The sequence below is a fragment of the Enterobacter cloacae complex sp. IR5450 genome (assembly GCF_049238665.1).
GTDB lineage: Bacteria > Pseudomonadota > Gammaproteobacteria > Enterobacterales > Enterobacteriaceae > Enterobacter > Enterobacter hormaechei_C.
Map to the genome: position 1 here is coordinate 1 of NZ_JBMKIC010000025.1, position 56,977 is coordinate 56,977.

General features: G+C 55.3%; 52 protein-coding genes and 4 pseudogenes (1 of these 56 cut by a window edge). 19 read left to right on the forward strand and 37 right to left on the reverse strand.

All coding sequences use genetic code 11. The features are described 5' to 3' along the window. Nucleotides 1-78 precede the first annotated feature (78 nt). Complete coding sequence (locus tag ACOTYB_RS17355) at nucleotides 79-1,188, reverse strand: recombinase family protein (RefSeq protein ID WP_421765851.1); 1,110 nt, start codon at nucleotides 1,186-1,188, stop codon at nucleotides 79-81. 51 nt (nucleotides 1,189-1,239) lie between these two features. Here ACOTYB_RS17355 and ACOTYB_RS17360 point away from each other — a divergent pair. The 4 genes and pseudogenes from ACOTYB_RS17360 to cmoB form a co-directional block, all read left to right on the forward strand. Then, a pseudogene (locus ACOTYB_RS17360) lies at nucleotides 1,240-1,587 on the forward strand (DUF72 domain-containing protein); the annotation flags it as partial. Between the two features lie 51 nt (nucleotides 1,588-1,638). Beyond that, on the forward strand, nucleotides 1,639-2,034 hold the full coding sequence (locus ACOTYB_RS17365; protein ID WP_003859737.1) for an MAPEG family protein: 396 nt from the start codon (nucleotides 1,639-1,641) through the stop codon (nucleotides 2,032-2,034). Between the two features lie 40 nt (nucleotides 2,035-2,074). Further along, on the forward strand, nucleotides 2,075-2,818 hold the full coding sequence (gene cmoA / locus ACOTYB_RS17370; protein WP_003859735.1) for a carboxy-S-adenosyl-L-methionine synthase CmoA: 744 nt from the start codon (nucleotides 2,075-2,077) through the stop codon (nucleotides 2,816-2,818). Then, nucleotides 2,815-3,786, forward strand: coding sequence for a tRNA 5-methoxyuridine(34)/uridine 5-oxyacetic acid(34) synthase CmoB (cmoB, locus tag ACOTYB_RS17375; protein ID WP_022651447.1), 972 nt, complete (start codon nucleotides 2,815-2,817; stop codon nucleotides 3,784-3,786). The genes cmoA and cmoB overlap by 4 nt, the downstream gene beginning before the upstream one ends. Before the next feature lie 260 nt (nucleotides 3,787-4,046). Here cmoB and cutC read toward each other — a convergent pair whose 3' ends face one another. Further along, the gene (gene cutC, locus ACOTYB_RS17380) at nucleotides 4,047-4,790 is read right to left on the reverse strand and encodes a copper homeostasis protein CutC (RefSeq protein ID WP_409248984.1); all 744 of its coding nucleotides are present in this window, start codon (nucleotides 4,788-4,790) and stop codon (nucleotides 4,047-4,049) included. A gap of 78 nt (nucleotides 4,791-4,868) precedes the next feature. Then, nucleotides 4,869-5,429, reverse strand: coding sequence for a VOC family protein (locus ACOTYB_RS17385; protein WP_220153171.1), 561 nt, complete (start codon nucleotides 5,427-5,429; stop codon nucleotides 4,869-4,871). A gap of 239 nt (nucleotides 5,430-5,668) precedes the next feature. Here ACOTYB_RS17385 and argS point away from each other — a divergent pair, with 239 nt between their 5' ends. After that, nucleotides 5,669-7,402: an arginine--tRNA ligase gene (gene argS, locus ACOTYB_RS17390; RefSeq protein ID WP_220153172.1), complete on the forward strand. Its 1,734-nt coding sequence runs from the start codon at nucleotides 5,669-5,671 to the stop codon at nucleotides 7,400-7,402. Between the two features lie 34 nt (nucleotides 7,403-7,436). On the opposite strand, the gene ACOTYB_RS17395 is transcribed toward argS, so the two are convergent. From ACOTYB_RS17395 to ACOTYB_RS17470, 16 genes and pseudogenes are all read right to left on the reverse strand, one after another. Beyond that, nucleotides 7,437-8,576, reverse strand: a complete 1,140-nt coding sequence (locus tag ACOTYB_RS17395; RefSeq protein ID WP_003859729.1) for a glycoside hydrolase family 88/105 protein — start codon at nucleotides 8,574-8,576, stop codon at nucleotides 7,437-7,439. 4 nt (nucleotides 8,577-8,580) lie between these two features. Then, nucleotides 8,581-10,164 (reverse strand): MFS transporter, encoded by a 1,584-nt coding sequence (locus tag ACOTYB_RS17400; protein WP_220153173.1) that lies wholly within the window; start codon nucleotides 10,162-10,164, stop codon nucleotides 8,581-8,583. 261 nt (nucleotides 10,165-10,425) lie between these two features. Beyond that, nucleotides 10,426-10,818: a flagellar protein FlhE gene (flhE, locus tag ACOTYB_RS17405; RefSeq protein WP_003859725.1), complete on the reverse strand. Its 393-nt coding sequence runs from the start codon at nucleotides 10,816-10,818 to the stop codon at nucleotides 10,426-10,428. Continuing rightward, the gene (gene flhA, locus ACOTYB_RS17410) at nucleotides 10,818-12,896 is read right to left on the reverse strand and encodes a flagellar biosynthesis protein FlhA (RefSeq protein WP_003859723.1); all 2,079 of its coding nucleotides are present in this window, start codon (nucleotides 12,894-12,896) and stop codon (nucleotides 10,818-10,820) included. Before flhA ends, flhE begins: the two co-directional genes overlap by 1 nt. Beyond that, nucleotides 12,889-14,037, reverse strand: a complete 1,149-nt coding sequence (flhB, locus tag ACOTYB_RS17415; RefSeq protein WP_003859720.1) for a flagellar biosynthesis protein FlhB — start codon at nucleotides 14,035-14,037, stop codon at nucleotides 12,889-12,891. Before flhB ends, flhA begins: the two co-directional genes overlap by 8 nt. Before the next feature lie 150 nt (nucleotides 14,038-14,187). Then, nucleotides 14,188-14,832 (reverse strand): protein phosphatase CheZ, encoded by a 645-nt coding sequence (cheZ, locus tag ACOTYB_RS17420; protein WP_271048756.1) that lies wholly within the window; start codon nucleotides 14,830-14,832, stop codon nucleotides 14,188-14,190. Between the two features lie 10 nt (nucleotides 14,833-14,842). Continuing rightward, nucleotides 14,843-15,232: a chemotaxis response regulator CheY gene (gene cheY / locus ACOTYB_RS17425; protein WP_000763862.1), complete on the reverse strand. Its 390-nt coding sequence runs from the start codon at nucleotides 15,230-15,232 to the stop codon at nucleotides 14,843-14,845. A 17-nt stretch (nucleotides 15,233-15,249) separates the two neighbouring features. Beyond that, nucleotides 15,250-16,299 carry a protein-glutamate methylesterase/protein-glutamine glutaminase gene (locus ACOTYB_RS17430; RefSeq protein ID WP_003859716.1) on the reverse strand — a complete coding sequence of 350 codons (1,050 nt, stop codon included), beginning with the start codon at nucleotides 16,297-16,299 and terminating at the stop codon, nucleotides 15,250-15,252. After that, complete coding sequence (gene cheR, locus ACOTYB_RS17435; protein ID WP_017384409.1) at nucleotides 16,296-17,162, reverse strand: protein-glutamate O-methyltransferase CheR; 867 nt, start codon at nucleotides 17,160-17,162, stop codon at nucleotides 16,296-16,298. Before cheR ends, ACOTYB_RS17430 begins: the two co-directional genes overlap by 4 nt. A 19-nt stretch (nucleotides 17,163-17,181) precedes the next feature. Further along, entirely contained in the window at nucleotides 17,182-18,783 is a 1,602-nt protein-coding gene (gene tap / locus ACOTYB_RS17440) for a methyl-accepting chemotaxis protein IV (RefSeq protein ID WP_045340739.1), read from the reverse strand. Nucleotides 18,784-18,827: 44 nt separating this feature from the next. Next, entirely contained in the window at nucleotides 18,828-20,495 is a 1,668-nt protein-coding gene (tar, locus tag ACOTYB_RS17445; protein ID WP_022651451.1) for a methyl-accepting chemotaxis protein II, read from the reverse strand. A gap of 85 nt (nucleotides 20,496-20,580) precedes the next feature. Beyond that, a pseudogene (locus ACOTYB_RS17450) lies at nucleotides 20,581-21,543 on the reverse strand (spore coat U domain-containing protein). After that, a pseudogene (locus ACOTYB_RS17455) lies at nucleotides 21,540-23,924 on the reverse strand (fimbria/pilus outer membrane usher protein). The pseudogenes ACOTYB_RS17450 and ACOTYB_RS17455 overlap by 4 nt, the downstream one beginning before the upstream one ends. Beyond that, a complete protein-coding gene (locus ACOTYB_RS17460) occupies nucleotides 23,900-24,661 on the reverse strand; it encodes a fimbrial biogenesis chaperone (RefSeq protein ID WP_409248985.1) in 762 nt (253 codons plus the stop codon). The pseudogene ACOTYB_RS17455 and the gene ACOTYB_RS17460 overlap by 25 nt, the downstream one beginning before the upstream one ends. A gap of 16 nt (nucleotides 24,662-24,677) precedes the next feature. After that, complete coding sequence (locus ACOTYB_RS17465; RefSeq protein ID WP_032609535.1) at nucleotides 24,678-25,226, reverse strand: Csu type fimbrial protein; 549 nt, start codon at nucleotides 25,224-25,226, stop codon at nucleotides 24,678-24,680. Nucleotides 25,227-25,233: 7 nt separating this feature from the next. After that, nucleotides 25,234-25,785 (reverse strand): spore coat protein U domain-containing protein, encoded by a 552-nt coding sequence (locus ACOTYB_RS17470; protein WP_074169525.1) that lies wholly within the window; start codon nucleotides 25,783-25,785, stop codon nucleotides 25,234-25,236. Between the two features lie 445 nt (nucleotides 25,786-26,230). On the opposite strand from ACOTYB_RS17470, the gene ACOTYB_RS17475 reads away from it, so the two are divergent. After that, nucleotides 26,231-27,490, forward strand: coding sequence for a dicarboxylate/amino acid:cation symporter (locus ACOTYB_RS17475; protein WP_409248986.1), 1,260 nt, complete (start codon nucleotides 26,231-26,233; stop codon nucleotides 27,488-27,490). 45 nt (nucleotides 27,491-27,535) lie between these two features. On the opposite strand, the gene cheW is transcribed toward ACOTYB_RS17475, so the two are convergent. The 6 genes from cheW to flhD all read right to left on the reverse strand — a co-directional run bounded on the left by cheW (nucleotide 27,536) and on the right by flhD (nucleotide 32,940). Beyond that, nucleotides 27,536-28,039, reverse strand: coding sequence for a chemotaxis protein CheW (gene cheW, locus ACOTYB_RS17480; RefSeq protein ID WP_003859699.1), 504 nt, complete (start codon nucleotides 28,037-28,039; stop codon nucleotides 27,536-27,538). 19 nt (nucleotides 28,040-28,058) lie between these two features. Beyond that, complete coding sequence (gene cheA / locus ACOTYB_RS17485) at nucleotides 28,059-30,068, reverse strand: chemotaxis protein CheA (RefSeq protein WP_409248987.1); 2,010 nt, start codon at nucleotides 30,066-30,068, stop codon at nucleotides 28,059-28,061. Between the two features lie 4 nt (nucleotides 30,069-30,072). Next, a complete protein-coding gene (gene motB / locus ACOTYB_RS17490) occupies nucleotides 30,073-31,002 on the reverse strand; it encodes a flagellar motor protein MotB (protein WP_409248988.1) in 930 nt (309 codons plus the stop codon). Beyond that, complete coding sequence (gene motA, locus ACOTYB_RS17495) at nucleotides 30,999-31,886, reverse strand: flagellar motor stator protein MotA (protein ID WP_003859696.1); 888 nt, start codon at nucleotides 31,884-31,886, stop codon at nucleotides 30,999-31,001. The genes motB and motA overlap by 4 nt, the downstream gene beginning before the upstream one ends. A gap of 122 nt (nucleotides 31,887-32,008) precedes the next feature. Further along, nucleotides 32,009-32,587, reverse strand: coding sequence for a flagellar transcriptional regulator FlhC (gene flhC / locus ACOTYB_RS17500; RefSeq protein WP_409248989.1), 579 nt, complete (start codon nucleotides 32,585-32,587; stop codon nucleotides 32,009-32,011). Nucleotides 32,588-32,589: 2 nt separating this feature from the next. Next, the gene (gene flhD / locus ACOTYB_RS17505) at nucleotides 32,590-32,940 is read right to left on the reverse strand and encodes a flagellar transcriptional regulator FlhD (protein ID WP_003859693.1); all 351 of its coding nucleotides are present in this window, start codon (nucleotides 32,938-32,940) and stop codon (nucleotides 32,590-32,592) included. A 795-nt stretch (nucleotides 32,941-33,735) separates the two neighbouring features. On the opposite strand from flhD, the gene uspC reads away from it, so the two are divergent. Then, nucleotides 33,736-34,164 carry a universal stress protein UspC gene (uspC, locus tag ACOTYB_RS17510; RefSeq protein WP_003859692.1) on the forward strand — a complete coding sequence of 143 codons (429 nt, stop codon included), beginning with the start codon at nucleotides 33,736-33,738 and terminating at the stop codon, nucleotides 34,162-34,164. 15 nt (nucleotides 34,165-34,179) lie between these two features. On the opposite strand, the gene otsA is transcribed toward uspC, so the two are convergent. The 6 genes from otsA to ACOTYB_RS17540 form a co-directional block, all read right to left on the reverse strand. Further along, on the reverse strand, nucleotides 34,180-35,604 hold the full coding sequence (otsA, locus tag ACOTYB_RS17515; RefSeq protein WP_003859691.1) for an alpha,alpha-trehalose-phosphate synthase: 1,425 nt from the start codon (nucleotides 35,602-35,604) through the stop codon (nucleotides 34,180-34,182). After that, the gene (otsB, locus tag ACOTYB_RS17520) at nucleotides 35,579-36,382 is read right to left on the reverse strand and encodes a trehalose-phosphatase (RefSeq protein ID WP_023314361.1); all 804 of its coding nucleotides are present in this window, start codon (nucleotides 36,380-36,382) and stop codon (nucleotides 35,579-35,581) included. Before otsB ends, otsA begins: the two co-directional genes overlap by 26 nt. Before the next feature lie 153 nt (nucleotides 36,383-36,535). Further along, nucleotides 36,536-37,516 carry an arabinose ABC transporter permease AraH gene (gene araH, locus ACOTYB_RS17525; protein ID WP_003859689.1) on the reverse strand — a complete coding sequence of 327 codons (981 nt, stop codon included), beginning with the start codon at nucleotides 37,514-37,516 and terminating at the stop codon, nucleotides 36,536-36,538. 14 nt (nucleotides 37,517-37,530) lie between these two features. Next, nucleotides 37,531-39,045, reverse strand: coding sequence for an L-arabinose ABC transporter ATP-binding protein AraG (araG, locus tag ACOTYB_RS17530; protein WP_032609545.1), 1,515 nt, complete (start codon nucleotides 39,043-39,045; stop codon nucleotides 37,531-37,533). A gap of 71 nt (nucleotides 39,046-39,116) precedes the next feature. After that, complete coding sequence (gene araF / locus ACOTYB_RS17535; protein WP_017384422.1) at nucleotides 39,117-40,106, reverse strand: arabinose ABC transporter substrate-binding protein AraF; 990 nt, start codon at nucleotides 40,104-40,106, stop codon at nucleotides 39,117-39,119. 316 nt (nucleotides 40,107-40,422) lie between these two features. Beyond that, nucleotides 40,423-40,980 (reverse strand): DJ-1/PfpI family protein, encoded by a 558-nt coding sequence (locus ACOTYB_RS17540; protein ID WP_045329949.1) that lies wholly within the window; start codon nucleotides 40,978-40,980, stop codon nucleotides 40,423-40,425. A gap of 502 nt (nucleotides 40,981-41,482) precedes the next feature. On the opposite strand from ACOTYB_RS17540, the gene ACOTYB_RS17545 reads away from it, so the two are divergent. Further along, on the forward strand, nucleotides 41,483-41,986 hold the full coding sequence (locus ACOTYB_RS17545) for a non-heme ferritin-like protein (protein ID WP_032609548.1): 504 nt from the start codon (nucleotides 41,483-41,485) through the stop codon (nucleotides 41,984-41,986). Between the two features lie 141 nt (nucleotides 41,987-42,127). Then, a complete protein-coding gene (locus ACOTYB_RS17550; protein ID WP_220316969.1) occupies nucleotides 42,128-43,471 on the forward strand; it encodes an anaerobic C4-dicarboxylate transporter in 1,344 nt (447 codons plus the stop codon). A gap of 80 nt (nucleotides 43,472-43,551) precedes the next feature. Here the strand turns inward: ACOTYB_RS17550 and ACOTYB_RS17555 are convergent, their stop codons facing one another. Together ACOTYB_RS17555 and azuC are read right to left on the reverse strand one after the other, a co-directional pair. After that, the gene (locus ACOTYB_RS17555) at nucleotides 43,552-43,803 is read right to left on the reverse strand and encodes a DUF2766 family protein (protein ID WP_003859683.1); all 252 of its coding nucleotides are present in this window, start codon (nucleotides 43,801-43,803) and stop codon (nucleotides 43,552-43,554) included. A gap of 105 nt (nucleotides 43,804-43,908) precedes the next feature. Continuing rightward, nucleotides 43,909-43,992, reverse strand: a complete 84-nt coding sequence (gene azuC / locus ACOTYB_RS17560) for a stress response protein AzuC (protein WP_003859682.1) — start codon at nucleotides 43,990-43,992, stop codon at nucleotides 43,909-43,911. 214 nt (nucleotides 43,993-44,206) lie between these two features. Between azuC and ACOTYB_RS17565 the strand changes: the two genes are divergently transcribed. Then, a complete protein-coding gene (locus tag ACOTYB_RS17565) occupies nucleotides 44,207-45,625 on the forward strand; it encodes an MFS transporter (RefSeq protein WP_409248990.1) in 1,419 nt (472 codons plus the stop codon). A gap of 43 nt (nucleotides 45,626-45,668) precedes the next feature. Here the strand turns inward: ACOTYB_RS17565 and ACOTYB_RS17570 are convergent, their stop codons facing one another. After that, complete coding sequence (locus ACOTYB_RS17570; protein WP_003859680.1) at nucleotides 45,669-46,307, reverse strand: RpiB/LacA/LacB family sugar-phosphate isomerase; 639 nt, start codon at nucleotides 46,305-46,307, stop codon at nucleotides 45,669-45,671. 245 nt (nucleotides 46,308-46,552) lie between these two features. On the opposite strand from ACOTYB_RS17570, the gene yecR reads away from it, so the two are divergent. Together yecR and ftnA are read left to right on the forward strand one after the other, a co-directional pair. Then, the gene (yecR, locus tag ACOTYB_RS17575) at nucleotides 46,553-46,891 is read left to right on the forward strand and encodes a YecR family lipoprotein (RefSeq protein WP_003859678.1); all 339 of its coding nucleotides are present in this window, start codon (nucleotides 46,553-46,555) and stop codon (nucleotides 46,889-46,891) included. A 200-nt stretch (nucleotides 46,892-47,091) separates the two neighbouring features. Then, complete coding sequence (gene ftnA / locus ACOTYB_RS17580; RefSeq protein ID WP_003859676.1) at nucleotides 47,092-47,589, forward strand: non-heme ferritin; 498 nt, start codon at nucleotides 47,092-47,094, stop codon at nucleotides 47,587-47,589. Between the two features lie 36 nt (nucleotides 47,590-47,625). Here ftnA and ACOTYB_RS17585 read toward each other — a convergent pair whose 3' ends face one another. After that, on the reverse strand, nucleotides 47,626-47,862 hold the full coding sequence (locus ACOTYB_RS17585) for a YecH family metal-binding protein (RefSeq protein ID WP_003859673.1): 237 nt from the start codon (nucleotides 47,860-47,862) through the stop codon (nucleotides 47,626-47,628). 191 nt (nucleotides 47,863-48,053) lie between these two features. Here ACOTYB_RS17585 and tyrP point away from each other — a divergent pair, with 191 nt between their 5' ends. Further along, nucleotides 48,054-49,265: a tyrosine transporter TyrP gene (tyrP, locus tag ACOTYB_RS17590; protein WP_045897220.1), complete on the forward strand. Its 1,212-nt coding sequence runs from the start codon at nucleotides 48,054-48,056 to the stop codon at nucleotides 49,263-49,265. A gap of 315 nt (nucleotides 49,266-49,580) precedes the next feature. On the opposite strand, the gene ACOTYB_RS17595 is transcribed toward tyrP, so the two are convergent. After that, the gene (locus tag ACOTYB_RS17595) at nucleotides 49,581-50,249 is read right to left on the reverse strand and encodes a YecA family protein (RefSeq protein WP_220153180.1); all 669 of its coding nucleotides are present in this window, start codon (nucleotides 50,247-50,249) and stop codon (nucleotides 49,581-49,583) included. A gap of 411 nt (nucleotides 50,250-50,660) precedes the next feature. Between ACOTYB_RS17595 and ACOTYB_RS17600 the strand changes: the two genes are divergently transcribed. The 6 genes from ACOTYB_RS17600 (at nucleotide 50,661) to ACOTYB_RS17625 (ending at nucleotide 56,270) form a co-directional block, all read left to right on the forward strand. Beyond that, nucleotides 50,661-51,782: a branched-chain amino acid ABC transporter substrate-binding protein gene (locus ACOTYB_RS17600; protein ID WP_421765852.1), complete on the forward strand. Its 1,122-nt coding sequence runs from the start codon at nucleotides 50,661-50,663 to the stop codon at nucleotides 51,780-51,782. A 68-nt stretch (nucleotides 51,783-51,850) separates the two neighbouring features. Next, nucleotides 51,851-52,765 (forward strand): ABC transporter permease subunit, encoded by a 915-nt coding sequence (locus ACOTYB_RS17605; RefSeq protein ID WP_003859667.1) that lies wholly within the window; start codon nucleotides 51,851-51,853, stop codon nucleotides 52,763-52,765. An 11-nt stretch (nucleotides 52,766-52,776) separates the two neighbouring features. Then, the gene (gene livM / locus ACOTYB_RS17610; RefSeq protein ID WP_003859664.1) at nucleotides 52,777-54,051 is read left to right on the forward strand and encodes a high-affinity branched-chain amino acid ABC transporter permease LivM; all 1,275 of its coding nucleotides are present in this window, start codon (nucleotides 52,777-52,779) and stop codon (nucleotides 54,049-54,051) included. Next, entirely contained in the window at nucleotides 54,048-54,923 is an 876-nt protein-coding gene (locus ACOTYB_RS17615) for an ATP-binding cassette domain-containing protein (RefSeq protein WP_003859662.1), read from the forward strand. The genes livM and ACOTYB_RS17615 overlap by 4 nt, the downstream gene beginning before the upstream one ends. Next, on the forward strand, nucleotides 54,920-55,636 hold the full coding sequence (locus ACOTYB_RS17620) for an ABC transporter ATP-binding protein (RefSeq protein ID WP_003859661.1): 717 nt from the start codon (nucleotides 54,920-54,922) through the stop codon (nucleotides 55,634-55,636). The genes ACOTYB_RS17615 and ACOTYB_RS17620 overlap by 4 nt, the downstream gene beginning before the upstream one ends. 163 nt (nucleotides 55,637-55,799) lie before the next feature. Then, nucleotides 55,800-56,270 carry a hypothetical protein gene (locus tag ACOTYB_RS17625; protein ID WP_032659207.1) on the forward strand — a complete coding sequence of 157 codons (471 nt, stop codon included), beginning with the start codon at nucleotides 55,800-55,802 and terminating at the stop codon, nucleotides 56,268-56,270. A 5-nt stretch (nucleotides 56,271-56,275) separates the two neighbouring features. On the opposite strand, the pseudogene ACOTYB_RS17630 reads toward ACOTYB_RS17625, so the two are convergent. Continuing rightward, nucleotides 56,276-56,977 (reverse strand): annotated as a pseudogene (locus ACOTYB_RS17630) (LysR substrate-binding domain-containing protein) (it continues 224 nt past the right edge of the window).

Genomic DNA, 56,977 nt, shown 5'->3' on the forward strand with positions numbered 1-56,977 from the left:
AGCGATCAGATGTCACCGACAGAATATGAAAACCAGTATTATCAACGGCTCGGAAGTGTCTAAATTATCCGTGGCGATTCAATTTAGGGAAAGACGGTTAGTATTGTAAAGCAGCCCCTGAACCAATGCGCGGTCAGTCTGCAATCTGCTGAACCCTACGCTATTACAGCGCCCTTCACTCTTCATCGAGCATTTGTATATACCAGACCTCTTAGCAGAGACACCCGCAACAACGACAATAAACCCGCACTCAGAGCACCTGAGAACGCCCTTGAAGAGATTTGTTAATAAGGGTAAGTCAGAGGAAGGTTTACGCCCTGAACCCTGTTTAAGCTGCTGTACAGCGTAGAATTGTTCATCGGTGATTATTGAGGGGTAATAGTTTGGTATCTCTGAAACACCCTTTACAGCCATTGATTTTGAAGGGACTTTGAAACCAATCACTGAGCGGTTGGAAAGTAATTCTGTGACCGATGATTGAGACCAGCCCCCCTTCACGGATTTATGCTGGTTAAGGGTATAGAAACCTTCATCATTCATCTGTTTAGCTATCTTGATATGAGACAAGCCCTCTAACCGTAGCTGAAAGACACGTTGAACAGCTTTCACATTCTCAGGGATGAATTCAAAGTGTGAACGGTCTTCAGAGACCTTTAACCATGCTGCACAACGCTTAGACATGATTTCACCTTTAGCAGCCCGTTCCCTCTTAGCAGCCCACATAGACCTTAAACGAGTGGATTTCATCGCTGACTCTTCATGTGCTCTTTCCATCACCAGCATTGCTTTAATCATGGATAGTGAATCTTTCAGGCTTTCTTTGGTGTACCACTCGTTATCGACAAGTGTCACCACTTCAACGCCAGACCTGAGAATCTTTCTAAGCTGCTCTCCTGCTGTATCGATGTCCTGTCGTGAAACCCTATCCAAGGACTCTACGAGTAGCACTGAACCGGCTTCAATGTAGCCAGATTCCACAGCGGCTAGAAATTCACCAAAAGCCCCTGACTTAGCATTAGCACCAGAGAAGCCGCTTATACCTAAATCCTGAAAGCGTAATGATTCGTCTAAATAGTAATCGGGATTTCGTTTTAACCAATCGTTAATGTACTTGCTTTGACGCTTAGTAGAATCACCAACTGATTGAATTTTTGTAGAAAATCGTATGTATGAGATTGCTTTTGGCATGGGGTTTATGATGAGTTATGAAGGATTGAAGAAGTGTATCATAAGAAAGGTGTAATCCTCGACAGCCGCCCCGTGCACAGCGCAATCCCGCACAGCGAAGCCGTTGTTGATGCCCAGCGCAAAAAACCGAAAGTGCCCGTCCATGCGATCGTAACGGCGCAGAACCCGATGGTCCGGTTTATCGGCAGCGATAACATGCAGCAAAATGAGGAGATGTTCGCCGTCTGGCTGCAAACGCTGGCGAAATGGGAGCACACCACCACGCCGTACCTTTTTTTACATACGCCGGATATCGCACAGGCGCCTGAACTGGTCGATGCTCTCTGGCAGGCCTTGCAGCAGGCGGTTCCGTCGGTTGGCCCCGCGCCGTCCATCCCACAACAATCTTCTCTTTTCTGAAATCACCCCCTATCATAGAGACGTGCCATCTGCCAAAAACAGGGAGTTAGTATGGTCAGCGCGCTGTATGCGGTGTTAGGTGCATTACTGCTGATTAAGTTTTCATTTGATGTTGTGCGCCTGAGAATGCAGTACCGCGTCTCGTACGGTGACGGGGGCTTTTCTGAGCTGCAAAGCGCAATCCGGATCCACGGCAACGCGGTCGAGTACATTCCCGTCGCGTTAATTTTACTGCTGTTAATGGAGATGGATGGCGCTGAAACCTGGATGGTGCACGTCTGCGGGCTGCTGCTGATAGCAGGGCGTTTGATGCATTATTATGGTTTTCACCATCGCCTGATCCGCTGGCGTCGTTCCGGCATGAGCGCGACCTGGTGCTCGCTTTTGCTGATGGTGCTGGCTAACCTTTGGTATATGCCGTGGGAGTTGGTTTTCTCCTTCCATTAGCGCACAATATGCCCCTTTATTTTTCCCGGATTTTTACGTTATGTCAGATCGCGACACGCTTTTTTCCGCGCCTATCGCCAGCCTGGGCGACTGGACCTTTGATGAACGGGTAGCCGAAGTCTTCCCGGATATGATCCAGCGCTCTGTTCCCGGTTATTCCAATATTATCTCCATGATCGGCATGCTGGCGGAGCGTTTTGTTCAACCCGGCACGCAGGTCTATGACCTGGGCTGTTCGCTGGGAGCGGCAACGCTGTCCATTCGTCGTAACGTTCATCACGAAGGCTGCAAGATTGTGGCTGTCGATAACTCACCGGCCATGGTCGAACGCTGCCGTCGCCACATTGACGCGTATAAAGCCCCTACGCCTGTGGAGGTGGTAGAAGGCGATATCCGCGATATCGACATCCAGAACGCCTCGATGGTGGTCCTGAACTTTACCCTTCAGTTCCTGGTGCCGGACGATCGTCAGCGGTTGCTGGATAAAATTTATCAAGGCCTGAACCCGGGCGGCGCGCTGGTGTTATCTGAGAAATTCAGCTTTGAAGATGCCAGCGTGGGCGAACTGCTGTTCAACATGCACCATGATTTCAAGCGTGCAAATGGCTACAGCGAGCTGGAGATCAGCCAGAAGCGCAGCATGCTTGAAAACGTCATGCTGACGGATTCCGTAGAAACCCACAAAGCGCGCCTGCGCAAAGCCGGATTTGAACACAGCGAACTGTGGTTCCAGTGCTTTAACTTTGGTTCTCTGGTGGCGCTGAAAGCCGGAGACGCAGCATGATCGAGTTCGGTAATTTCTATCAGCTGATTGCCAAAAACCATCTTTCCCACTGGCTGGAAACCCTGCCTGCGCAAATTGCCACCTGGCAGCGCGATCAGCAGCATGGTCTGTTGAAGCAGTGGTCCAACGCCGTGGAGTTTCTGCCTGAACTGACGCCTCATCGTCTGGATTTACTGCACAGCGTGACGGCGGAGAGCGAAGAGCCGCTCCCGGCCGGGCAGATCAACCGCATCGAAACGCTGATGCGCAACCTGATGCCGTGGCGCAAAGGGCCGTTTTCACTTTACGGCGTAAACATCAACACCGAGTGGCGCTCCGACTGGAAGTGGGATCGCGTTCTGCCGCATTTATCCGACCTGACCGGGCGCACCATTCTGGACGTGGGCTGCGGTAGCGGCTATCACATGTGGCGCATGATCGGCGCAGGCGCGCATCTGGTCATCGGTATCGATCCGATGCAGCTGTTCCTGTGCCAGTTTGAAGCGGTGCGTAAGCTGTTGGGTAACGACCAGCGTGCGCACCTGTTGCCGCTGGGTATCGAGCAACTCCCGGCCCTGAAAGCCTTTGATACCGTTTTCTCGATGGGCGTGCTGTACCACCGTCGTTCCCCGCTGGAGCATCTCTGGCAATTGAAAGATCAGCTGGTCAGCGGCGGCGAACTGGTGCTCGAAACGTTGGTTATCGAAGGCGATGAACATGCCGTTCTGGTGCCGGGCGATCGCTATGCGCAGATGCGCAACGTTTACTTCATCCCTTCCGCGCTGGCGCTGAAGAACTGGCTGGAGAAATGTGGGTTTGTCGATGTACGCATCGCCGATGTGTGCGTGACGTCGATTGAAGAACAGCGTCGCACCGACTGGATGATCACCGAATCGCTGGAGCAATTCCTCGACCCGGACGATCACAGTAAAACCATCGAAGGCTATCCGGCCCCGATGCGTGCGGTATTGATTGCGACGAAGCCGTAGTTTGTGCCGGGTGGCGGCTGCGCCTTACCCGGCCTACGCGTCGCACGTTTTCTCCAAAATAGTTCAAGTTGCAGCAAGGCGGCAACGCAGCGAATCCCCGGGAGCTTACATCAGTAAGTGACCGGGGTGAGCGAGGCGGCCAACGCGGCTGCGGCTTGAAATATGAAGGAGAAAAAAAGGCCCCTGTGTAATTTGCAGGGGCCTGGTACAAGCAAGCATCATATTGGGCGACATGATGCGCGGTAAAAATCGGTACGTTGCTACACGTGATGACGTTCAATCAACGATTTCATTACCGCAACCGACTCTCCATCCACACCGTAGCGCGAGTACTCATCCGCTTCAGCATCCGTCGACATTGACAACCCTGTATTGCGATAACGCATGGGTGAAGGTATCCATTTACCCGCTGAGCTGTGCAGCTCTTCCACCTCTGCGTTTAAAAACAGTTCCAGATTGCTGGCGCGTACTCCTGCGCCCGCCATGATTATTGGAACACCGGAATGTGCTTTTAGTTCCGTAATTAATTTCAGTCCTTTTTCAGCCGAGGACTGCTGGCCCGACGTCAGAACGCGCGCCACGCCCAGTTCTGCCAGCGTATCAAAGGCTTGTATCGGATCCTGACACATATCGAACGCACGATGAAAAGTGACCGCCATCCCCCGGGCGGCGCGCATGAACTGACTCATACGCGGAAGATCGATGTTGCCGTCTTCGTCCAGTACACCGATCACCAGCCCCGGAAAACCTAAATCACGGACGAGGGCGATATCCTCAAGCATGGCACTGAACTCACCCGCCGTATAACAAAAATCACCGCCGCGCGGGCGAATAATCGGGTGCACCGGAATAGTGATGGCCTGACGGGCTGATTTCAGCACGCCAAAGGACGGGGTTAATCCTCCTTCTTTCGGTGCCGCGCAAAGCTCGATGCGATCGGCCCCGTGCCGTTGCGCAGTGACGGCACACTCCACGCTGTAACAACAAATTTCCAGCAGCGCCATGTCATCCTCCTTAAATTTCACTCAACGTACCATCGTGGCACGTTGCCCGATTGGTGTCTGGATCGACGCTCACAATGCTTACGCTTCGCTGGCGATGATCTGCTCGATAGTCCAGGGATGGAATTTCACCGTCACGTTGCCGTCCGTTACGGCAAGCGTAGGGTTCGGTGAGCGTTCGCGCTCCCCTTTTGGCGAGCTGGTTTTGACGAAAATACCCGGCTGGCTTAACCCCTCGTCGGAAAGCAGCGCCAGCGCACGGGCGTTCAGCGTCTCGGGCTCCCCAGGCAGAACAATTTCGATATGCTCCCAGCCTTCGTGCGGATAACGCTTCTCTCCTGGCCAGGGCAGTTCCACAACGGTGAATTGCCAGTGCGCCACCGTTACCGGCGCATGAAGTTTGAACAGGCAGATCGGGCGACCGTTAATGATATTCTCCGACAGCAGTTCTCCGCACTGTTCAAAGCCACGCCGCCAGCGTTCGGCGGTGGCATTCTGGTGGCAGCGCAAAGAGATGTGATCGGCCTCAAGCGGCGCGATATCCAGCCCGAGACGGGTGGCAAGTTCTGTGAACGCCTGGGTGAAGCGCGGTAAATCTGCGGAATTATCATGCAGTTCGTCAATGGTGTGCCAGTTCGCCATAGGTCAGTCTCGTTTCGTGTCGCAAAGCCGCTAATTTACTCTGTTGCCCTCTGTCGACCAACCGCAGAATCACGGTTTTTTCGACTGCATGATTATGCATACCGTCTTCGCCTGGATTCTGAGCGATCTTCGCCCCCCGCAGGGCTGACGCCCGAAGGCATTTGCAGTATACTCCCGCCCTAAATTCTTAAACTGGCGTGGGTGTTTTTTTACCCGCATCAAAAACGTAAGGTATCCAGGTGAATATTCAGGCTCTTCTCTCAGAAAAAGTCAGTCAGGCACTGATTGCCGCAGGTGCGCCTGCGGATTGCGAACCACAGGTTCGTCAGTCAGCGAAAGTACAGTTTGGCGACTATCAGGCTAATGGCGTGATGGCAGTGGCTAAAAAACTGGGCATTCCGCCGCGACAGCTCGCTGAGCAGGTACTGACGCATCTGGATCTCACCGGCATCGCCAGCAAAACCGAAATCGCCGGTCCGGGCTTTATCAACATTTTCCTTGAGCCTGCATTCCTGGCAAGCCACGTTGACGCGGCGCTGAAATCTGACCGTCTGGGCGTGGCTCAGCCAGAAGCGCAGACCGTGGTGGTTGACTACTCCGCGCCAAACGTGGCGAAAGAGATGCACGTCGGTCACCTGCGCTCCACCATCATCGGTGACGCGGCAGTGCGTACCCTGGAGTTCCTTGGTCACAAGGTGATCCGCGCTAACCACGTAGGCGACTGGGGCACGCAGTTCGGCATGCTGATCGCGTATCTGGAAAAACAGCAGCAGGAAAACGCAGGCGAAATGGCGCTGGCAGACCTGGAAGGTTTCTACCGTGAAGCCAAAAAGCACTATGACGAAGACGAAGCCTTCGCCGAGCGCGCGCGCAGCTACGTGGTGAAACTTCAAGGTGGCGACCCGTACTTCCTCGATATGTGGCGCAAGCTGGTGGACATTACCATGTCCCAGAACCAGCTTACCTATAATCGTCTGAACGTGACCCTGACCCGTGACGACGTGATGGGTGAAAGCCTGTATAACCCGATGCTGCCAGGCATTGTGGCGGACCTGAAAGCTAAAAATCTGGCGGTGGAAAGCGAAGGCGCAACGGTGGTGTTCCTTGATGAGTATAAAAACAAGGAAGGCGAACCGATGGGCGTGATCGTCCAGAAAAAGGATGGCGGCTATCTTTACACCACCACCGACATCGCCTGTGCGAAATACCGTTACGAAACCCTGCATGCGGACCGCGTGCTGTATTACATCGACTCCCGTCAGCATCAGCATCTGATGCAGGCGTGGACTATCGTGCGTAAAGCGGGTTATGTGCCGGATTCCGTGCCGCTGGAACATCACATGTTCGGCATGATGCTGGGTAAAGACGGTAAGCCGTTCAAAACCCGTGCGGGCGGCACCGTGAAGCTTTCCGATCTGCTGGATGAAGCGCTGGAACGCGCGCGTCGCCTGGTGGCCGAGAAGAACCCGGACATGCCTGCTGACGAGCTGGAGAAACTTGCTAACGCGGTGGGAATTGGCGCGGTGAAATACGCGGATCTCTCCAAGAACCGTACCACCGACTATATCTTCGACTGGGACAACATGCTGGCGTTTGAAGGCAACACGGCGCCATACATGCAGTACGCTTATACCCGGGTACTCTCCGTCTTCCGTAAAGCCAATATCGACGAAAGCGTGCTGGCGAATGCTACGGTGTCTATTACCGAAGACCGTGAAGCACAGCTGGCTGCCCGCCTGCTTCAGTTCGAAGAGACGCTCTCCGTGGTCGCGCGTGACGGTACGCCGCACGTTATGTGTGCTTACCTGTACGATCTGGCCGGTCTGTTCTCTGGCTTCTACGAACACTGCCCTATCCTCTCTGCCGAGAACGAAGCGGTGCGCCACAGCCGCCTGAAGCTCGCGCAGCTGACGGCGAAGACCCTGAAGCTCGGTCTGGATACTCTGGGTATCGAAACCGTAGAGCGTATGTAAAAAATAAACCCGGCAAGCGCCGGGTTTTTTATTATCAGAAATACTTCCGCAAATACTCCGTCAGGCACAGTATCGCCATCGCCTGCCCGTACGGCATCGACGTGAGCGGTATCTGGCGATAAAACTCAAGATCGCTTCCCATCCCGGTCCCGAACGAGGTTTGCAGCAGCTCCCCTTCCGGCGAGATGTTTTTCACGATACCGCGAATCGCTTTCTCCGCCACCTCTGCGTACTCTGCGCCGACATAACGCTTGCGCACGGCTTTCAGAATGCCGTAGGCAAACCCTGCCGTGGCCGACGCCTCCAGATAAGATTCAGGATCGTCCAGCAGCGTATGCCACAAGCCACTCTCGTCCTGACATTTTGCCAGTGCGGCGATCTGCGCGTTCAGTACCTGCACCAGATAGCGACGAACGGCGTTGTTTTCCGGCAGATCCACCAGCTCGAGGAAATCCGGGATCACGATGGTCAGCCAGCTGTTGCCGCGCGCCCAGCGGGCCCGGGCAAAGTTGTGATTGCCGTCGTAATTCCAGCCGTGGAACCACAGCCCCGTCTCCCGATCCATCAGGTTCTGTACGTGGAGCAGGAACTGATAGATCGCCTCCTCGACGTACTCCGGCTTGTTCAGCAGCTTGCCGATTTTCGCCAGCGGCAGCACCGTCATCATCAGCGTGTCATCCCACATTTGCTGATGGTTCTCTTCCGCCAGGGTGATGTGCTGCATGCCACCATGTTCGGTGCGCGGCATCTCATTCATCGCCCATTCCGCCCAGCTTTCCAGCCACGGCAGCCAGGCCGGGTTTTTGGTCTCTTCGTAGCGATACGCCAGCGTCAGGAACGGCGACATGGTATTCACGTTTTTGGTGGTTGCGCCTTCAGCGAAACGGTCAGTAAACCAGCTGTCGATAATCTCGCGCATACCTTCGTCACCGGTCTGGCAGTAATACTGCCAGATACCGTATAAACCGACGCCGTGGGTCCATTCCCATCCGGCCCAGCCTTTGGTGTCGATCACGCGCCCGTCGTCCAGCCGCAGCAAAAACTCACCCGTTTTGTCGTGGATATTGACCAGGTTATGCGTCACCTTTTGAATCAGCGATTTCAGCTCATCCCTGGCGATAAAGCGCTCAGGCTGACGCAGTAACGGGCTATGTTTGACAGGCCAAACTTTCATCATCTTAACCTCTGTTGTATGTCGAATTCAGTACCGCGCGATCCTTCAGCGAAGGGGCCGCCGGCTTATTGCGATTCAGATAACCGATATTGTTGTTGCCCCACAGGGATTCATACGGCATACCGGCCAGCATCTCCACGGTGGCGCGGGCCTGCGGGGTCGCCGCCTCCGGCATCGCATGGCCGGACTCGCGCATTTTCGCGGTCTCTTCACGCAGGGTGCTGTGGGTCTGCAAATTGAGTTTGAAGCGCAGGGAGACCAGGAAGCCGCAGAACAGTACCAGAATGGTGCCAACGCTCAGGATCATCAGAATGGTGTGGCTCACTTCCGCAGGCTGCACTTTTTGACCGCTGACAAAGCCAGACATCTGCATCACGATCCCCACCAGCATTACCGCACCGGCCTGGGACGCTTTACGGGTCAGCGTCATGATGCCCGCGAAGATCCCTTCGCGACGCTGACCGGTGATCACTTCGTCCACGTCAGCAATGTAGGTGTAGGTATTCCACGGTACGTAGTTGATCCCCCCGCGACCAAGACCGGCAACCGCAGAGATCAGCAGCAGCAGAGCGTAAACGTCGCTCAGGCCCGCGTAATAAAGCACCGCGTAAGAGAGCGAGGCCAGGCCAAACAGCACGACCACCATGCGGTAAGACGGCGCAGGCCCGAAGCGAATGCACAGCGGGATCATGCCGATCACGGCGAGGAACTGGAAGATGGCCATCGTGCCCAGCAGGTTGGAAGCCATTGACGCCTCCTGCATCAGCACAAATACCACGTAATAGGTAAACACGGCATTAAAGACGTCCTGTGCGATGTAGCCGCCAAGGTACATCCCCAGATGCTGGCGGAAAATCTTGATACGCAGCGTCGAACTTAATTCAACAAAAAGGCGATTCAGGCTCTGCCCAAGGGTCAGCTTTTTCTTCTCTTCTTCGGCACGCAGGGCCGCTTCAGACCACTCTTTCCGCGGGCGCTCCCAGGTAAAGAACCAGACGAACGTAAGCATCAGTGCGCAGAGTACGGAGAAGACCAGGCTTGCATAGAAGAAGGAGATCGCGTTGTCTTTGCCGAAATGCGTGAGCAGGATCCCCGGGAGGAAGGAAGCCAGAATAGCGGACATCTGCGCCATAGAGATACGCGCCCCGGAGAATTTGGTTTTCTGTTTGAAATCGTCCGTCATCTCCGGCACCAGCGTTTCGTATGGCACCAGGATCATGGTGTAGACGATATCAAAGATCAGATAGGTCAGCAGGTAGTACCAGAAACTCATGTCCCCTACCCACATCAGCGAGTAGCTGAAAACGCAGGGAATACCGAGCAGGATGAAGAACTTACGACGGCCAAAACGCTTGCCCAGCCAGGTGGTGCCAAAGTTATCGGTTAAAAAGCCCATTAACGGGCTGACAACCGCATCCAGCACCCTTGCGGCGGCGAAGATAAAGGTTGCTTCAATCGGTGTGAGTCCACAGAAGGTGGTATAAAAATACAAAAGCCAGGCGGCCGTCAGGGCGGTGGTTCCCGCCCCGAGGAAGTCCCCTGACCCGTAAGCAAGATAATTTGCGAGTCCAATTTTACGTGTTTTCATTGCCGTCAACCCTAATCAGTTTTGGGAGACTCCCTGTAAGCAAACCTCGTCCGGGAGTTTTTACACGGCTACAGTAAAAGTATCGACCTGTTGATACCTTTCTGTTTCTGCCATCACAAAGGGGTGAATGGCAAAAATGCAAAGAGTGTCAATACGCGTGTCACTGATTTATAAAACAGCGTTTCTTTTGTATCAAAAGGGAAGGTCAATTTTGCGAGCCAGCCTTCAGAAATGCCTGAAGACTGGTGAAAAGGCAGGCAGTTAGCGGTAGTTGACGAGCACCTCGTTGCGCTGAACTTTCAGCGCCGGGATCAGACGTCCACCGCCTGGCACTTCCCAGATAAAGCGTAAAGGCTCCTGAGCAGACACCCCGTTGAAGGCCTGGGTGGTGCCACTTTGTCCCTCGATTTCCGCGCAGCGGGTCAGCGAGCACAGCCGCACCCGCAACCCGGCTGGTGTGGGTCCCGTCAGGGTGTAATTCCAGGCCACCAGCGTCATCTGCCCGGACACGGGCTCAGAGGCGGACAACGGACGGGAGGAGATCGACTCCCCGCGATGGTTGAGCGTTAAGCCTATACTGCTGGCCTGCCATGCCCCCTCGCCTGCGGCCTGCGCCGCCAGCGGGAAAAGTAAGATCCACAGCCACTTCCGCATTATTTCCCTCCTATGGTCGCCGTCATGCGAATATTGCGGTTATCGGACAGCTCCATATTCGACAGCACCACCAGCTGGTTCAGGCTCCGGCGCAGGAAGCGCGACAGCAGCGGACGCAGCGCATGATTCACCAGCAGCACCGGCGGCGCGCCCAGCATCTCCTGACGCGCCAGCGCCTCCTGGGTTTGCGCCAGTAATCTGTCCGCCAGACCCGGCTCCAGCCCGCCACCGCCCTGCAACGCCTGAAGCAGCAGCCGTTCCAGCGGCGTATCCAGGCCAATGACCTGCACTTCGCCGGTTCCCGGGAACCATTGCTGGGTAATGGCGCGTCCGAGCGCCACGCGTACCACCGCCGTCAGTTCGTGCGGATCGCTTTGCAGCGGCGCATGTTCGGCCAGCGTCTCAAGGATGGTACGCATATCGCGAATGGGCACCTTCTCGTCGAGCAGGTTTTGCAGCACTTTATGCAGGGTGGTTAAGGTCAGCACGCCCGGCACTAAATCTTCGGTCAGCTTCGGCATCTCCTGCGTTACGCGGTCGAGCAGCTGCTGCGCCTCCTGACGACCAAACAGTTCCGCAGAGAACTGGCCAATCAGATGGTTGAGGTGCGTCGCCACCACGGTACTGGCCTCAACAACCGTGTAACCCTGGATCTGCGCCTGCTCTTTCAGAGCGCTCTCAATCCAGATTGCCGCCAGACCAAAGGCCGGGTCGGTCGTCTGCTCACCCGGCAACGTGCCTGCGGCCGTGCCCGGGTTAATTGCCAGCCAGCGGCCGGGGTACGCATCACCGCTGCCGATTTCTACCCCTTTCATCAGGATGCGATAGCGCGCGGGCGGGAGATCCATGTTGTCCCGGATGTGGACCACCGGCGGCAGGAAGCCCATATCCTGGGCGAATTTTTTACGAATGCTGCGGATACGGCCAAGCAGTTCACCATCCTGCTGGAAATCCACCATCGGGATCAGGCGGTACCCCACTTCCATCCCCAGCGAATCTTCGAGCTGAACGTCGTTCCAGGTGGCCTCCACCGCCTGGGTGTTCTCAGGCATTTTGACCGGCGCTGGCTCTGCCTTAGGCTGCGTTTCACGGCCACGCATCCACCAGGCAAGGCCCAGCAGCGCGGCAGTAAACAGCAGGAATACCAGGTTTGGCATGCCAGGCACCATACCGAGCAGGCCCAGTACCGCCGCGGAGAGCAGCATAACGCGCGGGTTGCTGAACAACTGCCCCACCATCTGCTCGCCTACATCCTGATCGGTGCTGACGCGGGTCACAATCACACCCGCCGCGGTGGAGATCACCAGCGCCGGGATCTGCGCCACCAGACCATCACCAATGGTCAGCAGCGTATAGCTTTCCGCTGCGTGGCCCATGTCCATGCCGTGTTGCAGCACGCCGACGAGCAGGCCGCCGACGACGTTAATCACCATGATCAGAATGCCCGCGATGGCGTCACCGCGCACAAACTTACTCGCACCGTCCATGGAGCCGTAGAAATCTGCCTCCTGGGTCACTTCGGCACGGCGTTTTTTCGCTTCATCTTCCGCGATCAGCCCGGCATTCAGGTCGGCGTCGATGGCCATCTGCTTACCCGGCATCCCGTCGAGCACGAAGCGCGCGCCTACTTCTGCGATACGCCCCGCACCTTTAGTGATAACCATGAAGTTGATAATCACCAGAATGACGAACACCACGATACCGATGGCGAAGTTGCCGCCCACCAGGAAGTGACCGAAGGCTTCGACCACCTTGCCCGCCGCCGCCGCACCGGTGTGCCCTTCCATCAGGATGATACGCGTGGAGGCAACGTTCAGCGCCAGACGCAGCAGCGTGGTGAACAGCAGGATCGTTGGAAACGCGGCGAACTCCAGCGTGCGCTGGGTGAACATCGCCACCAGCAACACCATGATGGACAACGCAATGTTGAAGGTGAAAAGCAGGTCGAGAATAAATGCCGGTAACGGCAGCACCATCATCGACAGAATTAGCAGGATCAGAATCGGTCCGGCAAGGATCTGCCATTGCGTCGATTTCAGGTTGCCGGGCAGGCGCAACATTGCCACCAGATTAGCCATCAGTGTCCTTCTCGTTCAAAAAATCCAGTGCTTCAGGCACCGGAAGGTTCTCAGGTTTTACAGGTCGTTGACCGCCGGCTAAACGCCAGCGTTTCAGTTGCCACACCCAGGCCAGCACCTCTGCGACAGCGGCGTAGAGCTGGCCCGGGATCTGTTGTCCAATTTCCGCGTGGCGATACAGCGCACGGGCCAGCGGCGGTGCTTCCAAGATCGGTACGCGGTTTTCCGTCGCGATTTCACGAATGCGCAGCGCAATCAGCCCGGCCCCTTTCGCCACCACTTTCGGCGCGCTCATTTTGTTTTCGTCGTACTGAAGCGCCACGGAGTAGTGGGTCGGGTTGGTGACGATGACGTCGGCTTTCGGCACATCTTCCATCATGCGCCGACGCGCGGCGGCACGCTGCATCTGCCGGATACGGCCCTTAACGTGGGGGTCGCCTTCCATCTGTTTATATTCATCGCGGATGTCCTGACGCGACATTCGCAGCTTTTTGATATGGGAATAGATCTGGAAGATAACGTCGAACGCCACCATCGGAATAATGCTGAGTACCACCAGCAGCGAGCATAACCCGACCAGGTTCAGGGCATTTTTCATCGCCGTCATCGGGGACTCGCTGATCAGGCGCATCATCTCCGGCCAGTGGTGCCACAGAAAAAACCCGGCTGTACTGCCCATAAGAAGCGATTTCAGGATCGCTTTAAGAAGCTCAGCCCCGGTTTGCGCGGAGAACATTTTCGCAATACCGGGTAGCGGGTTGAGCTTGGAGAATTTCGGTTGCAGCGATTTACCGCTGAACACCAGGCCACCGAGCATGACCGGCGAAACAAGGGCCACGATGACCACGCCCGCGATCAGCGGCAGCAAGGCGATCATCGCGCTTTTCACAAGGTTGATGATTTGAATGAGGATCAGATTGGGGTCATTGACCATGCTGTGATCAAAACGTAAGCCAGCAGAGAGCATTCCCGCCAGTCTGCGGGCGAGCATCTCCCCGCCCCACCAGATTATGCAGACGCCCACCACCAGGATCAGCAGGGATGTCAGCTCTCGGGATCGGGGGATCTGCCCATCCTCACGGGCTTTTTCAAGTCGGTGGGGTGTGGGGGCTTCTGTTTTGTCGTCGTTCTCTTCTGCCACTGTGCCTGCTCGCAGCCCATTAATTCACGGGTATCATGCCAGCGCAGAGAAAATCCAATGGCGGGAAAAGCCCGTTTATTCGGGCTCTTTTCGCTGTTTTTGTTCTGAGCTGCCTCAGGCCGCGTTAACGACCTGAGGCAGAACGGGCAATCAGAAACCAAGGCTATCCAGCAGATCGTCCACCTGATCCTGGCTTGCCACCACGCCCGCTTTGCTGGTGTCAAGCTGTGGACCATTGAGCAGGCTTTCGTTCTCGCGTTTCGGACGGGCAGCCGGTTCCGGAATGTTCTCCAGCAGCACCATCAGCAGCTGACGTTCAATCTCCTGAATCACATCCATCATGCGCTTGATCACCTGGCCGGTAAGGTCCTGGAAATCCTGCGCCATCATGATGTCCAGCAGCTGGACGTTAGTGAAGCTGGTGTGGCCCGGCACGTCACCCAGGTACTGACGGGTATCCGTTACCAGTTCGCGGGCATCCGCCAGCTCAATAGGGTTCTCAAACCACTCATCCCAACGTTTGCTCAGCGCTTTCGCACCCTTCTCCATGGCATCCTGGTGCGGCTGCGAGGCTTCAACGCTGTTCAACGCACGCTCGGCCGCCTGCGCGGTCATCTGCACGACGTAGTCCAGACGGTCGCGCGCGTCAGGGATGGCTTCCGCCGCTTCGGCGATCGCCTGGTCCAGCCCCAGCTCACGCAGGCTGTCGCGCAGCATGCGGGTCAGGCTACCAATGCGGGCAATAATGTCGCTCGGCGAATGTTCTTCAACGGGTTTCATAGCAGGTTGCAACATATCCATCACCTCACATGCCGAGTTTCTCGAAGATCTTCCCGAGCTTCTCTTCCAGAGTCGCCGCGGTGAATGGCTTCACCACGTAGCCGCTTGCGCCCGCCTGTGCAGCGGCAATAATGTTCTCTTTCTTCGCTTCTGCGGTCACCATCAGCACCGGCAGAGAGGCCATGCCTGCATCCGCGCGGATGGTTTTCAGCAGTTCGAGACCGTCCATGTTCGGCATGTTCCAGTCGGAAATCACAAAACCAAACCCGCCAGCCTGGAGCTTGTTCAGCGCATCCACCCCGTCTTCTGCTTCTTCAACATTGTTGAAGCCCAGCTCTTTCAGCAGGTTGCGCACAATGCGACGCATGGTGGAAAAGTCATCCACAACCAAAAACTTAAGCTCTTTATCCGCCATAAAATAATACTCCTGAGTCAAATACGTATTGCCTGTCCGGCACTGATTTTCGCCAGCATCTGCTGGCTTACCTGGCTAAGATCGACCACTTCGCTTACGCCACCCATATTAATGGCCTCGCGCGGCATGCCGAACACCACACAACTTGCTTCATTCTGCGCAATCGTCCAGGCGCCAGCCTGGTGCATCGCAAGCATTCCGGCGGCGCCGTCGTTACCCATCCCCGTCAGGATCACCCCAACGGCGTTGCGCCCCGCATGTTTCGCCACCGAATGAAACAGCACATCCACCGACGGACGGTGCCGGTTAACCGGCGGCCCGTCATGAATTTTGATTTGATAGTTCGCCCCGCTGCGCGCCAGCTCCATGTGCTTGTCACCCGGGGCGATATAGGCGTGACCCGGCAGCACGCGCTCGCCGTCTTCCGCCTCTTTCACGCTGATCTGGCACAGCTTATTCAGGCGCTCCGCGAACGAGCGGGTAAAGCCCGGCGGCATATGTTGCGTAATCAGAATACCCGGGCTTGAGAGCGGCAATGGCTGGAGTACATGGCGAATTGCCTCTGTTCCTCCGGTTGACGCGCCAATCACCAGCAACTTTTCCGAGCTGAGTAACGGCCCCGCCTTCAGGGTTGCCGGGGCTGCCGTCGGTTTATGCGCGGCAAGCTTCGCCCGGGACGCGGTGCGGATCTTCTCGGCGATCATCTCGCTGTACGCCAGCATCCCCTCGCGAATGCCGAGCTGCGGCTTGGTGACAAAATCCACCGCCCCCAGCTCCAGCGCGCGCAGGGTGATTTCTGAACCCTTACCGGTCAGAGATGACACCATCACCACCGGCATCGGGCGCAGGCGCATTAATTTTTCCAGGAAATCGATGCCATCCATGCGCGGCATTTCAACATCCAGCGTCAGCACGTCGGGGTTATATTTTTTGATTAAATCCCGCGCGACCAGCGGATCGGGCGCTGTCGCCACCATCTCCATATCGCTGTGGCTATTGATGATTTCGGTCATGATCTGACGCATCAGCGCCGAATCATCGACAGACAATACCCTGATTTTACTCATGCTTTTTCCTTACTCAGCGCATATACCGTTTGCCCACGCAGGCTAAACTCACGCACGAGGTTGCTGAAGTTTTCCGAGTGCCCGGCAAACAGTAAACCGTCAGGCTTGAGCAACGGAACAAAGCGACGCAAAATGTCCTGTTGCGTCGTTTTATCAAAATAGATCATCACGTTACGGCAAAAAATGGCGTCGAATGGCCCCGGCACGTTGTACTGCTTATCCAGTAAATTAACGGGGGCAAATTCCACGCAGTTCGCCAGCTCCTGGCGTACGCGCACCAGTCCTTCATGCGGGCCGGTACCGCGCATGAAGTAACGCTGTAGCTGCTGGGGAGACAGCGTTTTCAGCTCATCCTGGCGATAAACGCCGTTACGGGCTTTTTCCAGCACTTCCGTGTCGATGTCGCTGGCGTACACTTTCCAGCGACCCGGCGCCATGCCCAGGGTGTCCGCCAGGGTGATGGCCAGCGAGTACGGCTCTTCCCCGGTAGAGGCCGCCGCGCTCCAGACGCGATACTCTCCGCTACGGCGACGGGCGTGTTCCGCCAGCACCGGGAAGTGATGCGCCTCGCGGAAAAACGCGGTCAGGTTGGTGGTTAATGAGTTGATAAATGCCTGCCATTCGGCGCTGTTCTGGTTCGCTTCGAGCATGCTCAGATAGCGGCCAAAATCGTCCAGCCCCAGCGTGCGCAAGCGCCGCACCAGCCGGTTGTAGACCATGTCTCGCTTATGGTCCGCAAGCACGATCCCCGCACGCTGGTAGATTAACTGACATATCCGACGAAAATGCGCGTCGGACAGCGCGAGGCGCTGTGTCATCTGCAACAATAATGACGTTTGCCCTGAGGGCATGGGTGATGTCATAGCGCCTTCTCAATCACATTCAGGATACAACGGGCACGGCCTGTGACCGTCCGACTTCTGTTACTGCTTCAACGTGCTCTTTCACATTAAATACGGCGACTAACCCGGTAAGGTGATCCGCCTGGTTTGCCAGCTGATCGGTCGCAGCCGCCGCCTCTTCCACCAGTGAGGCGTTCTGCTGTGTAACCTGATCCATCTGTGTAACGGCCTGCGCCACCTGCTCAATACCACGGCGTTGTTCATCAGACGCCGAGGCAATCTCGCCCATAATGTCGTTAACCCGCGTCACGGAGGTGACTATCTCGTGCATGGTCTGCGCGGCGGTATCCACCAGCGCGGAGCCCTGCTGAACGCGGGAGACCGACTCTTCTATCAGCCCTTTGATCTCTTTCGCCGCATTGGCGCTGCGGCTGGCGAGGTTTCGGACTTCACCGGCAACCACCGCGAACCCGCGCCCCTGCTCGCCGGCACGCGCCGCTTCCACCGCCGCGTTCAGCGCCAGAATATTGGTCTGGAACGCGATACCGTCGATAACGCTGATAATGTCGCCAATTTTCTGCGAGCTGGCGGCAATCTCCTGCATCGTGCTGGCAACGTGAGAAGCCTGATCGCCCCCACGTTTCGCCGTCATCGCTGCCTGTTTTGACAAGTCGGACGCCTGACGCGCGTTATCGGCGTTCTGGCTTACCGTCGCGGTCAGCTGCTCCATGCTGGCCGCCGTCTGCGCCAGCGATGCCGCCTGCTGTTCAGTGCGGGAAGAGAGGTCGTTATTGCCTGCCGCAATCTCGGAGATCCCGGTATGCATGGCGTAACTGCCCTGGCGAACGTTGCTTACCGTTTCCCGCAGCGAACTCTGCATCGCCTTCAGGCTGGCGAAAATCGCTGATATTTCATTCCTGCCATACACGGCCACCGGACGCGCCAGGTCGCCCTTCGCAATACTGTCGAAGTGACTGCTGACGATGGCCAGCGGCTGGACGATCATTTTGCGCGACCACCACAGCGAGCCGCCGGTCAGCAGGGCCGCCAGGATTACCATGGTCAGGAATATCATCCCTGACATGCGGTAACTGGTACGGCTGTCCGCACCGGCACGCGCCACAAACTGGTTAATATCCTGCTGCCATGCGTTAAAGCTGTCGTCAAACGCCGCCTGAGACGCCTGCACCGGCGCGGTCAGGAAGTCAGAAAGCTGGTTGTTCTCCAGCCACGTCGCCTGATGGTCGAGATCGCCGTACCACACATCAAAGGTCTTTTTCATGGCGACTTTGAGCGCTTTCTCTTTCTCACTGACCGCCTCCTGCGCCGTAAAGGCCTTGAACTGCGCGTCGGCCTGCTTCAGGCTGCTGCGGGCCACAACCATCAGCGCCTTAATATCCTCCGGCGGATAGCTCAGCGCGGTTAACGTCCCTGCTTTGTTCAGCGCAGTGCTTGCCTGCAACAGCACGGCACGCGTTTGTGCCAGTGCGGAGCGCTGCTGATTACTCGTCTCAACTTCCTGCAAATTCTGATAGCCATCGCGAAACGCCCAGAAAGACAACCCGTTACTGCCAACCTGCAAAACCCCACACAGGATCAGAATCAAAAACAGTGTGGTCGAGATACGAATACGATTTAACATCCACGCTCCCATCAAGCGGCAAGCAGCCGCGGTTTAATTGTCAGTCAAAATGTTTCCCAGTTTTCATCTTGTCCGGTCACCGCTGCGCGCGTACGTGCTGTCACGGGCGCCGGGGCTGCTTCGCCGTACACCGACCGCGAGCTGACCGTATTTGTTGTTTTTGAAGTAAGACGGAACGCCGAGACGGCCATTTTCAGGCGGCTCGCCTGGTCCTCCAGCGCAGCGGCCGCGGCAGCGGACTCCTGCACCAGGGCGGCGTTTTGCTGCGTCACACGATCCATTTCCGATACCGCCAGGGCGACCTGGTCAATACCACGACTCTGCTCATCCGATGCAGAGGCGATTTCACCCATGATGTCCGTCACGCGCGTCACGGCATTCACGATGTCATTCATGGTTTCACCCGCACTTTCCACCAGCACCGAGCCGGTATCCACGCGTGAAACAGAGTCTTCAATCAGAGCTTTGATCTCTTTCGCCGCATTGGCGCTGCGGCTGGCGAGGTTACGCACTTCGCCGGCGACTACGGCAAACCCGCGGCCCTGCTCGCCCGCACGCGCCGCTTCAACGGCCGCGTTCAGCGCCAGGATGTTGGTCTGGAAGGCGATGCCGTCGATAACGCTGATGATGTCGGCGATTTTCTTCGAGCTGTCGGCAATGTCATGCATGGTTTTCACCACGCCGTCGACCACCCGACCCCCGCGCTGGGCGGTATCGGACGCGCTTTCTGCAAGCTGCGACGCCTGACGGGCGTTGTCGGCATTCTGCTTCACGGTCGCGGTGAGCTGCTCCATGCTGGCCGCCGTCTCTTCCAGAGCGGACGCCTGCTGTTCGGTACGGGACGAAAGATCGTTGTTGCCCATCGCGATTTCACTCGTGCCGGTATAGATGGCATCCGCCCCCTCGCGCACGTTGGCGACGGTATCAATCAGCGAACGCTGCATATGGTCGACGCTGGTTGCCAGCTCGGTGATCTCATTGCGGCCAGAAACGGACAGCGTTTTCGTGAGATCGCCCCGGCCTATATCACGGATATGGGCAATGACGCGGCCAAGCGGGTTAAGAAGGATATGACGAATGCCGTACCACACGGCCACCAGTACGATGACCAGCGCGAGGGCGAGAACCGCCATCTGCCATTTAGCGAAACGGTAGTCGTTCTGGCTTTGCGTGAACGCGGAGTGATAAAGCTCGCCGCTGGCTTTAGCGTACTCGCCGAGCGCCGCGCCGAGGGCGTTCTGCATTCCCTGGGTCGGCTGCGCGAAATAGGCGTCCATATTGCCCTTCTCCAGGAACTGCACCAGCTCCGTGAGGCCGGCGAAGTAGGCCTGATATTTTTCATCTATGTTCGCGCTCGCCTGCGCCATTGCCGGCTGAGGGGCGATTTTTTTGAAGGCGTCGTAATGTTTCGCCGCGTCTGCCAGCGTGGCGCGCGCATTCTTCAGCAGTTCCGTTTTTGCGCTGCTCTGCTGGTTATTTGGGTCCATCATCATGCGGGCAGACGAGCGGCTCAGGTTGATACGCGTCTGCAACATCAGATCCCAGGTCGTGGTCAGTTCGCTTTGCTGCATTCGCAAATCGTTCGAGGCCGCGAAGCTGTCCTGGTTCTGTTTTAACGACGAGAAAAAGAGGCCGCCAGAAGTAAGCTGAAGAAGTGCGAAAATGACCAGCACCATCATAAGCATTGTGACAACGCGGATACGGTTCAACATACAACACCTTCTCATAGATTTATTAACGGTGTTATCGGCACAGGCCACAGGAACTTTACATTTGCGAAAGGGAAAAGCGCGGGAGTCAGAATGCGACGTCGACAATCAGCGTGTCGGTGTAGGTTCCGGCAGGCGGCGTGGCCTGGCTGGTCAGAACTTTGGCGGTGTAGTTGTAGGTACGTAAAAGCCCGTCCGTACTGACCTGCGATGAGCTGGCGCTGGCCCAGCGCTCGCTGCCGCTGCTACCCCAGCGGTTGCTGGTCGCCTCTTTGTAGATGTCGTAACTCATGAAGTTGCTGCCGCTGACCATACGACGCACGTTGTTCAGGGCATTTGCCCCATTATTAATGCCTATGGTGTAGGTGCTGCCTTTGGTACAGGTGACGGCAACCGACTGTGAAACGGTGGGAAAATTTTGCACCAGCGGCGCGCTGTTAAAATTCACGTCCGGCGTGGTCATGGTGCTGCAATCGTTGGTGACGGTCATGTTGAGGAGGATCGAGGTGGTTGCCGTGCCGGTTTGCGGGGTCAGGCACGCTCCGACCGCGCCAACGGCGCACACGTTGTAGTTAATGCTGAACGTTAACAACACCTGATACGGCCCGGCGGTGACGTTCTGCCCCATTACGGTCCGGAAATAAAGGGGAATGTTCTAGCGCCTTGAACCCAGCAGCCCGAGCAGCGTGTTTCCGCTCCAGGTATAGGCTTTGCTGATTTGTATTTCACTGTTTCCGCCGCAGCCGGACGCCCCGCACAGGCGCGTAGGAATGACATCGGTAATAGCCGCGTTGTCCGTACGCTTCATGGTCGCCCGGCTATTCGCAAAGACGGATGCCGAAGTGTAATTCAGCGTCACCGAGTCGTTGGTTAACAGGTTGAGAACGGTATCGCAGGTCACCACCAGCGTGCCCGTCGTTTCCACTTCCCCGGTGCCGCTGAGAGCGAACGAGGTGACGCTGCCAAACGAGGCATTCACCGTACTGACGGTACAGGCCGCCCAGCTGCCGCCGGAGCACAGCAGCAGAAGCGCGATTAACAGGCGTCTCACGGCGCCTCCCGACAGGTCAGCGGACCGTAGGTTTGCAGCTTATGCTCAGGGTTTGCGCCAACGGTCAGCGTTGCCGTACAGCGTTTACCCTCCGGGGTGATGACCTCAAGCGGATTCACATCGTTGAGGTTTTCCAGCCAGGCGAGGCCGTCATAGCCGACAACCGCGCTGCTGCGGGATGCGCGTCTGACCTGGCTTCCCACCGGGATCGCATTGCCCTGCGCATCGTGCAGAATGACGCTGGCAACCCGCTCCTGCTCCATCGGGAAATCCACCAGATAACCGTTATGCCGACGAATCGCCACCCGACGCTCGGTCTCTTTAAGCCGGGTATCCGCAGGTAAGTTCAGGGTATCAATGCGGTAGCTTGCCGGGTAATAGGCGGAAACGCCGCTCACCAGCAGATAGCCTTTGTTATTGGTTTTTCCGACCGGCTGGTTTTCGTAGCTGACGGGAACATCCGGATGTCCATCGGTGCTGATCACCACAAACGCATCGTTGATTTTGTTCGCCGCAAACAGCTCACCGTCCATCAGCACAACAGAACCCATCGCCTCGCCCCACCAGGTCATCATGCCCTTCTCACCGTAGCCGCCGCCCTGTAGCTCCACATTGTTATTCCGCCAGCCGAGCGTAGCCTGCTGATAATTACTCGACCGCGACTGGTTGGCCCAGGCCATGTTCCAGCTAAAGCCGCCGTCTGAAGGCATCGAGTGGTTGTAGTTAATGCGTTGAGTGCTGCCTGCGTCAGGGGTGTTTTCAAAGGTGACGGCGGCGCTGTCACGTTCGCCGAGGGGAACCTGCAACGACAGCGCAACCGTCCAGTCGCCCCGCTGCTGGTCACGGCTGGCAGCCAGATAAATACTGCTTGAGCCCCACAAATTACGGCTCTAGGAGAGGTTGAGCAGCTCAGTTTTTTTGCTGTCAAAACTTTCAACCCCGATCCACGCCGCGCCGATATTGCCGTAACCGCCGAGGTTAAAGGTTAAGGAATACTGGTCGGTATTGCGGCTCAGGCTGGCAACGGGGTTATCATTTTCATCATAAACGGTGGGCTGATCGTACAGGGCGAGGTTGCCGAAGCCACGGTCGCGCCGGGTATGCTGGGTCGCTACGCTAAACTCGCTGGTGTTGTACTGATAGCCCCAGTTTATCTGGCCGCCGCTATCGCCGCGCATGCGGCTTTGGGTCCACGAGGTATTTACCACGCCAAAACGCCCGAGCTTCAGCACCGTGCCCGCTCCGCCGAGCGCCAGCGACTCCGCCCCTTCCGCATGCCCCTCCAGCGTCAGCCAGTCGGTCACCCCGTAGCGATACGATCCGCTGCCCGCCGCCGGGCCATAGTCAAAATTCTCAATACCGTAGTTACGCCGCAGGCTACCCAGCGTCACGGCGCCGTCGCTTAACCCCTGCTTAAGCAGATCGCTGCTGACATAAAACGGCAGCGTGGTACTCACCTGACGACCCAGCGCATCAGTGGTAACCAGCACCGCATCCCCGGCACCGTTGATATACGGCAGATTGGTGAGGGTAAACGGCCCCGGCTGAAGGCGGGTGGAGCCGGAACGGTAGCCATTAATAAAGAGATCGACCGAGGTCGGGACAGCCGCCTCGCCGGAAAACGCCGGCAGCGGCCAGGTCACCAGATCAGGACGCAGGGAGAAGTCGCGCCCGTAGCTGATCCCGCCCATGCGCACGCTGGTGCTCCAGCTCAGCGCATCGCTGATGACGTCCCCGACGGTCCAGGTGGTGGCGTCTTCCTCGTTGGTGATCAGAAACGTTGAGTCGTAGCGCACGTACCCTTCCTGCTGCCCGCTGTTACCGGTGAAATTCTGCCGGGCGTAACCCGTCGATGAAAACGAATAATCCTCATTGAAATAGCGGAACTCGTGCCAGACCGACGCCTGGCCGCCCGTGTGCTCGGAATGGTTGGTATAAACGTCGTAATTGAGCAACGCGCCGCGGCCATAGTGCGGCTTGCTATGCGTGTTCTGTTCGCTGAACGGCGTGATCCGCGCGGCGACCCAGTCCCGGGGGACCGTCAGCAACAGACGCTGGGCCGTGCTGTCGTACTCTGCGCGTACCGACGTAAGCGTCGAGAGATTCACCTCTCCGGCAGGCACATGCGCGGGCGGCAGCCCGGCGCGGAGCAAATCCGCGCCCGAAATAAACCAGGCACCCTCGCGCTGCGTCACCGGCACCACCAGACCCGTGTCATAGTGGTTCAGCACCAGGGCGAGCTGGAATACTGCTTCGCCGTTCATCGTCCGTGCATCCGGCGGCGGCGGTAAACTGTCGTCACCGGTTTCGGCAAAGGCGCTGGTACTGACGCAAAGCAGGATCATCATCGCCGGTTTCAGTTGACGGGCGTCGATTGCCATTGCGTATCCCTGGCATTAATTTGCGCGCTCATCCGGTTCGGCTGATAAATCCCTGCCGGAAGCGGCCAGCTTCGGGTGCTGCCTGGCAGCACATAACCCAGCAGCCCCTCGGCAACCGTGCGTTTTTGCCCGCCCTGCTCAACCGCAACCTGGCTGAGCCGGACGTGAACATCCCCCTGATTACGGACCTGAAGCGCGGGTTTCCCCCCCTCCTGAACGACCCGCCAGCTCAGCTGTTGGGTGTTCGCCAGCGCGTGGTGTGCCCCTTCGTTGAGGGTGGGGATCCCCTGCCCATAAACAAATAAAGGAATCGAATAGCGCATTTGCAGTTTGAGGCCCATGGACGGTTCCGCTTTGGCATCCGGCTGGGGAATTTCATCCACAATAATGCGGTAGGCCTGCTCAACCCCCGACGGGATCGTCCCCTGCTTGATCAGGCGAATAAGCTGTTTACTGCCTTTAGCGATAGTCACGATCGGCGGGCTGGCGACCACATCCTGCTGGGCGGTGTAACGCTCATATCCGCCCTCCTGTTTCCAGCGCACAATGCGTATCTGCATTGTCGTGGCGCTGTTGCCCTGATTCTGGATCCACAATTCAGTTGCTCTGGCCTCTGCCGAAAGCCACGGATCGATGGGCCACAAAAGAATGGTTGCCGCTGCCTGCGCCTGGCCCGCTGCCAGAGCCGTTGCCCCCAACAGACCCACCAGGCATGATCGCCTGAAAAATGGCTTCATCGATGTTCTCCCTTTCCTACCATGACAAGGTCACGGTGAGTTGATCTGAATATGTTCCCGGCAGGCTAAACCCCGTCAGGAGCGCGACGCCAAAAAGAGGCAGCGCGATGTTATTGCTGTTGGTATAGGTAATCGGTATGGCCTGGTTAACGCCAATTTCACTGTTCGCGGCCAGTGAGCTGCTGCTGTAGAGCCGGTAACCGACCACCTCTGTCCCGCCTGAACGCGTCATCCGCCTCACAGAGCTATAATTCTGACCGCCGTTAATGCTCATACTTAGCGCCACACCCGGTGTGCAGGCGATGGACAACGCGCCGTCGGCGACAAAGCTGGTGCTGACCGGCGTGTTGTCCACGCCATTGCGGGTTCCAAAATCCAGCGTCCCAAAGCGCCCGCCCGTGCCGGTACTCACCGAGCATCCTGGTACTACCGTCGCGCTCACCCTGAAGGACTGGGATGTCACCGCCCTGGCGTCGCAGATCATCATCAGCCCGACGATCAGGGCCAAAAAAGGGTGCACGACGCCCTCTGCGCTTTCGCGCAGACATAAACACAATGCCTTCATGGCTGAATCAGTAGGTGACGCTGACGTTAATCGTGTCGGTATAGGTTCCCGGTACAACCGTTACGCTATTGCCGCCGCCCGTTATGCGCCCGTAGAGGGTATAGCTGTTCACCCCGCCCGCTGTGGAAGCTACGGGCAACGCGGCGTTGTTAGCAATCACGTTGTTGTACCCGCTGTCGCTATAGAGGCTGTATGCCACGCCCTGTGCCGCATTGGCGGTGTTCACCAGATATCGGGCGGGTGTGCCGGGGGTGCCGACAACGGTTCCGGGTGCGGTCGCGTTGGTGTTGCCGGTGATCGCCACCGTGTAACTGGCAGTGGTACATTGAATGGTAAAGGTATTTCCGCCGCTGGCCCCGGTTAACTGGGTTGTCAGGGTGGAGAATGTCGCAGGATGGGTCCCGAAATCGAGTGTCCCGAAGTTAATGCCGTTTTGCGTTGGCGAGCCGTTGATCAAACAACCGTTCGTCAACGTCAGCGTCGCCCCGATAGTACCGCTACTGGTGACTGCCAGCGCCTGACCGACAGTCGCCGCCGTCAGCAGTGTACCCGCGCAGATAAAAAGAAGTTTCTTTTCATTTACCACCCTCCAGAAGAAATAATGGTCCGCTTGCCATATTTTATTCATACTGTTCAGTATGTTAGCCCCGCTTAAACATTCCCCGGCGCGGTTACTGAGAATTTAGTTTATGGTTCACGCTTCAACCACTTTCAACGAAGGTGAGACACCCGCCCCCAATTAACAGACTATTAACAAACATTACAAAGAGTTAGCAAAATAAAACGGGCATTATTCTTGCTTAATCTGAGGATATATCGCGTGTAATGTGATCTGCATCACAATATATCGTTATGATAAAAACAACGAATTTCATAAAAATTAAAAACAAGTTGTAACTCACGCAGCTTTACTTCAATTTATGCCTCGAATATTTTCCTGCGCTTAAATAAAAATTTTGTATGCATCGACGCAGGAAACTCTTTTAGCGCATAGAGGATTTTTTGTGGCAAGTGCAAACAAACTCACGCTCTTCATCGTGATTTTAATGCTGGCGGGTATTCTTTCAGGTGCGGCGATCCATGAGTATGCTTCGTCCGACGCGATACAGGCCTGGTCGGAGAACATTACGCTACTGACCGATATTTTCCTGCGGCTGATTAAGATGGTGATTGCCCCGCTGGTGTTCAGCACCCTGACGGTGGGCATTATGAAGCTGGGTGAAACGTCGACGATTGGGCGCGTCGGGGGTAAAGCGATGGTGTGGTTTATCAGCTCATCCGTGCTTTCCATTCTGGTGGGGCTGTTTATTGTTACCCTTGAACAACCCGGCAGCGGTCTGAACCTGAGCATCCCCACAGAGACGGTTGATACCGGCCTGGCCGTTAGTGGGATGTCGCTGAAAGCCTTCCTGTCACACACCATTCCAACCAGCATTGCCGGCGCGATGGCGAACAATGAGATCCTGCAAATTGTGGTCTTCTCGATGTTCTTCGGCATTGGCGGCGCGTCACTGGGCCAAAAATTCAACGCCCCGCTGGTCGCGGCGCTGGATGTGGTCTCCCACATTATGCTGAAGGTGACGGGCTACGTGATGTACGTTGCGCCGCTGGCCATTTTTGCCGCAATTTCGTCCGTCATTGCCACCCAGGGGCTGGGCATTTTGCTGAACTATGCCTCGTTTATTGGCGGTTACTATGTGGCGATCCTTCTGACCTGTCTGGTATTGCTGGCGGTAGGTTACATGGTGCTGAAAAAAGAGATTTTTCGTCTGGTGGCGATGCTGAAAGATCCGGTGCTGGTCGCGTTTACCACCAGCAGCTCTGAAGCGGCATACCCGAAAACGCTGGAGCAGTTAGCGCGCTTCGGCTGTTCACGGAATATCGCCTCTTTCGTCCTGCCGATCGGCTACTCGTTTAACCTGGTCGGCTCCATGGTTTACTGCTCGTTCGCCTCAATGTTTATCGCCCAGGCGTACAACATTCACCTGAGTTTCACCGAGGTGACGGTGCTGATGTTAACGCTGATGCTGGCCTCGAAAGGCATTGCGGGTGTACCGCGCTCGTCGCTGGTGGTGCTGGCGGCAACCATTCCGAGCTTTAATATTCCGGTGGCCGGGATCCTGCTGCTGATGGGGATTGATCATTTCCTGGATATGGGACGGTCCGCCATTAACGTGCTGGGGAACGGGATTGCGACGGCGATGCTGTCGCAGAATGAAGGGGCGCGGGAAGCGGAGGCAGAGCTGGTGGAGCAGGAGGCGTAAGGATACAAAAGAGCCGGGTGGCGCTGACGCTTACCCGGCTCCATTTTATGCTACATGATTCGCCGCAATATCCAGCAGCGCCATCTCTTCACTGTTCAGCAGCTTCTCAATATTCACCAGAATTAGCATACGCTCGCCGAGCGCACCCAACCCCGTCAGGTATTCCGTCGACAGCGTGACCGCAAACTCCGGCGCAGGACGGATTTGATCTGCGGTCAGCGACAGTACATCAGACACGCCATCCACCACGATCCCCACCACGCGCTGCCCCAGATTCAGGACGATCACCACCGTGTTATCGTTGTACTCCACATCGCCCTGGCTGAATTTCACGCGCAGGTCCACGATAGGCACAATCACACCGCGCAGGTTGGTCACACCCTTGATAAACGCTGGCGTGTTCGCAATGCGCGTTACCTGGTCGTAACCACGAATTTCCTGCACTTTCAGGATGTCGATACCGTACTCTTCATCACCTAAAGTGAAAACCAGGAATTCCTGCCCCGATGGCTCGCCCGCCAGTTTCGTTACGTTACTCATACCGGTCATGTTATTACCTTTTACTTAATCAGGCGGCTGTGTTCGCCACACGTTGTTCACGATTTAATCCCTGAAGTGCCGATACATCGACGATCAGCGCGACGCTACCATCACCCAGGATGGTGGCAGCAGAGATCCCCGGCACTTTGCGGTAGTTGCTTTCCAGGTTCTTAACCACCACCTGATGCTGACCAATCAGCTGATCAACCAGCAGCGCGTAGCGGCGTCCGGCGCTTTGCAGGATCACAACGATACCCTGCGTGGCCTCGGTTTTTGCCCCGTCCACTTCGAACACTTTCCACAGTTCCACCAGCGGCAGATACTCGCCGCGTACTTCGAGCACGCGCTCCCCGCCCGCCAGCGGATGCAGATCTTCTTCACGCGGCTGGAGGGACTCCATCACCGCGTTCAGCGGCAGAATAAAGACTTCGTCCGCCACTTTAACGGACATGCCGTCAAGAATGGCCAGCGTCAGCGGCAGCAGGATACGAATCGTGGTGCCTGCACCCTGCTTAGACTGGATCTCAACGTGACCGCCCATCTCCTGAATGTTACGTTTCACCACGTCCATGCCCACGCCACGGCCGGAAACGTCGGTGACCTGCTCTGCGGTTGAGAAGCCCGGGGCAAAAATCAGCATGCCCACTTCTTCGTCCGTCATGTTTTCGTTGACCGCCATTCCCTGCGAGATCGCCTTCGCCAGAATGCGCTCGCGGTTCAGGCCCGCGCCGTCATCGGTCACTTCGATGCAGATGTTGCCGCCCTGATGTTCCGCTGACAGGATCAGGTTGCCCACGGGCGATTTTCCGGCTGCCACGCGATTTTCCGGCAGCTCGATGCCGTGGTCGAGGCTGTTACGCACCAGGTGCGTTAACGGGTCGATAATGCGTTCGATCAGGCTCTTGTCCAGCTCGGTGGAGCTGCCCATCAGCGTGAGTTCGATCTGTTTGTTGAGCTTGCCGGCCAGGTCGCGCACCAGGCGCGGGAAGCGGCTGAAGACATATTCCATCGGCATCATGCGGATGGACATCACCGATTCCTGCAAATCGCGGGCGTTACGTTGTAACTGGCCCATGCTGGTGATGAGATCGCCGTGAGTCACCGGGTCCAGCTCGTTGGAACGCTGGGCCAGCATCGACTGGGTGATCACCAGTTCACCCACCAGGTTGATTAGCTGATCCACTTTCTCCACCGCCACGCGAATGCTCGTGGACTCGCTGGAACGCGCCGCCGGTTTTTCACCGCGTGCCGGGGCAGCCGTCTCTTTTGGCACGGCTTTCAGTGCCGGGGCAGCGGCAACTACCGCAGGGGTATTCTCTGCCGGAGCTGGCGCTTCAACGGCCGCCGCCTCGGTTTCAAACGCAATCTGATCCGCTTCAATGACGAAGCAGAGCACTGCCACGATGTCATCCTGACCGATCCCGCCGTCAAGCGTCGCGGCCAGGCTGTCTTTGCCCTTCACCACGTTGCTGAGCGTCGCCAGGTTCCCCAGCTCCTCTTCCAGCAGGTTGACCTCGTTCTCCTTCAGACGTGACAGCACCACGCGCAGTTTTCCTGCGGGCGCGTCAGGCGCCGTAGCGGGTTCAGCCACGGCGTCAACAACGCTCGGTTTTGCCGCAGGGACAGCGGGCGCAGACGCCTCACCTTTGGCTTCCAGCGCTAACTGACGCAGCGCGTTGCAGATGTATTCAAAGCTGGCGGCATCAGGCTCTGCCGAACTTTTATAGGCGTCGAGCTGTTCCTGCATAATATCTTTCGTTTCCAAAAACAGGTTGATAATGTCGGTATTGAGCTGCATCTCACCGCGTCGTGCTTCATCCAGCAGGTTTTCCATTAAATGGGTGGTTTCCTGCAAAATGGTAAATCCAAACGTTCCGGCTCCGCCTTTAATGGAATGCGCCGCACGGAAGATGGCATTGAGCTGTTCTGAGTCCGGCGCCTCGGGCACCAGATCCAGCAAATGTTGCTCCATATCGGCCAACAATTCGTCGGCTTCATCAAAAAATGTCTGGTAAAAATCGGTAATATCCATGCTCACGCTATCACCTCGGATTGGCTGGTGGCGATGTTGGAACGGCAGCCGAAGGGACGGCCCCAGGCTGTTTTAAATCGTCCAGTGACTCATTCTGACTTTCGGCGTTTTCATGCAGGATGGCCTGCTCCGCCTGCTGGTTCAGCACTAAAAGACTGATACGACGGTTGATGGCGTCATCCGGTCCGCGGTCGGTAAGGCGCATGGTTGCAGCCATGCCGACCACGCGCAGGACCTTGCCATCATCAAGCCCACCCGCCACCAGCTCGCGACGCGAGGCGTTGGCGCGATCGGCAGAAAGCTCCCAGTTGCTGTATCCTTTCTCTCCCGTGGCGTACGGGAAATCATCCGTGTGTCCGGACAGGCTAATGCGGTTAGGAATACCGTTCAGTACCGGTGCAATCGCACGCAGAATATTGCGCATGTAGGGCTCGACATCGGCGCTGCCGGTTTTAAACATCGGCCGGTTCTGGCTGTCGATGATCTGAATACGCAGCCCTTCCTGTACCAGGTCAATTTTCAGATGCGGACGCAGCGCACGCAGCTTGGGGTCCGCTTCAATCAGCTGATCCAGGTCACCGCGCAGTTTTTTCAGGCGCGCCTGCTCCATCCGTTTTTTCAGCTCGTCGATGTTAGGCTGTTTTTTCACTTCGCCCTGCTGCTGGGTGTAATCGTCACCGCCGCCGGGGATCGGGCTGTCGCTGTTCGAAATGCGCGGCCCGCCGGTGACCGCCGTCGCCAGCGGCGTCCTGAAATATTCCGCAATCTGGATAAGCTCTTTCGGGCTGGAGATGGAGATCAGCCACATCACCAGGAAGAACGCCATCATGGCGGTCATAAAGTCGGCGTACGCGATCTTCCAGGAGCCGTGAGAACCGTGCCCGTGCGCCTTATGCTTGCGCTTTTTTACGATGACGATCGGATGGGACTGGTTTTTCATGCGTCCTCAGTTGTCGTCTGTTGGTTGGGGTTTTTCACCGCGCGCACGTGCTCTTCCAGTTCGATAAACGACGGACGTTCGCTGGAGTAGAGCGTCTTACGACCAAATTCGACGGCGATCGGCGGGGCATAACCGTTGAGGTTTGAGAGCAGCGTAATTTTCACGCACTGCATCATTTTGGTGGTTTCGGCGCTCTTCTGGCGCAGCACGCTCGCCAGCGGGGAGATAAAGCCGTAGGCCAGTAAAATACCGAGGAACGTCCCCACCATCGCGTGGGCAATCAGCGCGCCCAGTTCAGCCGCCGGGCGATCCGCCGAGGCCAGGGCATGTACCACGCCCATTACCGCCGCCACGATGCCAAACGCCGGAAGCGAGTCGCCCACCAGCGCCAGGCTGTTGGCCGGCACTTCGGATTCGCTCTCATGGGTTTCAATCTCTTCGTCCATCAGGGCTTCAATTTCGAAGGTGTTCATGTTGCCGCTGATGATCAGGCGCAGGTAATCGACGATAAAATCGAGCATCATCGCGTCGGCCAGAATACGCGGGTAGCTGGCGAAAATTTCGCTCTCTTTCGGGTTTTCGATGTCCCGCTCCAGCGAGAACATCCCCTGCTGACGTGACTTCGCCATCAGGCGATAGAGCAGCGCCAGCAGATCCATATACATGCTTTTGGTGTATTTCGAGCGACGAAACAGCAGCGGAATCGCCTTCAGCGTGCCCTTGATCGATTTACCGTTGTTACCAACGATAAAAGCCCCTACCCCTGCACCGCCGATGATGACAAGTTCAGCCGGTTGATAGAGTGCTCCAAGGTGCCCGCCGGTCATCATGTAACCGCCGAAAACTGTACCGAGAACTACCAGGTAACCTAATAAGATAAGCACGACATCATCCTTCCGCTAGTGACTATGGCAGGACGTTCATTTCGAGCGCGAGACCTGAACGCAGGGTAAAAAAAGCAGCGGTAATCGCTTACCGCTGCTGGAATCTTGCCCACAGGTTCGGGTTAAACAGCGTGTTCGATCTGTTCATCCAGCAGTTGTGGAATAATATCGGCAGCATCCCGGGAAAGTTTACGTCTTTTTACGGCTCGGGATGGAGGCTGGCACAAACTACAGGCGAAGCTGCCCGCAGGCTGATGCGCGTGGGTAATAAAATTGCCGTCACAGCAGTTGCAGCGCGACAATTCAAGCATGCCGCTTTCAACAAAACGCACCAGCGTCCAGGCGCGGGTCAGCGCCAGCAGAGGTCCCTCTTCCTGCTGCGGGCATTGCTCAAGGTAAAGTTTGTAGGCTTTGATCACGGCATCAACGCCGCTGCATAACCCCGTTTTAAGCAGGTACTGCCAGGCATTACAGAACATGGAAGCATGAATGTTCTGCTCCCAGGTCATGAACCAGTCAGTGGAAAACGGCAGCATGCCTTTTGGCGGCGGGCTACCACGCAGTTCTTTGTACAGCTTGATCAGACGACCACGGCTCAACTGCGTCTCGCTTTCCAGCATTTGTAAACGCGCGCCCAGCGTGATGAGTTCCATTGCCTGCTGGATATCACGGGCTTCCTGAACAATGCTTTTTTCGCTCATTGTTAAGCCCTTTTCTTCCGGGCTACGTCATCAGGCTGGCTGATTTCGTTGAGCAGACGGGTGGAGAGAAGAATACCGGTGTGGATTTGTTGCAGATCGTCCACGCGAGATTCCTGAGTCAGACGCGTAATGGTCTGCGGGTTATCAAAACGGAACTGGCAGACAAGTTGATTGGTTTCAGCCAGCTTGACCATTTGCGGGAGGGTTAATCCACCCAGCATGGTTGCCATCTCTTCGTTAACACCCAGACGAAACATCGCTGACGGTTTGTCCTGACTAATCAAACGCTGCGCGAGCAATAAATACGACAAATTGATGTCATAAATATGTTTTAGCAACTCGGATGTATGCATTTTTCCCATCCCGAATAACCAACTATTATTTTTATGCGGAAAGACCGCACCCCGTGATGTCGCCGGGAAATCACCCGGTATAAAAAGAAAAGGCCAAATGCATAGTTGAATTTAGGTTTGTACGTCGTAAAGCGCGTGACCGGTTAACATGGCCAAAATGTCGGTTACACATTTTATCTTTTCTTACAAATAACTAAGATTTTTCCTAATTCGACGCAAACTCTACTCGTCAGTTTTGACACATACAATGCAGCCCCCCCTGGAATTTAAAAAAATGTGATCTCCGTCACATAATTTACGCGAATGTAACCCATAAATCCATCAGCGCGACTTGTAATTTGACTGTTTATTGAGCAACCGAAGCTTGGTTATATTCTTATGGAACGAATACTCATGCAGAGGGATGAGTGGATCGGGTATGAAAATTGCTATGTCGGAGAAGCGCTGCCCTTCCGCGTCTGAACGGGCGCGAACGTCAGGGAACAGCCAGAGTTAATTAAGTAAAAACAGCAGGTTAAGCTTTCAATTCGAGACAGGAGCTTCCAGGGGTCAGCATCACGCTTGCGTTGACGATCGGTTAACGCGATTTAACAGCACGGAAGGCTAAATGTGTGATTTACGTTAAGTTGTTAATTACTTTCATTTAGCGCCGCCATTTCGTTATTCTTCTTATAAGAATAATTAATGAATAATTATGATAAGGTTCACACTATTGTCGCATGTACCTCTTGCAGAAGCGGCAGATTCGCGGTAAAGCTTGAGAAACGTGTCATTCTGACATAAAAGGAGTGTGTGATGAGTTACTCCCATCTTCTTGTTTCTGTTGCGGTTTCCCCAGAAAGTCATCAACTCGTCGCCCGTGCCGTTTCCATTGCCCGCCCGAACAACGCCCGCATAAGTCTGATCACCCTGGCAGCTGAACCCGAAATGTATAACCAACTGGCAGCGCCTATGCTGGAAGATATTCGTGAGGTTCTTCAGGAAGAAACGCAGCAATTTCTGCGCGAGCTGGTTGAGCGGGCAAACTATCCTGTCCATCAGACGGTGATAGCCACCGGGGAATTAAGTGAACATATTCTCGACATTTGTCGGAAACAGAATATTGACCTGGTCATTTGCGGAAATCATAACCAGAGCTTTTTTTCCCGGGCGGCATGCTCGGCAAAATCCATCGTTTCGTCAAGCCAGGTGGATGTCCTGCTGGTGCCTCTCGGGGGCAATTAATGCCCCCGAAGGAAATCAGGCGAGTTTAGGGAAGGTCGCGATCTTTTTTTGCAGATCACCTTCCTGACTTTGCGGCTGGATCGCGCGCAAATCGTCAATAAAACGCGCCTGCCAGCGGTTGATATCATTCTTGACGATGGTCTCCATCATTTCCGAATGACGTGAAATGCGTTCCGCAAGCGGCATGGTTAACGCGCGATTCAGGGCATTTGCCACGTCATCGCGATCGTAAGGGTTCACAATCAGCGCTGAGGTTAACTCGTTTGCCGCACCGGCAAATTGGGACAGCACCAGCACGCCCGGGTCAGCAGGATCTTGTGCTGCTACATACTCTTTTGCCACCAGATTCATCCCGTCGCGCAGCGGCGTGACCAGCCCGACGTCCGCATAGCGGAACACTTTCATCAGGATTTTGCGCTCAAAATGCTGATTCAGATAGAAAAGTGGAGTCCAGCCGAGCTGGCCATAGCGCCCGTTGATGCGCCCTGCTTCGGTCTCAAGCTGGTGACGAATATCCTGGTAGGCCTGAACCTCACCGCGCGAGGTCGGCGCTATCTGGGTGTAGCGGATCTTGCCATGATGCTGCGGGAATTTATCCAGCAGGGTTTCATAGGCGAGGAATCGCTCCGGCAACCCTTTGGAATAATCCAGTCGTTCAACCGAAAAGATATTCTTAACGTGCTTGAGTTCGTCCTTGAGCTGGGCAAGCTTCGGCGGCAGCGGACCGGAGGCCTGCTCGGCAATTTCGTCTGGCTCAATACCGATTGGGTAGACTTCGGTATGGAAATTTCGTCCCCACGCAGTATGAGATTTACCGCCGTGAGTGACCAGCCGGGTTTTGCCCGACACGCTGTCGAGGAAGGCCAGCCTGTCATTTTCCGTCTGGAAACCGAGCAGGTCGTAATCTGACAGCGCCTCCAGGATCTCCTCGTGCTGCGGCAGCGCCGTAAAGATCTCCGGGGTCGGGAACGGAATATGCAGGAAGAAACCGATTCGGTTATTCACACCCCGTTTCCGCAACTCCCTGGCGAAGGGCAGCAGATGATAATCGTGGATCCATAAGATATCGTCTTCTTCGATCAGCGGCAGTAGTTTATCTGCCAGCAGCGCGTTGACGCGCATGTAGCCTTCATAGGATTCACGCTGGAATTTCACCAGATCCAGACGATAGTGAAACGCTGGCCACAGCACGGCGTTTGAGAACTCGGAATAATATTCATCATAGTCCTTCTCGCTAAGGGCGAAGGAGGCCCACGTGATATTGCCCCGTGACACCTTTTTTAGCGGTTTCTCTTCATTACTGATTTCCCCGCTCCAGCCAAACCAGAGACCACCCGCGGCTTTGAGGGCACCTAATACCCCGACCGCCAGGCCACCGGCACTGGCTTTTTTATCATCCGGCGGTGCGATGCGATTAGAGACGACGACTAAGCGACCCATAATGATTTCTCCCGTTGTTTTGCGCTATTTGTTGTTGTTGCTGGTTAGCGACGTCAGATATCCACTGCCAGACGCTGGCGACATTTTCCAGCCGCCATCCGGCAATGGTTTCACCAGATCCAACCTTGACAGACATGCCCTGGGCCTGGTTTACCACCCTGAACCCGGCCTCGTCGGTCAGGTCATCCCCAAAAAAGACTGGCGTACGCCCTTTGAACGGCGCTTCCGCCATAAACGCTGCAATGGCAGCGCCTTTGTTAATTCCTGCCGGTTTAATCTCGACCACACATTTACCCGGCTGTAACGCCAGCTCCGGATGGGCTTCGGCCACGCTTCTTGCTATCGAAAATATCGCCGCCTCATGATGGGGCGCCTGACGGTAGTGCAGCGCAAAAGCCATGCCTTTGGCTTCCAGTTCCGTACCGGGAAGCATTTCCAGAGCCGAAGAGAGTTGCGCATGCAGCGCCTGAATCAGCGTGTCGGGGAGTGAAACTATATGCAGTTGATCATGGATATCGCGGCGCTCCGCTCCGTGCACACCGGCCAGCGGAAAGTGATAAGGACTGGCGAGCACGTCCAGCTCGGCCATTGAGCGCCCTGAAATCAATGCCAGTGCCCCCTCGTTCTGTCGGGAGAGCTGCTGCAAATTCTCTAACACCGTGTCCGGTACAACAACGTCATCCGGATGCGGTTCAATCCCGGCGAGCGTCCCGTCGAGGTCAAAAAAGAAAGCAAATTTTCCGGGCAGTACAGGCGGTGCGGTTAACAAGTCAGCCACCCTAATCCTCCTTACAGTGAACAAAACAGCCATGTAAGTATAGACAGTGTGACGGTGCTCGCCATTTAGCAACCGGCCCGTCAACAAAACTGGCGGGCCGGTCAGGGGGTCAACTATGGTTAATAGTTGAGCAGGTTAGTGGCTAAAAATAAATCAGACGGTACGCTTCGCTTTTTGCTTGTAACGGTCGAAGATCACCGCTGCCAGCAGGATCAGGCCGCGTACGACGTACTGAGAGAACGGAGAAATATTGAGCAGGTTCATGGCGTTCTCTACGGTCCCCAGAATCAGGATCCCCGCCACCACATATGAGATTTTTCCGATGCCGCCCTTGAGGGAAACGCCCCCCAAAACGCAGGCTGAGATGACGATCAGCTCATAACCAATGGAGGTCATAGGCTGGCCGCTGGTCATGCGCGACGCCAGAATAATCCCCGCCGCCGCCGATACCAGCCCGGAAAGCACGAAGATAATGATCTTGGTCCGTACGACCGGGACACCCGCCAGACGCGCCGCCTCTTCATTGCCGCCAATCGCCAGGGTATTTCGGCCAAAGGTGGTGCGGTTGAGCAGGAAACCGAACAGGATCAAACAGCCTACCGTCAGCCAGATTGGCGCAGGCAGCCCCAGCCAGTTGGCATAGCCCAGCGTGAAGAAACGCTCGTCTTCGATCCCGACCGCTTTGCCGTCGGAGATGATATAGGCCAGACCGCGCACGATTTGCATGGTCGCCAGCGTCGTAATCAGGGCGTTAATCTTCAGGCGCGCAATGACAAACCCGTTCACCAGGCCGCTCAACACGCCGAGCAGCAGCCCGGCCAGCACGCCGATCCACAGGCTTTCGGTCATGTTGATCACCACGGCAGTGGTGACGCCTGCACAGGCAATCACCGAGGCGACCGACAGGTCAAAATCACCGGAGGCCAGGCAGAACAGCATTCCGCAGGCCACCATGCCGGACATGGAGATAGCCAGCCCCAGCCCCTTCATATTGATGAACGTGGCGAAGTTCGGCACAAAAATCGCGCAGGCGACGAAGAGGGCAGCAAAGACCACCAGCATGCCGTACTGGTCCCAGATGCGGCCAAAACTGAAAGCCGACTTCGGCGCTCCGGATGTAGTAACAGAGGACATTATTGACTCCTTACTCAGGCGACAGCCTGGCTAACTTTAGGCATGGCGAGACTCAACGCCTGTTGTTCATTCGCCTGTTCATGCAGCAATTCACCGGCAATTTCGCCTTCACGCATCACTACAATGCGGTCGGCGACGCCCAGCACCTCGGGCAGATCGCTGGAGGCGAACAGGACCGCCACACCACGTTTTGCCAGTTCATAGATGACGTTATAGATTTCGTGTTTCGCCCCCACGTCAATACCGCGCGTTGGTTCATCCAGCAAAATGACCTTCATATCTTCCGATAGCCAGCGCCCCAGAATGGCTTTTTGCTGGTTACCGCCGGACAGGTTCATGATCAGCTGTTCAGCGCCGGGGGTTTTAATGTTCAGCGAACGGATATGGTGATCCGCGTTGCTCGCCTCCCAGCCGTCGTTAATCAGACATCCCGCGCGGATAAACTTGCGCCGGGCAGAGATGTTGATGTTGTCGCGCACCGAGTGCACCGGAATAATGCCCTCTGCCTTTCGATCCTCCGGGCAGAGCATAATCCCCGCGTTAATCGCCTGCGCAGGCTTCTGAATATCGACCTTTTTCCCGTCGACGAAAACCTGGCCCTGGGTTATGCGCGTCCCGCCAAACAGCCCTTTCATCAGCTCGCTGCGCCCTGCCCCCACAAGGCCAAACAGCCCGACGATTTCGCCGCTGCGCACCGAGAGTGAAATGGGCGTGCGCACGCCTGGGGCTTTGACGTTATCCAGACGCAGACGCTCCGGGCCATACTCGCGCGGTTTCCAGTGGTAAATGTCCCCCAGATCGCGTCCGACCATCGCCTGCACCAGCTGATCGTGATTAACCTGCTGCATATCGGTGAAGGTGCGCACGTAGCGTCCATCTTTAAACACGGTGATGGCATCGCTTAAGGCAAAAATCTCTTCCATACGGTGAGAAACGTACAGAATGATGCGGCCTTCTTTGCGCAGCTCGCGGATCACGCGAAAGAGATTTTCTATTTCACGCGCCGAGAGCGAGCTGGTTGGCTCATCGAAGGCGATAATTTTGGCGTTACGCGCCAGCGCTTTGGCAATTTCCACCATCTGCCACTGGCCGATGGAGAGATACTTAAGGGGCGTTTGCGGATCGACATCCAGCCCAAGGTGCTTGAGCTGCAAGCCCGCTTCATAATTGAGCAGCGAGCGGTTGACCACGCCGCTTTTATGCGGAAGCTGGCCCAGATAGATGTTCTCCGCCACGGTCATTTCAGGAATGAGATGCAGCTCCTGATAGATGATGGCGACGCCCGCAATTAACGCTGCCGTGGTGTCGGCAAAGGCCACCTCTTCGCCGCGAATAGCCAGCGTGCCGGTGGTGGGCGTGTAGTTGCCGCTGAGAATTTTTAGCAGCGTGGATTTTCCCGCGCCATTCTCCCCCATCAGGGCGTGAACCTGGCCGGCATAGCAGTCGAAGCTGATATCGGTCAGCGCGTTTACACCGGGGAACGTTTTACCGATGCCGCGGAAGGAGAGATACGGATCAGACTGTTGCATAACGACTCCGTGATTCCTGTAGTGTGTACGTCTGGCCCCTCACGGTGAGGGAGGGGCGCAATCACAGCGTATTACTTACCGCCCAGTCCTTTTTTCGCCAGCTCCTCTTTGAAGTTATCGCGGGTGATCAGCACCACATCGGTCACTTCAGTGAATTTCGGCGGTTCAACCCCTTTGGTCACCCAGTTGTAGAGCATTTCGCTGGATTTATAGCCGTGGACATCCGGGCTTGGCAGCAGTGAGCCATAGAAGCCGGTCGCCTGCGCTTTAGACAGTTCGCTCACGGCGTCAACGCCGTTAATGCCGATCCCGATCACGTCCGGTGCTTTAAAGCCCTGGCCTTCCGTTGCACGCACGCCGCCCAGTACGGTGTTGTCGTTCATCCCCACCACCAGCCAGTGCTTCACTTCCGGATGCTGGACGAGCATGGAGTTCGCCGCATCAAAGGCGCCCGGAATATCGTTGGATTTGGTCGGGACTTTGTAGATCTGTTTTTCCGGGAAGCCAGCCGCTTTCAGGGCGTCCATGGACCCGGTGGTACGACGACGGGCGGTGTCCAGCTCGTCAGCGGTAATGGCCATCACGGCGGTCTCTTTGACATCCCAGCCGCGTTTTTGCATCTCTTTATAGAGCTCCTGGCCCTGACGCTCACCGATTTTAGTGGCCGCCATCATTACCAGCGGAACGGTATCCATCGGTTTACCTTTGGCGTTCACGAACTGATCGTCCACCGCAATCACTTTCATGTCGTAACCGCGCGCTTTCGCGGCAATCGCTGACCCCAGTTTTGGATCCGGCGTACAGATAACGAAACCTTTCGCACCGCTGGCCGCCAGGCTATCAATGGCGTTCAGCGTTTTCTCACCGTCAGGTACGGCGATTTTAATTACCTCAAATCCCAAATCTTTTCCGGCTTTATCAGCAAATTTCCATTCGGTCTGGAACCACGGTTCTTCAGGCTGTTTAACCAGAAAACCGAGCTTTAAATTTTCAGCGATAGCGGATTGTGACATAACGGCAGCCAGGCCGATGGCCGCCAGCGCTTTAGTAAATTTGTGCATGGTAAACTCCAGCTTAAGCATTCTTATCTGTAGGGAATAATGGCGAACAACTTATTTAATCGGACTTAAAACAAGGCATTAGCGCTTACCTTGTTATAAGCGTTATTGCTGGAGATAGTTTTAGCGGGAAATTAATCATCCATAAGAGAGCGACATCACACCGCAGAATTACAGTAATTGCGTACATAAATTCAGCGGAAAATGACATAAAAAAGGACGTAATTGTCCTACAAATGGAAAGGAGTTAAGCAGGATTATCCATAAGGTCAGCTAAGAAATCCCTGTAACCCGGACGCCTTAGCGTCCGGCAGAAAATTTACCAGCGGTAATAGATGTGTTCAGCATGATCGCGCACGGGGGTGTCGTCACCCAACAAACGAGCAGAGAGCGTCAGCGCAAAGTCAAAAGCGTGCCCCAGCCCCTTGCCGCTAATGAGGTTATTATCCTCCACGACCGGCGCATCTACATATACTCCATCATCAACGCTCTGCCACAGATCGCCGGAACAGACGTAGCGGCGCCCCTTCAGTAGCCCGTTACCGCCCAGCACCCGCGCGGCCGCAGAGCAGATCGGGCAGATAAGTTTGCCGTGCTCGTCATGGGCGGAAACAAAGCGGATCACCTCCTGGTTAGCAGCAAGATTGACGCTCCCCTGCGGCCCACCGGGCAACACGACCGCGTCATACAGCCTATTAATGCGCTCCGTTAACGTACTGTCAGCCACCATGGGGATATTATGGTAACTCACTACCGCACGGGACTCCGCGCAGGCCAGCGTCTCCACCTCAATCTGTAAACGCCGCAGAATATCAATAGTGATAATCGCTTCTGCTTCTTCAAAACCAGGTGCCAGCAGCACCGCAACGTTAGCCATCATAAACCTCAAATAATGAAACAATGTAAAACATCGTTTCATTTTCTCGCGTTATCAGATCACAATCTTGCGCCGCGATCACAGAACCGTATATTGAGTGAAAATTGATTTAGCTCAAATTTGATACGACAGGATATATTTGCAAATATTATTTCTGATTTATCACTTTTACAGAATTTCCCGCCAAAGAACGTTTACTGAAACGATAAAAATGAGCAAAATTAATTTTACACCCTTTTAAATCAACATGTTATATAATTACCAATCTCGTAACCTTCTTTCTATTCTGGGCTATATTTAAATTTGTAATCTATGGTAAACACAGCCCAATTAAGAGTTTTCTTAAGTCGAAGAGAAGCGTATGCTTATTTAAATCGAACACAGGAAGTGAATTTTCGAGTTTTTACCTTGCAGAAATCTATTTCTGCCATTCAATCGTCAATACCTGCCGGGTCAGGTTAAGTAGCGGACATCAAGTCCCACAGTCAATAAGGATATGAGAATGACTACCCAAACGATGATGCAAAAACTGAATGCCCAGATGAACCTGGAGTTTTATGCTTCAAATCTGCATCTGCATTTGAGCGCGTGGTGTTCCAGAAAAAGCCTCAACGGCACTGCCACCTTCTTTCGTACTCAGGCGCAAAGTAACGTCACGCACATGATGCGTGTCTTTAACTTTTTGAAAGCTGTCGGGGCAAACCCTACCGTCAAAGAGCTTGAAACGATTGAAGATAATTACACTTCTCTGGAAGAACTGTTCCAGAAAACGCTCGAAGAGTATGAGCAACGCTGTGCGAAGCTGAGCAAACTGGCTGATGAAGCCAAAGCGCAACGGGACATCATTACCCTCACGTTTTTACGCGATATGGACAGAGAGCAGCAGCAGGATGGCATGCTGCTGAAGACGCTCGCAGATGAAATCCGCAACGCGAAACGTGCGGGGATTTGTCTGGAGCAGACGGACCGCCATCTTCTCGACATAGCTACCGTGCAACACCACTAAGTCCCTTCACCCGCTCCCGTCAGGGGGTGGGTACCAACTCCCTGCTTTTGCTGAAATTTAACAAATCAGATCTTGCTCCCAATGAATAACCACACATCGTGTAATGATTTGTTTAATTACATTCATTGACGAGGGAGCATCATGATCACCATTGAGTTTATTGTCATTATCCTCTGCCTGCTGATAGGCACCCGCTTCGGCGGGATGGGCCTGGGGCTGATAAGCGGTATCGGCCTGTTTATTTTAAGTTTTGTCTTTGGTCTGCAACCCGGTAAACCGCCCGTTGACGTGATGCTCACAATCCTCGCCGTCATCGGCTGTGCGGCCACGCTACAGACCGCCGGTGGCCTTAATGTAATGATGCAGTTTGCAGAGCGCCTGCTGCGTAAACATCCCCAACACATCACCCTTCTCGCACCGTTTACCACCTGGATGTTGACCTTCCTCTGCGGGACCGGTCACGTCGTCTACACCATGTTTCCCATTATCGCGGATATCGCCCTGAAAAAAGGCATTCGCCCGGAACGGCCGATGGCGGTGGCCTCGGTGGCCTCTCAGATGGCGATCACCGCCTCCCCCGTTTCCGTGGCCGTCGTTTCGCTGGTCTCGATTCTGGGTGCGCAGCACGGCATCGGTCACGCGTGGGGGATCCTCGAAATCCTCGCCGTTTCCGTACCGGCCTCACTGTCTGGCGTCGCCATTGCGGCACTGTGGAGCCTGCGCCGGGGGAAAAACCTCGCAGACGATACTGAATTTCAGGAAAAGCTGAAAGATCCGAAACAGCGGGAGTTTATCTATGGAGGAACGGAGACGTTGATGGATCAGCGTTTCCCGAAACAGGCCTACTGGTCAACGTGGATCTTCTTCGCCGGGATTGCCGTTGTGGTCCTGCTGGGTGCGCTGCCCGAGCTGCGTCCGGCGTTTGAGATCAAAGGGAAAATGACAGCCCTGTCGATAAACCTTGTCATTCAAATGATGATGCTGATCGCCGGGGCCATCATGCTGATGACCTGCAAGGTGAATGCGTCGGCCATTTCAAACGGGGCGGTATTTAAGGCGGGGATGGTCGCGATTTTCTCGGTGTTTGGTGTGGCGTGGATGAGCGATACCTTTTTTCAGGCGCATCTCGACGAGCTGAAAATGGCGCTGGAGGGGGTGGTGAAGAGTCATCCCTGGACGTATGCCATCGTGCTGTTCCTGGTATCAAAACTGGTCAACAGCCAGGCTGCGGCCTTGACCGCGGTCGCCCCGATGGGGTTGATGCTGGGCATCGATCCGAAAATGCTGGTGGCCTTCTTCCCGGCATCCTACGGCTACTTTGTGCTGCCGACCTATCCGAGCGATCTGGCCTGTATCGGATTCGATCGCTCCGGTACCACCCGCATCGGTAAATTCATCATCAACCACAGCTTTATTCTGCCGGGGCTGATTGGCGTCAGCTGTGCCTGCGTGGTGAGCTATCTGCTGGTGCAGACGTTCTTCTGATCCTTCTGCGGGCGACAGGCTTTGTCGCCCTTCGACGTAAAAGCAGAAAAGGGTTTCTAATTTTAAAACATCGGTTTATTTTAGTGTGACTCACCCTGCGGTGTGAAGCGGAGTTCAATCAGCGCAATCGCTTTCTGGATCGCGCGGAGCGTAACCGGGTCCGCCGCAGCAGGATGGTTGGTGAAATCGATGTTTTTCAGTTGGGTCGACATCTTTTCGCGTACCTCAACCGGCGCGATAACGTCAATCACATCAAGGATTTGTTTGATAACCAGCTGGCAGGCGACGACGTCAGATACCAGTTCCTGATCGGCGCTCAGGTTTTGTGACATGGGGTTCTCCTTATTCAAAGGCCGCCATAGTAGCAAAACAGACGCCCTTCCATCTCCCTCTCGTCGTCCGCAGACATAAAAAAACCTGCCGAAGCAGGTTTTTTATCAGAACATCGCACCCGGTGGGACGTCTTTAAACGTTGTGCAGTAGTTTGCCCACATGCTTTTCAGGATTTTGCGCAGTTTCATTATGTTGCTCCAGTAACGTGTTATGCAGGTGTTATTGTCAATACGCTCATAATATGACCATCATCACAAAAATCAACCATTTTGTGACCTGCATCACGGTTATTAAACCCTCAGTGCTGCTGGTTTGTTAAAAAAAGCCATGATAAATCTGCACGTTACAGTCTTATAAATTCCAGTAAATGTTTATAAAATTTTTTGAGCGGGCAGGAAGAGAATGAGTGAAAACGTATCCGGCAAAGAGAGCCGTGGATTATCGCCTGCGGCGCTGCTGGTGGCCGGTGCTTTCTTTATCGAGTTTCTGGACGGGACGGTGATTGCCACCGCGCTGCCGGACATGGCAAAAAGCTTCGGTGTACAGGCCGTGGATCTGAATATCGGCATCAGCGCCTACCTGATCACCCTGGCCGTGCTGATCCCCGCCAGCGGCTGGATCGCCGACCGCTTCGGCGCGCGAAAAGTGTTTGCCCTCGCGCTGGCAATCTTCACGCTGGCCTCGGTATTTTGCGGCCTGTCCACCACGCTCGATCAGTTCGTCGCGATGCGCGTCCTTCAGGGCATGGGTGGCGCGCTGATGGTGCCCGTGGGTCGCCTGGCCGTGCTACGCACCACGCCAAAACATCAGCTCATCACGGCAATCGCCACCCTGACGTGGCCTGCGCTGGTCGCGCCGATCATCGGCCCGCCGCTGGGTGGGTTCATTACCAGCTATGCCGTCTGGCGCTGGATCTTCTTTATTAACGTGCCGCTGGGGATAATCGCCATTTTGCTGGCACTGCGCATCATTCCAGACCTGCATGAAGATACGCGCCGACCGTTTGATTTACCGGGTTTTGTTGTCACCACCCTTGCCATGGTGAGCCTGGTTTATGCGATGGAGTTGATGGGCGCAGAGCCTCTGCGAACAGGATTAACCGCCACGCTGTTTATCGTCGGTATCGTCGCGTTAAGTCTGGCACTGCGTCACTTTAAGCGGACAACCTGGCCGATGATCAGACTCGATGCGATGCAGGTGCCGACGTTTCGCGTCACCCTGTATGGCGGATCGCTGTTTCGCGCCTCCATCAGCGCGGTTCCGTTCCTGTTACCGCTGATGTTCCAGGTCGGCTTTGGCATGGACGCGTTCCATTCGGGCCTGCTGGTGCTGGCGGTTTTCGTTGGCAATCTCACCATTAAACCGGCGACGACGCCGCTTATCCGCAGCCTGGGGTTTAAGCGGCTGTTGCTGATTAACGGTGCGTTGAATGTCCTGGCGTTGCTGGCCTGCGCGTTTCTGACGCCGCAGACGCCCGCGTGGCTCGTCATGCTGATCCTCTATCTGGGCGGCGTTTTCCGTTCGATTCAGTTTACAGCCATCAGTACGCTGGCTTTTGCGGATGTGCCATCGGTGCAGATGAGCTATGCCAATACTCTGTTTTCAACCGCAACGCAGCTTGCCGTGGGGCTTGGGATCACGCTCGGGGCGATTGGTATTCGTATCGGGGAAAAAGTCAGTGAGGCGATGGGGATTGCCGGCATGCCGGGAATGAGCTTCCGGCTGGCATTTGTGGCGATCGCACTAATCTGCCTGGTGGGAATGGTTGACACGCTGCGTCTGACCAAAGATGCAGGCAGCGCGGTCTCATCGAAAAAGTAACGCTATCTGCCGGGCAGGCAACGCACCGCCCGGCAAAACGGAATCAGCCAACAATACCGCGCACGAAGGCTTCGATCTCTTTGTCCTGGCAGTTCTCGAAGAAGCACTGCTGGAAGCGCTGGCCTGAGACGGCGGTTTTAACCAGCTCAGGATCGATTGCTCGCAGGGTATCCAGATAGTTTTCTTTCACCACCGCCGCTTTCACCTGGTTCAGGATCCCGGCGTTACGCACCTGCGGCTCTTTACGCTCTGGTGGATAACCTTCGCCATTGCGTCCGGTAAACGCTTTCTCAAAGATAAAGCGTACGTTCAGTTCTGCCCCCCAGCCGAAGCCCTTTGCAAAAGGCAGAGAAAGCGCGTTACCGTTGTTGATTTGCGCAAACAGGAAGGCATCCGCAGGATCGATGCAGTAACCGCAAATCACACCCGGATGGATGTTCAGGGACATCAACGCGCCCTGCCCGGTACCGCAGCCGGTGACAACAAAATCGACAGCTTTAGCGTTAAGCAGAATGCTCGCCATGATGCCCAGGTGAATATAGGTGAGATGATGATCGTTCTCATCACTCATACCGACGTTATAGACCGGGAAACCTTTCTCATCAGCAACGGCTTTCAGCTCATTAAGGATGATGGGATTTTTAGCGGCCTGGCTGTTTTCCATCATCAGTGCAATTTTCATCTTGTCTCTCCTGAATGCATGGCGGGCGATCCCGCTGTGGATACTTTTTCCACTTAACCTTACTATCAAACAAACACACTTTCAAATTAAGTGAAAACTTGTTTTAAAAAACAAAGATGCGCTCACAATTTCGCGCGGTGGCCCGGCTCGTTGCACAGTGAGAGGGCAGATCCTCCGGCTATTCCGGCCATTGCGTCATATCGCGTTGGTTACAATGGCGTATTTCCCGTCACGCAGAGTGAACCATGAAACGTATAATCATAGCCGGAACGATCCTGTTGCTCGCTGGGTGCAGTATCAACCGTCAGGCAGAAATCAGCAGTACGGATGCCCCAAACGGAATTGTGCGCCTCGACTATGGCCAGGCCATGCTGCAAAACGCCTGGTCTGATGAGTATGTTAATAACGGTACGGCAACCAAAGCCTGTCAACATATGGGCTACGCCACCGCGTCAGCCTACGGGCAGCCAATTAAAACCTGCACCCTGATCAGCGGTTCACTCTGTCTGAACGAAAGTGTGACCATTCAGTATAAATGTCAGGGATATGCTGTTACCTCTTCCAGCCAGAATCCGTGGTATTAACCGCTACTGCCAGTCACGCTGGCAGTTTATTTAATAAGAACTAAAACAATTCTCATTAATAAATATAAATATCGGCAATGCGTTTTATTCCCATTCGTATTTTTAATAAAGAAATATTTATTTTACTTTTTGCAAATAATTAAATAACAAATTATAGTGTCGCTCATCGTGAACCAGAATTAATAAACCGGAGCTGCACCATGTTAAAAACTGAAATGATCGACAAGCTCAATGCGCAAATGAATCTTGAGCTTTTTTCTTCCCTGCTTTATCAGCAGATGAGCGCGTGGTGCAGCTATCACAGCTTTGAAGGAGCGGCCGCCTTCCTGCGTCGTCATGCCCAGGAAGAGATGACGCACATGCAGCGTCTGTTTGATTACCTGACGGACACCGGCAGCCTGCCGCGTATTGATAACGTGGCATCCCCTTTTGCCGAATACGGCTCTCTTGATGAACTGTTCCGCGCCACCTATGAGCACGAACAGCTGATCACCCAGAAAATTAATGAACTGGCTCATGCCGCCATGACCAGCCAGGATTATCCAACCTTTAATTTTCTTCAGTGGTATGTGGCTGAACAGCACGAAGAAGAGAAGCTGTTTAAATCCGTGCTGGATAAATTATCTCTGGCAGGTAAATCCGGGGAAGGTCTGTACTTCATTGATAAAGAGCTGTCGACGCTCGACACGCAGAATTAACAGAAAAGCGGTGCTGAGTTTTCAGCACCGCTTTATTTAATGACGGCAAATTTTACTTTCGTGAGTGGAAAATCCGTCTGCTGCCGGAATGAATTTTCCGCGCGCCGCCAGAAACGCCACCAGCTCCGCGGCCGTCATCTCTGAAGCTGAACAGGTATGGAAACGCGCCGCTTCGCCAAAGCGGGCATGTATCGCCTCAACCAGACTCTCCTCAGTATACCTCTCACCTGACTCAATCATCATATTCAGCACGTCGTGTCCGTGAATTGACATGGTTACCTCTCGTAAATAAAAAGCAGACTAAACGCTCCCTCCACGGCACGCTTTGCGCTGGCTCAGGTTACCCTTTTCTTTTTGTAAATTAATTTTTACACCCTATGTAACGGTGATTTGACGAGACCGGGCTTTTCCCTTACTCTGCGCCGCAGAATGAGTCGCGGTATGGAAGCGTTGTAGAGGAAAGCGTGAAGAACAGAACTCTGGGAAGTATTTTTATCGTCGCCGGAACGACAATTGGCGCAGGAATGTTGGCCATGCCGTTGGCTGCCGCTGGCGTCGGGTTTGGGGTTACCGTAGTGCTGCTGGGCGGTCTGTGGGCCCTGATGTGTTACACCGCGCTATTATTGCTGGAGGTTTATCAGCATGTCCCTGCCGATACTGGCTTAGGCTCCCTGGCTGCACGCTATCTTGGACGCTACGGGCAGTGGATCACCGGTTTCAGCATGATGTTCCTGATGTACGCCCTGACTGCCGCTTACATCAGCGGCGCCGGAGAGTTGATTGCGTCAAGTATCAATGACGGCTTCGGTGCGTCGCTTTCACCGGAAACAGGCGCCATTGTCTTTACGCTGATTGGTGGCGGCGTGGTTTGCGCGGGCACATCGCTGGTCGATCTGTTTAACCGTTTTTTGTTCAGCGCCAAAATTCTTTTCCTTGTTGTGATGCTGGTGCTGCTGGCACCGCATGTTCACAAGATTAACCTGCTCTCCCTCCCGCTGGAGAAAGGTCTGGCGCTTTCGGCCATCCCGGTTATTTTCACCTCCTTCGGTTTTCACGGCAGCGTACCGAGCATCGTGAGCTATATGAACGGTGATATTCGCAAGCTACGCCGCGTCTTTGTTATCGGCAGCGCCATTCCGTTGATTGCTTACCTGTTCTGGCAGCTGGTGACGCTGGGCAGTATTGATTCCAATACCTTTATCGGCCTGATGGCAGAGCATTCTGGTCTGAATGGATTCCTGGTTGCCCTGCGTAACGTGGTGGCCTCTTCACACGTGGAGCTGGCGGTACATCTGTTTGCAGACCTGGCGCTGGCAACCTCCTTCCTCGGCGTGGCGCTTGGTCTGTTTGACTATATGGCGGATCTGTTCCAGCGTCGCAATACCGTTGCGGGACGCTTACAGACGGGGGCGATGACCTTCCTGCCGCCGCTGGCCTTCTCGCTCTTTTACCCGCGCGGGTTTGTGATGGCGCTGGGGTATGCCGGCGTGGCGTTATCGGTACTGGCCCTGCTGCTGCCTTCCCTGCTGGCGTGGAAGAGCCGCCAGCAACATCCGCAGCAGGGGTATCGCGTAGCGGGCGGTACGCCAATGCTGTGCGTGGTGTTTGGGTGCGGCGTGGCGATTATTCTGGTGCAGATTTTGATTGCAGCGGGGATGCTGCCGGAAGTGGGATAACTTATTTATACAGGTCCTGAGGTACTGTTCCGTTCACCTTAAGATCAACAGAATATAATTTTTTCACAGCATGTGAACGGGATAAGGGGCCGCCGCGGCCCCCTTATCAATCCCCGCGGCCCCGCGGAAAATCGGTGCTTCGCACTGCGCTCACCTCCCGACCATCTGCCTGCGGTCGGCTCAACTCGACATCCTGTCTCGATTCGCCTCTGGCCGCCATCCATGGCGTCCAGCTCTTGTCATCTGGTCTCCGGTTCGCCGATTTTAGCGGGGACTCAACACCCGTGCCCCATTCAGGCCACAGTAATTAATGATTTAATGCAGGCAGCAGCTTTTAAACTTCTTCCCACTCCCGCACGGGCACGGGTCGTTACGCCCCACCTTCGACCCGTTCACGATCGGCTTTTTCGCTTCCGGCTGCTGCGGGTTAGCCACCCAGTAGTTATACAAGCGCAGCGCCGCAGGCTGAATGCTCTCGATGCTGGCCATATACTCCTCTTCGGTCAGCGCATCCAGCTTCTCGCTGTTCTCTTCCGTCCCGTGCAGGGCAATCACCGCCAGGTCCGCTTCCAGCGCTTCCGGCAGGGATGACCAGTCCGTCAGCGCCACGCCGCGCATGTAGCCATAGCACCACTCTTCCACCACGGTATAGCTCTGACCGTCAACGTCGTTATAGCCAAACAGCGGTTCAAACTGATCCGGGTATTCGCTCAAACGCTCGGCAATATCGTTCATGTGCTTAAAGCAGAGATCGATAAAACGGTTCATCTCACGATCGTTTTTCCAGCGAGGAATATATTTCTCACCACCCCAGACCGCCACCAGCCAGGTGTCGGGCTCCACCACAACGGGACCGGAAAGTACTGCGGTAAGCATGCCGTCCAGTTCGGACACGTCAATAACGGATGCATCGTCGTGACCGTAAGAGATTAATATCTCTTCCAGCAACGCCATCTCGCTTTCATTTAATGGGCCTTCAGCCATTGCTGATACTCCTGATAAAAAAAACGATCCTGACATATATCGCCGCGCGTGCCTATCTGAAGTTTAGGTCTTTATTGCTGCAAAAACGTGCAAATCGTGACCGTTGCACAACTTATGGGCTTTGTTGTTAAGGAGATGTGATCTCCGCTGTAAATTCATATCATCCCGCAAAGGCGCATAAAACGGCGCTCTATACTCAACGTGTTGTGACCCGGTCAAGGGATTAACCATTCTGGCAACCTTTTTGCTTAATGTTCTGCGCGCTTCGCGGTGCGTGGGATCCTCGCCGTATTAAGCATGAGATTGCTTCTAAAGTGCATTTTGTTCTCGCTCTTGTTTTTGGATTTACGATGCCATCAGGCGTTCGGGTTTATACCTGGTGCAAAAACCTCTTTGCTAAGGAACATAATATTGTCGCTGAAATTTACCAAAACTCCCCTCTCCCTGGTGCTGGCCGGTTGTCTGGTGACGGCCTTTTCCGCGCAGGCCGATATCGTCATCGGCGTGGCCGGGCCGTTCACAGGCCCGAACGCAACCTACGGCGATCAATACTGGCATGGCGCTACGCAGGCGGCGGAAGACATTAACGCCGCCGGCGGGATCAACGGTGAGAAAATCAAACTGGTTCAGGGCGACGACGCCTGCGAGCCCAAACAGGCCGTCGCCGTTGCCAACCGCTTAGTCGATCAGGATAAGGTGAAAGCGGTCGTCGGCCACTTCTGCTCTTCGTCGACCATGCCCGCCTCCGAGGTCTATAGCGATGCCGGGATCCTCTCCATCACTCCCGGCTCAACGAACCCACTGATTACCGAACGTGGCATGAGCGACATATTTCGCATGTGCGGACGTGACGACCAGCAGGGCCAGGTCGCCAGCGATTTTATTCTTGATAAGCTGAAAGCCAAACGGGTGGTCATCATCCACGATAAAGACACCTACGGTCAGGGGCTGGCGGATGCCACTAAAGCGGCGCTGGCGAAACGCAGCGTTAAGGAGGTGATGTACGAAGGGTTGTCCCGCGGGGAGAAAGACTTTAACGCGCTGGTGACCAAAATCGGCGCACAAAAACCGGACGTGGTGTTCTTCGGGGGCTGTCACCCGGAAGCGGGCCCGCTGGTTCGCCAGATGCGTGAACAGGGCGTGCAGGCGAAGTTCTTCTCGGGAGACTGTATCGTCAATGAAGAGATGGTCACCGCCGCCGGTGGGGCACAGTACACCAACGGTATTTACATGACCTTCGGTAAAGATCCGCGCCTGATCCCGGACGGAAAAGCCGTCATCGAGAAATTCCGCACCGGTAAATTTGAACCTGAAGGGTACACCCTCTACGCCTACGCGTCTGTGCAGGCTATCGCGGCGGCATTCAAGGCCACGAAAGGGACGGATTCCGCAAAAGCCAGCGAGTGGCTGAAGGCCACCCCTGTCGACACGGTGATGGGTAAAAAAGCCTGGGACAGCAAAGGTGACCTCAAAGTCTCTGACTACGTGGTCTACCAGTGGGATGACAAAGGCAAATATAAAGAAGTGCCATAACGGGACGGAATCTGCTCAGCGCCGGCAGGTCTGACTGTCGGCGTAACCCTTTATTCAGGTGCGCGACCATGAGTACATTCTTTCTGCAACAATTAATTAATGGCTTAACGCTGGGGTCGGTCTACGGTCTTATCGCCATCGGCTACACCATGGTGTACGGCATCATCGGTATGATCAATTTCGCTCACGGCGAAGTGTATATGATCTCCGCCTATCTCTCGGCCATTGGCCTGGCCCTGCTGGCGTTTTTTGGACTCCACTCCTTTCCGCTGCTGATCCTGGGAACGCTGGTTTTCACCATCGTGGTCACTGGCGTTTATGGCTGGACGATTGAGCGCATCGCCTATAAGCCGCTACGCAACTCGACGCGTCTGGCGCCGCTGATTTCGGCCATCGGGATGTCGTTGATACTGCAAAACTACGTCCAGCTCAGCCAGGGCCCGCGCCAGCAGGGCGTGCCCACCATGCTTGATGGCGTGCTGCGTTTTCACCTTGGCGAAGGGTTTGTCCAGATAACCTATACCAAAGTCTTTATCCTCATCGCCTCGTTCGCGGGCATGCTGGTGCTGACCTGGATTATCAACCGTACCCGCTTAGGACGCATGTGCCGTGCGGTACAGCAGGATCGTAAGATGGCCTCCATCCTGGGTATCAACACTGACAGAATAATTTCGCTGGTGTTTGTTATCGGCGCAGCCATGGCCGGGCTGGCGGGCGTGCTGATCACCATGAATTACGGCACCTTTGATTTTTACGTCGGGTTTGTTATCGGCATCAAGGCCTTTACGGCGGCGGTGCTGGGCGGCATCGGCTCTTTGCCCGGTGCGATGCTTGGCGGGCTGATTCTGGGCGTCGCAGAAGCGCAATTCTCCGGGATGGTGAACTCGGATTATAAAGACGTGTTCTCGTTTGGATTGCTGGTCTTAATTCTGATCTTCCGTCCTCAGGGGCTGCTGGGCCGCCCTGTCGTGGCTAAAGTGTAAGGAACAACGCGATGACCTCTGACGGTTTTTCCCTGAAGCGCTGCATTCTGGACGCAATTTTTTCTGGAATGATCGCCCTGATTATTTTCGGCCCGATTGCGGGTGTGATACTGGATGGTTACAGCTTTACCTTTGACGGCCAGCGGCTGGCGTGGATTGTTGGCACGGTGATGGTGGGACGTTTTTTGCTGAGCGCCTTTTCAGCTACGGCGGCCGGAAGACGTTTACAGACGCGGTTTGAATCCGACAATGCGGGCGTGTATGTCCGGCCGCCGGCGTATAAAAGCCGCATGCGCTGGATCATTCCGCTGATTGTCACGCTGGCGATCTGCTTCCCGTTTGTAGCAACGAAATACCTTCTGACGGTTGCCATTCTCGGACTGATCTACGTCCTGCTCGGTCTTGGGCTGAACATTGTTGTTGGCCTGGCAGGGCTGCTGGATCTGGGTTATGTCGCCTTCTATGCCATCGGCGCTTACGGGCTGGCGCTCGGGTATCAGTATCTGGGGCTTGGGTTCTGGAGCATGCTGCCGCTGGCGGCGCTAATGGCCGCGGGCGCAGGCGCCCTGCTTGGCTTTCCGGTGTTGCGCATGCACGGGGATTATCTCGCCATCGTCACGCTCGGGTTTGGCGAGATCATCCGCCTGGTGCTGAACAACTGGCTCACCTTCACCGGCGGGCCAAACGGCGTTTCAGCCCCTGCCCCAACCTTTTTTGGCCTTGAGTTTGGCCGACGCGCCAAAGAAGGCGGCGTCCCCTTCCACGAGTTCTTCGGCCTGACCTATAACCCCAACATGAAGTTTATTTTCATCTATGCGGTACTTTTCCTGGTAGTCATGCTGGTGCTCTACATTAAACACCGGCTGACCCGAATGCCCATTGGACGGGCGTGGGAAGCGCTCCGTGAGGATGAGATTGCCTGCCGTTCCATGGGGCTGAATCACGTTCTGGTCAAACTCTCGGCCTTCACCCTGGGCGCATCGACGGCAGGTATCGCCGGGGTGTTTTTTGCCACCTACCAGGGGTTTGTTAACCCGACCTCTTTCACCTTTTTTGAATCGGCCCTGATCCTCGCCATTGTGGTCCTGGGCGGGATGGGCTCCACCGTCGGCGTCGTACTGGCCGCCTTTGTGCTGACCGTCACGCCGGAACTGCTGCGCAGCTTTGCGGAATACCGGGTGCTGCTGTTTGGCATGCTGATGGTGGTGATGATGATCTGGCGTCCTCGCGGTCTGATCCGCATCAACCGCAGCGGATTTACCGTGCGTAAAGGAGTGGCGCCATGAACGCAACGATTTTACGTGTAGAACATCTGATGATGCACTTCGGCGGGATCAAGGCCTTAAACGACGTCAATCTTGAGGTGCAGCGCGGCTCCATTACCGCACTGATTGGGCCTAACGGCGCAGGAAAAACGACCGTCTTTAACTGCCTGACCGGTTTCTACCGGGCCTCCGGCGGCAACATTCTGTTCAATGCACGAAATAAAACCACCAATGTCATTCAGGTGCTCGGCCAGAAATTCCAGCCGGGCGACTGGCTCAACCCGGCGCAGCTTGGTCAACGCCTGTTCTATAAAATGTTTGGCGGCACGCATCTGGTGAACCGCGCGGGTCTTGCGCGCACGTTTCAGAACATCCGCCTGTTCCGCGAGATGTCTGTTGTGGAAAACCTGCTGGTGGCACAGCACATGCGCGTCAACCGCAATCTGCTGGCGGGTGTGCTGAATACCCCTGCGTATCGTCGGGCAGAAAACGATGCGCTGGACCGGGCGTTTTACTGGCTGGAGGTGGTGGATCTGGTGGATTGCGCGAACCGTCTGGCCGGGGAAATGTCCTATGGTCAGCAACGACGCCTCGAAATCGCCCGCGCCATGTGTACCGGCCCGGAGATGATTTGTCTCGATGAACCTGCTGCCGGCCTGAACCCGGTGGAGACGCACAAGCTGAGTGAGATCATCCGGTTCCTGCGCGACCACCATGACATCACGGTTTTGCTGATCGAGCATGATATGGGGATGGTGATGGGCATTTCAGATGACATCATTGTGCTCGATCACGGCGATGTAATTGCCAGAGGTAAACCGGCTGAGATTCAGCACAATGAAAAAGTGATTGCCGCGTATCTGGGCACCGACGAAAGCGAGGTAAATCTGTGAGCGAACCGATGCTTCAGTTTCAGGATGTGGATGTTTTCTACGGGGTGATCCAGGCGTTGAAGCAGGTTTCGCTTGAGGTTAACGAAGGGGAAACCGTTGCCCTGATTGGCGCTAACGGCGCGGGGAAGTCAACATTACTGATGTCTGTCTTTGGTCAGCCCCGGATCCGCAACGGGCAGATCCTCTTCTGCGGCGAGGATATCAGCCACAAATCTACCCACTATGTTGCCACCGGCGGCATCGCGCAGGCACCTGAGGGACGACGCATTTTCCCGGATATGTCTGTAGAAGAGAACCTGCTGATGGGGACAATCCCCGTCGGCAATCAGCATGCAGCGGAAGATATGCAAAGCATGTTCGACCTCTTCCCTCGCCTCAAAGAGCGACGTAACCAGCGGGCGATGACGCTTTCAGGCGGTGAACAGCAAATGCTGGCTATCGCCCGCGCGCTGATGAGCCGTCCTAAACTTCTGCTGCTGGATGAACCCAGCCTCGGCCTCGCGCCAATCGTGGTTAAACAGATCTTCCAGACGCTGCGCGAACTGGCCCGTAACGGAATGACGATTTTTCTGGTCGAGCAGAATGCGCACCACGCGCTGAAGTTGTCCGACCGCGGCTATGTGATGGTTAACGGCCAGATTCGGTTAAGCGGCAGCGGCGAGGCGTTGCTGAAGGATCCGGAGGTGAGGAAGGCGTACCTGGGTGGAGTGTGAAACGAAAAGGCTATAGTGAGAAAAACTCACAGTGATTGCCATTATTAATCGTTTTTCTGATGCGACCGCATTCAAATATCATCTTCACGACCCGCCTTTGCGCGGGTCGATAAAACGTTCAGCCGCAAACTGAATAATAATGATAAGAGGATCCGGGGCAAATATGACACTTGATGCGTTATATCAGTTATTGAAAACTGTATTACCACCTGACACCGATTCAGCCGATGATTTACAGGATTTTATGGCCATGCTTATGGCGACGAAACATCACTCTGAGGCTCTGTCACCGTTTGCGCAGCGCGTATACATGCTATCCGTTGCCCATCGCGACCCTAAGCAAGCGGCTGCGCTGATTTCAGCCTGTCATCCTGAAGCAGGAAAGCCCCTTCCGCTGCTCGACTTCTCCGGCTGGCCGGACGTGCGTTACGCCACGTCGGGTGAATTACAGACGCCCGAGTCTGAGGACTATTTTCACAAGATTTCGTCTGCCGCCACGCTATTACGCGCGGCAATCATTGACGCTGAGCAACAGAAAAACACGCCAGCATTTTATATTCTGGATAAGGTACTCAGCCTGAACAGCGCTTTGCCAGAACGTTATAAAAAGATGGCAAACATATCTTATTCATGACGGTATTAATAAACCCGATTGTCATCGTATTCCAGATAATCGATATCCAGCGCCGGAACGACCGGGGTATGGTTTTGCAGCCAGGCCAGAAGATGCTGAATGCTCTCTCTTTTGAGTGAATTTTTTGGCCAGACGAGGTAGTAGCCATCCCCTGTCGCAATAGCTTCCCTGAACGGCAGGCCCAGCAGGCCGCTTTTCAGGGCATCAAGCGTGAGATGCAGGTCGGCGATAGCGATGCCGTGCCCGTTCATCGCGGCAATACTTCCCTGTTCAAGGGTATCGAACACCATACCGCTGCTCATATCGAGCCCCGGGAACAATCCTGTTCTTCGCAGCCAGCGCCGCCAGTCACGTCTGTCCGGTGAAGGATGGATCAAATCACATTGCGGAAGCCGTTGCCGGGCCGGTTCGATAAGTGATGGAGTACAAACCGGGATAAGCCATTCATGAAAAAGCAGCTGACTTTCCGTTGTGTCACCAAAACGGCCATTACCAAGAAGGATGGCGCAGTCGTAGGGCTCAAGATTGAAATCAACGGTATCAATGTCCATCCAGACGCTGGCAATCTCAACCTGTGGTTTTGCATGGTTGTTGCGAAAAGATCGCAGCACGTCGAGAAGCCATCTCATGGTCAGGGTGCTGGGTGCTTTTAACCGCAGCAGGTGGTTTTACTGCGAAATGCCCGGCAGGCCCATTCAATGCTCGTG

What these genes read in the sequence shown, in the direction of transcription:
- ACOTYB_RS17605 (WP_003859667.1), top strand. Translation starts at nt 51,851, where the DNA reads ATGAGTACATTCTTTCTGCAACAATTAATTAATGGCTTAACGCTGGGG.
- ACOTYB_RS17385 (WP_220153171.1), bottom strand. Translation starts at nt 5,429, where the DNA reads ATGGCGAACTGGCACACCATTGACGAACTGCATGATAATTCCGCAGAT.
- azuC (WP_003859682.1), bottom strand. Translation starts at nt 43,992, where the DNA reads ATGAAACTGCGCAAAATCCTGAAAAGCATGTGGGCAAACTACTGCACA.
- ACOTYB_RS17545 (WP_032609548.1), top strand. Translation starts at nt 41,483, where the DNA reads ATGACTACCCAAACGATGATGCAAAAACTGAATGCCCAGATGAACCTG.
- ACOTYB_RS17400 (WP_220153173.1), bottom strand. Translation starts at nt 10,164, where the DNA reads ATGAAAACACGTAAAATTGGACTCGCAAATTATCTTGCTTACGGGTCA.
- ACOTYB_RS17465 (WP_032609535.1), bottom strand. Translation starts at nt 25,226, where the DNA reads ATGAAGGCATTGTGTTTATGTCTGCGCGAAAGCGCAGAGGGCGTCGTG.
- araF (WP_017384422.1), bottom strand. Translation starts at nt 40,106, where the DNA reads ATGCACAAATTTACTAAAGCGCTGGCGGCCATCGGCCTGGCTGCCGTT.
- cmoB (WP_022651447.1), top strand. Translation starts at nt 2,815, where the DNA reads ATGATCGAGTTCGGTAATTTCTATCAGCTGATTGCCAAAAACCATCTT.
- yecR (WP_003859678.1), top strand. Translation starts at nt 46,553, where the DNA reads ATGAAACGTATAATCATAGCCGGAACGATCCTGTTGCTCGCTGGGTGC.
- ACOTYB_RS17625 (WP_032659207.1), top strand. Translation starts at nt 55,800, where the DNA reads ATGACACTTGATGCGTTATATCAGTTATTGAAAACTGTATTACCACCT.
- flhD (WP_003859693.1), bottom strand. Translation starts at nt 32,940, where the DNA reads ATGCATACATCCGAGTTGCTAAAACATATTTATGACATCAATTTGTCG.
- tap (WP_045340739.1), bottom strand. Translation starts at nt 18,783, where the DNA reads ATGTTAAATCGTATTCGTATCTCGACCACACTGTTTTTGATTCTGATC.
- uspC (WP_003859692.1), top strand. Translation starts at nt 33,736, where the DNA reads ATGAGTTACTCCCATCTTCTTGTTTCTGTTGCGGTTTCCCCAGAAAGT.
- ACOTYB_RS17395 (WP_003859729.1), bottom strand. Translation starts at nt 8,576, where the DNA reads ATGAAAGTTTGGCCTGTCAAACATAGCCCGTTACTGCGTCAGCCTGAG.
- cheW (WP_003859699.1), bottom strand. Translation starts at nt 28,039, where the DNA reads ATGACCGGTATGAGTAACGTAACGAAACTGGCGGGCGAGCCATCGGGG.
- ACOTYB_RS17540 (WP_045329949.1), bottom strand. Translation starts at nt 40,980, where the DNA reads ATGGCTAACGTTGCGGTGCTGCTGGCACCTGGTTTTGAAGAAGCAGAA.
- cmoA (WP_003859735.1), top strand. Translation starts at nt 2,075, where the DNA reads ATGTCAGATCGCGACACGCTTTTTTCCGCGCCTATCGCCAGCCTGGGC.
- ftnA (WP_003859676.1), top strand. Translation starts at nt 47,092, where the DNA reads ATGTTAAAAACTGAAATGATCGACAAGCTCAATGCGCAAATGAATCTT.
- araH (WP_003859689.1), bottom strand. Translation starts at nt 37,516, where the DNA reads ATGTCCTCTGTTACTACATCCGGAGCGCCGAAGTCGGCTTTCAGTTTT.
- ACOTYB_RS17365 (WP_003859737.1), top strand. Translation starts at nt 1,639, where the DNA reads ATGGTCAGCGCGCTGTATGCGGTGTTAGGTGCATTACTGCTGATTAAG.
- cutC (WP_409248984.1), bottom strand. Translation starts at nt 4,790, where the DNA reads ATGGCGCTGCTGGAAATTTGTTGTTACAGCGTGGAGTGTGCCGTCACT.
- flhC (WP_409248989.1), bottom strand. Translation starts at nt 32,587, where the DNA reads ATGAGCGAAAAAAGCATTGTTCAGGAAGCCCGTGATATCCAGCAGGCA.
- flhE (WP_003859725.1), bottom strand. Translation starts at nt 10,818, where the DNA reads ATGCGGAAGTGGCTGTGGATCTTACTTTTCCCGCTGGCGGCGCAGGCC.
- otsA (WP_003859691.1), bottom strand. Translation starts at nt 35,604, where the DNA reads ATGGGTCGCTTAGTCGTCGTCTCTAATCGCATCGCACCGCCGGATGAT.
- cheY (WP_000763862.1), bottom strand. Translation starts at nt 15,232, where the DNA reads ATGGCGGATAAAGAGCTTAAGTTTTTGGTTGTGGATGACTTTTCCACC.
- livM (WP_003859664.1), top strand. Translation starts at nt 52,777, where the DNA reads ATGACCTCTGACGGTTTTTCCCTGAAGCGCTGCATTCTGGACGCAATT.
- ACOTYB_RS17615 (WP_003859662.1), top strand. Translation starts at nt 54,048, where the DNA reads ATGAACGCAACGATTTTACGTGTAGAACATCTGATGATGCACTTCGGC.
- ACOTYB_RS17550 (WP_220316969.1), top strand. Translation starts at nt 42,128, where the DNA reads ATGATCACCATTGAGTTTATTGTCATTATCCTCTGCCTGCTGATAGGC.
- ACOTYB_RS17585 (WP_003859673.1), bottom strand. Translation starts at nt 47,862, where the DNA reads ATGTCAATTCACGGACACGACGTGCTGAATATGATGATTGAGTCAGGT.
- araG (WP_032609545.1), bottom strand. Translation starts at nt 39,045, where the DNA reads ATGCAACAGTCTGATCCGTATCTCTCCTTCCGCGGCATCGGTAAAACG.
- ACOTYB_RS17570 (WP_003859680.1), bottom strand. Translation starts at nt 46,307, where the DNA reads ATGAAAATTGCACTGATGATGGAAAACAGCCAGGCCGCTAAAAATCCC.
- ACOTYB_RS17555 (WP_003859683.1), bottom strand. Translation starts at nt 43,803, where the DNA reads ATGTCACAAAACCTGAGCGCCGATCAGGAACTGGTATCTGACGTCGTC.
- cheZ (WP_271048756.1), bottom strand. Translation starts at nt 14,832, where the DNA reads ATGTTGCAACCTGCTATGAAACCCGTTGAAGAACATTCGCCGAGCGAC.
- cheR (WP_017384409.1), bottom strand. Translation starts at nt 17,162, where the DNA reads ATGACATCACCCATGCCCTCAGGGCAAACGTCATTATTGTTGCAGATG.
- ACOTYB_RS17355 (WP_421765851.1), bottom strand. Translation starts at nt 1,188, where the DNA reads ATGCCAAAAGCAATCTCATACATACGATTTTCTACAAAAATTCAATCA.
- ACOTYB_RS17430 (WP_003859716.1), bottom strand. Translation starts at nt 16,299, where the DNA reads ATGAGTAAAATCAGGGTATTGTCTGTCGATGATTCGGCGCTGATGCGT.
- ACOTYB_RS17595 (WP_220153180.1), bottom strand. Translation starts at nt 50,249, where the DNA reads ATGGCTGAAGGCCCATTAAATGAAAGCGAGATGGCGTTGCTGGAAGAG.
- ACOTYB_RS17460 (WP_409248985.1), bottom strand. Translation starts at nt 24,661, where the DNA reads ATGAAGCCATTTTTCAGGCGATCATGCCTGGTGGGTCTGTTGGGGGCA.
- ACOTYB_RS17565 (WP_409248990.1), top strand. Translation starts at nt 44,207, where the DNA reads ATGAGTGAAAACGTATCCGGCAAAGAGAGCCGTGGATTATCGCCTGCG.
- motB (WP_409248988.1), bottom strand. Translation starts at nt 31,002, where the DNA reads ATGAAAAACCAGTCCCATCCGATCGTCATCGTAAAAAAGCGCAAGCAT.
- tar (WP_022651451.1), bottom strand. Translation starts at nt 20,495, where the DNA reads ATGTTGAACCGTATCCGCGTTGTCACAATGCTTATGATGGTGCTGGTC.
- flhA (WP_003859723.1), bottom strand. Translation starts at nt 12,896, where the DNA reads ATGGCTAATCTGGTGGCAATGTTGCGCCTGCCCGGCAACCTGAAATCG.